Below are 55,552 nucleotides of genomic sequence, written 5' to 3' on the forward strand. Positions count from 1 at the left end.
TTTGGTATCGGCCCAATCAATTCCGATATAAGCAGTGAATTTCTGAGACAAGAGCGTTTGCATTGCACACCTCCACAGACGCTAAAGTACATGCAGGAACATGCATGCTTGCGTCCAGCGAAGGCGATATAGAGAGCCGTGCCCGGCTTTCCCTGAGTGTTCGTTAGAGGGCGCAAGCGCACCTGCTGGGCTCGAAGGTGAAGCAGTAATCATCGAGATGCGTTGCAGCCCTATTCGTAGCTCGCAGGTGCATGTTCCTTCCTCGCGACAACCGGACTCCAGCGAGTATCAGTATGGGGGAGCAAGGAACGGACTACCTATATCGCAGCCCAGCGGGGATAAATCCCCTCGCCACAGGGCTGCGTCGATTAACTGATCGGCATCACTGCGTAGAGGCCCTTCAATATTAGGCCGGCTCTGCATCCAAACGTCGAGCTATGACATCAAGCACGTCGCAACCATCCCTCAAGGAGATGCAGCACAGTTGTGCAAAGTCCTGGAGGACCACTGAATCGCTCGGAATGTCCCCTCGCATTGCGAGGTTCTCTAAAAGCTGGGTCACTGCGCGGATTCTATAGCCCGCCGTGTCAAGCAGGATGTGTAAAGGCGCAGTGGTATCGACGAAGAGGGGGTGATCGTCGGCATTACTGGTAAGAGCCATGTATCTATTCATTTTTTAAATTCCATTTGATTAAGGACCTTCTTAGTCGTCGCCAAACGAATAAGGTGGTAGCTGTACGCGGGTTGGCGAACCGGACAAATAGAAAAACCGGCAGATCCGAAGATCTCCCACGCACAGCTACCGAAAAGCAGCATATTGCGCACGGTAGCGTTCCGCAATCCGCGGGAGGTTCCTGCATATTTGTCATGGGTCGCCAAACCCAAGCCGCTCTTACGAACGACACTTGGACTATAGAGCCCTTCTGGAGAAATCATCAATCAGATGATGAGTCAGAAAATTCTCTAAATTATGTGGGCGGGAAATGTCAGAAAACTCCCCGCAGCTATTGCCTCCCCCCGCCTTTTTTTATCCCGCCCAACCCCCTCCGCAACCTGCATGATCACAGCCCAAGGCTTTGTAACAATTGGACAAATGGTCTATAGCTCAAGGCATGGCTGCCGATAGGTAAGTTAATCCCCATGAAAGGAGTGACACCCCATGCTGCGGTTTTTTGCCGATCTGGGCTTTCGCTGGAAAATCACTCTGCCCATTGCGTTCCTGGCGCTGTTGTTGGTGCTGATGGGGTGGACGGGCATGCGTGGCATCGGTCAGGTGACTGAGTCCAGCACGCAATTGACCAAACGTAATCTGCCGGCCATCAGCCTGTTGCTCAATGCCGATCGCGATCTTTATCAGGCTTTCGTCGCCGAGCGCAGCCTGCTGGATGGTCATGCGAATGAGCATATTCAAGCGCTGAGCACCAATCACAGCGAGAATGCGAAGCAGGCTTATGACCGCGTGCAGCAATATGCCGCGATGCAACCCGGTGCCGAGGCGCAGGCCTTGGTCAGTCAGTTCAATGACAGCTTCGGGAAATGGATGCAGGTTTCGCGGCGGGTCCTCGAGCAGTCTGTAAGTGATCCGCAGGGCGCCAGCGCCCTGAGCTTCGGTGACAGTGAACGCCTGTTCGAAACCATGCGGGACTCCATCGACAAGCTGGGTGACCTTGAAGATGCGGCGTCGCATCGCGAAGGCGACGCAGCGATTGAAAACGGCAAGGCAGTCGGTGTGCAACAGGGTGTGATTCTGTTGATCGGCCTGCTCTGTTGCGTCCTTGTGCTTATTGTCTTGCCGTTGGTGGTGCTGAGTCCTATGCGTCGATTGCTGCACCGCGTCGAGCAGATTGCCGAGGGCGGCGGCGATTTGAAAGGGCGTCTCGAAGTACGCTCCGCTGATGAGTTAGGCCAGCTCGGCGGTGCCTTCAATCGTTTTCTCGACAAATTGCAGCCGTTGATTGCCGAGGTTGGACGGGTGACCGGTGAGGTGGACTCCGCAGCGCGCGCCATGGCCGATATGGCCGCGACGAATGACCGCTTGATCAGCAGCGAACATGCGGCGCTCGATCAGGTCAGTACCGCCGCCACCCAGATGAGCGCGGCGGTGCATGAAGTCGCGCATAACGCGGTGAGCGCCTCGGATGCCGCGCAACAGGCGAGCAGTCAGTCTCGGGACGGTGCCGAGGTGGTCAGCAGCACCATCGAGTCGATTCGCCAGTTGGCCCAGGAGGTCGAAACCGCCTCGGGTACGATTGAGGCACTGGCCCAGGAAACGTCCAGCATCGGTGCGGTGCTCGAGGTGATTCGTGGGATCGCCGAACAAACCAACCTGCTCGCGCTGAACGCGGCCATCGAGGCGGCACGGGCGGGTGAGCAAGGCCGTGGTTTCGCTGTCGTGGCCGACGAAGTCAGGGCCCTGGCGGCCCGCACCCAGGATTCGACCAAGGACATCCAGGTGCGCATCGAGCGCTTGCAGAGCGGGGTTGCCAAGGCCGTGCAAGCCATGCATGTGGGCAGCAGCAAGGCCCGGGACAGTGTCGAACGTGCCGCGGGGGTCGATGAGGTGCTCAGCGGTACCAGCGGCTCTATCCAGCGAATCAATGACATGGCTGCACAGATCGCCAACGCGTGTGAAGAGCAGAGCAGCGTCACCGAAGAGATTGCCCGCAACATCTCCGACATCCGCGACTTGTCCAACGAAGCGGCATCCAATTCCGCCCAGAGCATGCAGGCCAGTCAGCAGCTTTCGAGCCTGTCGAGAAACCTGGCGGAACTGACCGGCCGCTTCCGTACCTGAAGCCGGTGGTGTCGTGTCTACTGACGACCTTCTGAGAGCCCTGCATCAGCAGGGCTTTGTCCTGATGCCCGGTATATTGAATGCCGGGCAAATCGCCAACCTGCGCCATGCCATCGACCAGTTGAAGCCCCGGCATTGGGACTACAGCGGCGTGATCGATCATTACAAGTGTGTATTCAATCGCGACCCGCTCTGGCTGCCGTTCCTGGATGTGGCCGGGGTGATCGAGCTGGCCGAGGCTGCCCTGGGCGATGACTGTCATGTCATTGGCCAGACGGCCTGGCGTTGCCATCCGGGCTTTAAGGGGGCGCCGTTGCACCTGGATTACCTGGTGATGGCGTTGCCGCCAGACCTGTTGGCCGATCCGGCCTTTGACCTGCCGATGCAGGTGTTCACCGCGCAGTTTTACCTGGATGACATCGATGCCGACTTGAGCCCGACCCAGGTGATTCCTGGAAGCCACAAGGCCGGTCGGGCGCCAGTAGCGGGCGAAACGCAATGGCAAGGGCGCCCCGCGCAGCCAATACTGTGCAAAGCGGGCGATGTGCTGATTCTGCGCAGCGAACTATGGCACGCCGGCAGTGACAACCGGACCACGGACCGCACACGGTACATGCTCCAGGTGCACTATGGCCGGCGCATGGTTGCGCAGAAGTTCTCGCCCTATCTGCACTGGCAGTTCAATCCTGAGGTCCTGGCAGCTGCGACACCTCGCCAGCGGCGGTTGCTGGGCGACCACCAGGAAGCCGAATACGATTGAGCCTGGCTCAGTCAGATCCAGACATCGTTGACCGCCGTTCGCTCATTGGTTTCTTCGCCGGTATTGATCACGCCGCGAGGCTCGATCAACAGCAGTTTCACTTCCCGGGCGGCGCTGGGCTTATGCTCCACACCTTTTTTGACCACGTACATCTCGCCCGGGCCAATCGTCACTGCGCCGTCGCGAAAGTCGATACGCAGCTCGCCCTCCAGCACGATGAAGGTTTCATCCGTATCGGCATGGGCGTGCCAGATGAAGTCGCCTTCGAGCCGGGCGAGCTTGAATTGGTAGTCGTTCATTTCGGCCACGACTTTCGGCGTCCACTGTTCCTGGAACAGAGTGTATTTCTGGGCGAAGTTGATGGGGGCGTAACGGGTCATCGAGGCATCTCCTTGGTGGGTGGTGCGTCCTACTTTATTGTTCGAGCCAGCGTGCGTATTGGATGATCGTGCAGCTTTTTGCGCTGCCAAGTCGCTGCCTTAGCGCAGCATGTTCAGCCAGCGTGCCGGTGAAATACCGAAGGCCTGGGTATGCAACCGGGTCATGTGGCTCTGATCGAAAAAACCACAGGCCAGGGCCACTTCGCTCAATGGCGTACCGTGGAAGGCCAGGCGCCGGGCTTCGCTCAAGCGGCGCTGGGTGATGTAGCGATAGGGGCTGGTGCCGTACAGCGCCCGGAAATCCCGGGACAGGCTCCATCGGTCCCTGCCGCTTGCCTGCACCAGATCGTCCAGGGTGATCACCTGGTCGAGGGCATCGTGGATGAACAGACGGGCACGTTCTGCCGCCGGGTAGTCGATCAGCCGCCGTCCGCGCCTGTTGCCCGCCGCAACGTCGAGGGCCTGGGCCACATCGTAGATGGCGTCTTCTTCCTCCAGCGGGTCGAGGGGATGATCCAGGCTGTTCAGCAATCGACGGGTCGCGATGTTGAGGCGGGGATCGCTGGACAATCCACCTTCGATGAAAGGCAGCGGCTTGCCCCCCAACACCTGCTGGATCACCGACGGTTCTATGTAGAACATCCGGTAGCGAAAGCCATCGCGGGTTCCTGCTTCGCCATCGTGCAGCTCGTCCGGGTGCAGGACGATGGTGCCGCCGGGTTGGCTGTGACGCTTGCTGTGGCGATAGTTGAAGCTCTGGACGCCGGCAAGCGTGATGCCGATGGCGTAGGTGTCATGGCGATGAGTGGTGTAGCCGTGCCCACTGAAGTAAGCCTCGATGCGTTCCATTTTCCTCGATTCGGGCGCCCGCACCAGCCAGTCGCGGTTGTGGGGGGATCGAGTCATTTGCGCCGGCCTCCTGCTTTTGTCCGTATACCCTACCTGCCTGGAGACCATCGTCACAGAAAAAGCAGAACCGGTGTAGGCGCTGTCGAGTGCAACGAGACTGCGATCTTTCTCCAGACACTTGAATCTCAAGCGAAAGATCAAGATCAAAAGATCGCAGGCTTCGCCAGCTCCTACGGTCCCCGCCTGGCGCTGTTCAGATCTCTTTTACGGGCGTCTCGTCATGGACGTTCTTGATCAACCTGACGGCGTGAAGGCAGTCACTCTTGTTCACATAGGCTTCGCCACTGGCGATCGTTTCGTGGTTGCCGGCTCTCAAGCGCCAGCGCCATTGGCCTTTTCCGGTGCTCGGGGTGCCTCGGGTCTGTCGATAGATTTCAAAATACATCGGTTCGCTCCCTGCGATTCATTCACTCAAGACATGCGTTGAACATGTGGCTGCAAGCCTAGCCGAGTGGTCGGTTTTGGCTATGGAAAATTCGTTTCCATTGGTTATCAGATATTGCTTGCGTTCGCTATGTTCATCGTGTTGCGGACCCTGATTTCCTATGCCTCGCTGGTGGTCGCGGTCACGTTCCCGGGCGGACTGCAACTGATCGGTATCGGCGTACTGGGGGAGTACCTGGGCCGCACCTGTATCGAATCCAAGCGTCGGCCGGTTTTCCTGGTGTGGCGCATCTATGACCCCAAGGACTGACCATGGAGTAGGAGCTGTCGAGTGCAACGAGGCTGCGATCTTTCCCAAGACGCTTGAGTCTCAAGCAAAAGATCGCAGCCTTCGGCAGTTCCTACAGCCCCGCGTGGAATCAAGGACCAATTCTTTGGCTGGTATTGCGCAGGTGTTTCGCCTTTTTGCGCATAGACGCGCAGCCCCCGGCGTTTCTACACTGCATCCAGTCAAGGAATCGGGGGGCAGGGGATGAACCGCAACGAATTGCGCAAGACCGACATCAACCTGATGGTGGTTTTCGAAACGTTGATGCTTGAGCGCAACGTGACGCGGGTGGCGGAAAAACTGTTCCTGGGCCAGCCGACCATCAGCTCGGCCCTCAATCGCTTGCGCAAGATGTTCAACGACCCGCTGTTCATTCGTGTCGGCCACCGCATGGAGCCGACGGCCCGGGCCGAGGAAATCATCCAGCATCTCTCGCCGGCGCTCGATTCGCTGTCGGTGGCTTTGAGCCTGACCCACGATTTCGATCCCGCCAACAGCACCATGACGTTTCGCATCGGCCTGTCGGACGACGTCGAGTTCGGCCTGTTGCCGCCGCTGTTGAGCAGCCTGCGGCAAGAGGCGCCGCAAATCGTGTTCGTGGTCCAGCATGTCGATTATTGGCGCATCCCTGATTTGCTGGCGTCAGGCGACATCACCGTGGGCATCAGCCAGACGCGCGGCCTGCCGGCCAACGCCAAGCGCAAACTGTTGCGACACATTCAACCGCGCGTATTGCGTGCCGATGCATCGGACACCCCGCTGACCCTGGACGAGTACTGCTCGCGACCTCATGTACTGGTGTCCCATACCGCCAATGTCGCCGGGTTCGCTGATGAATGGCTGGCCGAGATCGGACGCACGCGCAAGGTCGTGCTGTCGGTGCCGCAATACAGCGCATTGCCGGCGTTGCTGGCCGGCACCGACTTGATCGCCAGCCTGCCGGACTATACCGCCGTCGCCATGGCCGCTTCTGGGCACCTGTTCAACGAACCCTTTCCTTTCAAGACCCCGAACCTGGATTTGTCCATGGTCTGGCTGAGCCATGTCGACAGTGACCCGGCCGAGCGCTGGTTGCGGTCGCGGCTGGAGGCCTTCATGGGCGAACGCGTGCCCCTGACAGAGCCCTGACACCGGCCTGGGGCGAAACAAAACCTGCCTGAACGAATAAAGTCGAGGTAAGGTTATGACGGCTGAAACCCCCTCGTCATATTTTCGAATCGGAGTCGAACACATGCCTCACCTGCACATGGAGTACACCGCCAACCTGCCCGAACTGAAGGCCGAGGTCGCACTGCTGCGAATGAACAATGCACTGGTGGCCTCCGGTCAATTTTCCGCCGAGCACGACATCAAGAGCCGGGCGGTGAAGCTCGAGACTTTTCGAGTGGGTACAGGGATCGGCGAGCAGGGTTTCGTGCACGTGAAACTGGCCTTGATCAGCGGACGCTCGCCGGAAATCAAGAAACAATTGTCCGGTAGCCTGTTGGCGGTGATCCAGGACCTGGGGCCATGGCCGGCCGGGGTCAGCGTGCAGTTGTGCGTGGAGATCCTCGACATCGATCGGGAGTCGTATGCCAAGGCCTTGATCGGTCAATGACGATCAGGCGTCGTTTGGGCGCAGGCCTTGATGATCTGTTCGCGTAGCCAGGCGTTGGCACTGTCCTGATCGAGGGCCAGGCTCCACTGCATGTTCAAGGTAAACCCTGGCAGCCCCCTGGGCGCTTCGTGGTGATTGAAAATCGCCTCGTTGGCCAGCAGTTTCTGGATGCGGCGGGGCAGGGTCAGGATGAAGTCGGTGCCTGTGATCATCTTCAGTGCGGCACTGTAGCTGTTGGCGCGAGCGGCGATTTGCCGGTGATGCGCCTGCTGCGACAGCCAGCCATCCACCATGTTGGTCGCTGACGCCCAGGGCGTCGGAAACACGTGTCGGCGCTGTACGAACGATTGAAGGCTCAGTTGCGTCTCAAGCGGCGTCGCCCGTTTATCCACGACGCAGACCAGGTCCTCCTGCAACAGCTGCCGGGATTTGAAATCGGTATGGTTGCTGTGGAAGTTCGGGCCGAAGCAGATCACCAGGTCCAGGCTGCCGTCGCGTAGCTCTTCGGCGGGAATGTCGGCTTCGAGCTTGTGCACGTTTACCACTACCGGCAGATTGGCGTAATCGAAGTTTTGCAGCAGTTGCGGCAGGATCAGGTGTTCGAAATATTCCGGTGCGCAGATATTGAAGGTAATGGCTTGCCGGGTCGGATCAAAGGTTGGCCTGCCGGCATGGCACAGGTTGATGCTTTGCAAAATGCCGCGCACATGATCGTACATGCCCTCGGCCTTGTAGGTGGGGCGCATGCCGGTGCGGGTGTTGATAAACAGTTCGTCTTCGAAGCAGGTTCGCAGTTTCTTGAGGCAATAACTGACGGTCGACTGGCTGACACACAATGCCTCGGACACGCCGGTGACACTGCTTTGCTCGTACACGGCGCTAAACACCATGAGGTCCTGCATGTCGAGCTTTCTGAGGGCGTTACTGTTCAGCATCCGTTCTGTCTCTCGCTGTGCTCCTTGCGCGGATCTTGCGCAAACCAGGCTGACGATCCTAACGGAACGATGGTGCCAAGAGAATGCCAGGCAGGCGCTTTCATGGTCGGGAACGGGACAGATAATGTAGGGAACACGACGTGTCGATCAACGACCGATTCGTTTGCCTATGTTTAGTTTGCGCCGATCCAAGCTCCATCAAATCCAGGTTTAACCGTCCAGGGTGCCGTGGGACGCTTACCCGATGTGTTTCCTGTGATGCGCTCATGGACGGTTCGCCCCTGGCATTCCAATACCCTTCATACGTCGCGGTCGATCCGGTCGGCCGGTTCGCGCCTGCCATGGCCCCGGCCCTTGGGGCGTTGCCTTCCGAGCTGGCCTTTTGGGCACTCTGGCATTGTCGTCATGCGCGCCCTCCAGATACTCGTGTTTCCTGTTGATCACTGATCGTGCTCGCACAACGCCGAGCACGCATTGACGGTGCTTTGTTGCCCGTCCGACATGGAAATACGAGCCTTCTCATGAGCCTTGCGAAAACTTCTTTTGCACCTGTGCAAGACGCCCTGGCGTTCCTTGCACAGAATCCCGATATCGAGCTGTTCGAGTTGTTCATCCTCGATAACAACGGCGTGCCTCGGGGCAAGTTGTTGCATCGGGACGAGTTGCTGGCGGTCTACGAAAGTGGCCGGCCACTGCCCAGTACGATTCTCGGGCTGACCATCAATGGCGACGATGTGGAAAACTCCGGGCTGGTGTGGGACGTCGGAGACATCGATTGCCGCGCCTATCCCATCAGTGGCAGCTTGCAACGCATGCCGTGGCGGTTGATTCCCACGGCCGCGGTGCAGGTCAGCATGCACCCGCAGGAAGGTGGACCGGCGACCATCGCCGATCCGCGTTATTTGCTCAGCCAGGTGATCGAGGCCCTGCAGGCCGACGGTTATTACCCGGTGATGGCGGCGGAACTGGAGTTTTATCTACTGGATGCGCAACGCGGCGACCAAGGCCGGCCGCAGCCAGCGCGGGACGCCGACGGTGGACGACCGCATGCCACACAGGTCTATGGTTTGCGCGAATTGGAGCAGATCGAGCCGTTCCTGGCCGACCTGTACGCCGCCTGCAAACTGCAAGGCATCCCGGCCCGGACCGCCATTTCCGAATACGCACCAGGGCAAGTGGAAATCACCCTCGAACATCGCAGCGATGCCTTGCAAGCCATGGATGAAGCGGTGCGCTACAAACGACTGGTCAAGGGCGTGGCCCACAAGCACGGCATGCAGGCGTGTTTCATGGCCAAGCCGTTCGATCACTTGGCGGGCTCCGGCATGCACATGCATGTCAGTCTGGCGGACCGCGAGGGCCACAACCTGTTTGCCAGTGAAGCCGGCGATGGCACGCCGCTGCTGCGCCATGCGGTGGGCGGGATGCTCGACACCCTGCTCGATTCGCTGTTGATGTTTTGCCCGAACGCCAATTCCTACCGGCGATTCCAAAGCAACAGCTACGCGCCGCTGGCGGCGACCTGGGGCGTGGACAACCGCACCGTGAGCCTGAGGGTGCCGGGTGGCCCGGCATTCTCGCGGCACATCGAGCATCGTATCTGCGGCGCCGATGCCAACCCTTACCTGGCTGCGGCGGCGATATTGGGCGGCATTCATCACGGCATACGTGAACAGTGCGATCCCGGGAAACCTGTGGAAGGCAACGGCTATGCCCAGGTGATCGAACCGCTGCCCACCGACTGGCTCACCACCCTGCGTGCGCTCGAGGCTTCGGCCTGGGCGCGGCAGGCGTTTGGCGAGGCGTTCCTGGGTGTTTATCTGGCGGTCAAGCGCGCCGAATACCGTCAGTTCATGGGCGAAGTCGGAGAGCAGGATTGGCGCTGGTATCTGCATCAGGCCTGAAACAGGTGCCTGGCGGGTTCCTTAAATAATTATTTAATAGCAACTTTTTCACGAAAAATTGATGGTGGGCTACCTAAAGTTTGTGTTGCCGTAGGAAACGATTTTTTCATGTTTGCTGCGGCACTTCTTTTTCAAAGAGCAACTTCAGGAAGCCGTCAACCATCATGCTGACTATTAAAGCCGTGCGCCCCGAGTGGGTGACGCTGGCCGCCAGTGCCTTTTTGTTAGTGGCCTTCAACATCGTGCTCTGGCAACACTTGCTGGCGATCACCACGGCTGACGCTCGGGGCCTGCTGATGTGCGCGGCGTTTGGCGTGATGATTTTCTGCGCGTTCAACCTGGTGTTGACACTCGTGGCCTTCCGTCCGCTGTTCAAGCCCGTATTGATGTTGCTATTCCTGATCAGCGCTGGCGTGGCATATTTCATGGCCCAATACGGCGTACTGATCGACGCCGGCATGTTGCGCAACTTCGCCGAAACCAATGCCACGGAAGTCCGTGATCTGTTGTCGCTGAAGTTGTTTGCCTATATCGGCTTATTGGGTGTCTTGCCAGGCTGGTTGTTGTTCAAGACCCCGATCAACTACCGTAGTTGGCCCAAAGAATTATTAAGTAAGTTGCTGGTCGGCGTGGCCTCGGCCACCGTGATCGGCCTGGTCGCCCTGGCCAACTACCAAGGCCTGTCTTCGCTGTTTCGTAACCACCACGAACTGCGCTTGATGGTGGTGCCGAGCAACTACATCGGTGCTTCATTCGGGTACTTGCGTGAGCAGGTCGCGTCGGCCAAGCAGCCCTTCATCACCGTGGGCGAAGATGCGAGCCGCAACCCGGCCTGGCAAACCCACGGTCGCAAATCCCTGACTGTCCTGGTGGTGGGCGAGAGTGCCCGGGCCGAGAACTTCGGCATCCTCGGTTATAACCGCGACACCACGCCGACACTGGACAAAGAGGCCGGCCTGATCGCCTTCACCGACGTGCATTCCTGCGGCACCGAAACCGCCGTGTCGGTGCCCTGCATGTTTTCCAACATGGGACGCAAGAACTACGACGCCAGCAAGGCCCGGAATGAAGAGGGCTTGCTGGATGTGCTCAAGCGCGCCGGGCTGGAGGTGATCTGGCGGGACAACCAGTCCGGCTGCAAGGGCACCTGCGATCGGGTCACGCTGCAGGATGTCAGCAATCTCAAGGACCCGGCCCTGTGCGCCAACAGTGAGTGCCGCGACGAGATCCTGCTCCAGGGCCTGCAGCACTTCATCGACACGCTCGACAAGGACACGGTACTGGTGCTGCACCAGATGGGCAGTCACGGGCCGGAGTACTTCAAGCGCTATCCCAAGGAGTACGAGCATTTCACCCCGGTGTGCGAAAGCAACGCGCTGAACAATTGCAGCCGCGAGAGCATCGTCAATGGCTACGACAACACGCTGGTGTACACCGATCACGTGCTGTCGACCCTGATCGACCTGCTGCGGGCCAACCAGGACAAGGTCGACACGGCCATGCTGTACCTGTCGGACCATGGCGAGTCCCTGGGTGAATACAACCTGTTTCTCCATGGCACGCCCTACATGCTCGCCCCGGAGCAACAGAAACACGTGGCGATGCTGGCCTGGTTCTCCGACAGCTATCAGAAGTCTTTTTCGGTCGATACCCATTGCCTTCAACTGAGCCGGGAAAAGCCCTTGAGCCAAGACAACCTGTTTCACTCGATGCTCGGGCTGCTGGAAGTCAACAGCCAGGTCTACAACCGGGACCTGGACCTGTTCGCCAACTGCCGCGGCGCGGTCATCGACGGAGTGCTCGCCCGGGAATGATCGCCTCCACCTTTTTTTCACGCCGGGTTGTTTAACCTGTCCCCATTCATTCCCCAAGAGCCGTTTGTATGTCCGGGCAGCCCCCTTCCACCGTCGAGCTTGAGTTCGCCAGGCAACACGACCGGGAACACGCGCAAATGTGCTGCCAGCCGGCGCCTCGGCGCTTGCGCCTGGCGTTCTGGCGTAACGAGCACATGGTGCGCAATGCCCTGAAGGTGGCGGGCGAGCCGGGGCTGGTGCTGGATGTGGCCTGTGGGGCGGGGCGGTTCTGGCCGGTACTGGCCGAGCACGCCAACCGGGTGATCCTGGCGGCGGACCCGTCGCCGGACATGCTCGAACATGCGCTCACCCACCATGGCGGCGCGTTGCTCCAGCGGGTCAAGACCTTCCCGAGTTCGGCCTTCACCCTCGGGCTGTCGGCCAACGCGGTGGACTGTATTCTCTGTCTGCAGCTGTTTCGCCACGTCAGTGCCAGCGAGCATCGCCTGGCGCTGTTGCGCGAGTTTCATCGGGTCAGTCGCGACACGGTGATCGTTTCGGTGCAAATCGAAGGACGCCTCAAGATCGGCCAGGCCCCGCAACGGAGCCTGGCCGACAAGGCTGATGTCGAAGCCGAGTTCCGCCAGGCCGGTTTCAGCGTGCTTTGGTACCAGGATTTCCTGCCCGGTTTCGCGCTGACGCGAGTTTATGTGTTGCGTAAGACCGGTTAATTCTTGATGTAGGACTATTCTTGCTTTTTCGCAGGCGATTTCTCTCAGGCGGCCGCTCTATGGATGCTCGCAATCGCCAGCGGCGATATATACTGCGCGCCATTCTTCAAGGGAGAGCCGTGTGGCCATCGATATTCACTGGATTCGCGACAACGATAGCCTCGGTCAGTTTTGCGCCGAGTGGCAGCAATTGCCATTCGTCGCCCTCGACACCGAATTCATGCGGGTCGACACCTTTTATCCCATTGCCGGTTTGCTGCAGATCGGCGACGGCAAGCGTGCCTACCTGATCGACCCCTTGACCATCGACAATTGGCAGCCCTTGGCCGCCTTGCTGGAAAACCCGGCGGTGCTCAAGGTGCTGCACGCCTGTAGCGAAGACCTTGAAGTGCTGCTGCGCCTCACTGGCAGCCTGCCCGCGCCGCTGTTCGATACTCAACTGGCCGCCGCCTACCTGAACCTGGGTTTCTCCATGGGCTATTCGCGGCTGGTGCAGGAAGTGCTGGGCATCGAGTTGCCCAAGGGCGAGACCCGTTCCGACTGGTTGCAGCGGCCCCTGTCCGAGACGCAGATCAGCTACGCGGCAGAGGATGCCGTGCATCTGGCAGAGGTTTTCGTACAACTGCGCCCGAAGCTTTCCGACGAAAAATACCGCTGGGTCCTGGAGGATGGCGCCGAACTGGTGGCCAACCTGCGTCGCGAAGTCGACCCGTACGAGGTCTACCGCGAGGCCAAGCTGGCCTGGAAACTGTCCCGCGCTCAATTGGCCGTGCTGCGCGAGTTGTGTGCCTGGCGCGAACGCGAGGCGCGGGCCCGTGACCTGCCGCGTAACCGCATCATCCGCGAGCATTCGCTGTGGCCCCTGGCCCGCACCCAGCCGGATAACCTCGGCGCGTTGGCGAAGATCGAAGACATGCACCCGCGTACCGTTCGCCAGGACGGCCAGTTTCTGCTGGACTTGATCCAGCGCGCCGCCAGCATTCCGCCCGAGCAATGGCCGCCGGCCGTGGCCGAGCCGTTGCCCATCGAGGCCTCGGCCCTGGTCAAGCGCCTGCGGGCGTTGGGACAGGCTGAAGCCGAGCGCCTGGAAATTGCTCCGGAGCTGATGCTGCGCAAGAAAACCCTCGAAGCGCTGATCAAGAGCGGCTTTCCCGAGGGCCCTTATCAATTGCCCGATTCGCTGCGTGGCTGGCGTCGCGAATTGATGGGCCAGGCGCTGCTCGACAGCCTGGCCACTGCCGGAGAACAGCCTTGAAACGTATCTGTTCCATCTACCGCAGCTCGAAGAAAAACGAGATGTACCTGTATGTGCTCAAGAGCGATGCCTTGAAGCGTGTTCCCGAGCCGTTGATGGCCGCCTTTGGCAAGGCGATCCATGCCTTTGACCTGGTGCTGAGCCCCGAGCGGGAACTGTCCCGGGAAGACATCGGCAAGGTGCTGGAAAACCTCGACACCCAGGGCTATCACTTGCAGATGCCGCCGGCCGAAGACGAGTACATCGAGCATTTGCCCGAAGAATTGCTGCGCCGCAACGACCCGGTCTGACGGCAGTGGGGGCATCTGTCCTGGATGCCTTTTGTAATACTGGAATAGTTTATTGACGACGATCGCAGGGATGGAGCGACACTCTGCCGGCGCTCGTCTGCACTGTTTTTGAAAGGTTTGATTCATGCGCGTTCTGATTGCCGAACACGATCACGCGGTGTATGCCCAGCTTCTGCGTCAGGCTGCACCCGATATTGAAGTCCTGACCAGCGGCGATTCCGCCGAACTGTCGCGACTGGCCGCCGATTGTCCGGTCTGGCTCGGCCAGCCTGATCTGCTGGCCACCCTGTTGCGTCAGGGCCACCAGCCCCGTTGGCTGCAATCGACCTGGGCGGGCATCACGCCGTTGCTGGCCGATGGCTTGAGCCGCGATTACCGCCTGACCCGTGCGGTGGGCATTTTTGGCCAGGTGATGGCCGAGTACGTGCTCACCTACATGCTCGGCCATGAGCGCGAGGTGCTGGCCCGGTTGGTCAGCCAGGTCGAGCGCAAGTGGGACAACCGCCAGGGGCAAGGCCTGGCCGGGCGCAAGGTGTTGATCGTCGGCACGGGGGACATCGGCCAGCGTGTGGCGCAGTTCCTGGTACCGTTCGGCGTGCAGCTGTATGGCATCGCCAGCGAAGCCAGGACGTTGGCACCGTTTATCGAAGTCGGGGCGTTGAAGGACTTGCCTCGTCTGGTGGGCGAAATGGATTACGTGATCAATTTGCTGCCCAATACGCCGGATACCCATGACATCTACGACGCGGCGCTGTTCAAGCAATTCAAGCCGAGCGGGTTGTTCATCAACGTCGGTCGCGGCGTGGCGGTGGTGGATGCGGACCTGGTGCAAGCCCTGAAGGACGGGCACCTGGCCGGTGCGGTGATCGATGTCTGCCGCCAGGAGCCATTGCCACAGCGCCATCCGTTCTGGACTGCCTGGGGGCTGCTGCTGACCGGCCACAGCTCGGCACCGACCTCGCCACCGATGATGGTGCAATTGTTCCTGGAAAACCTGCGGGCCTACCAGGCGGACGAAGCGCTGCGCGGGGAAGTGGATTTCAGCCGGGGTTACTGAAGCCCATTTTCAGTGCTCACAAAAAATGAGTTCGCCACAGAGCAAAATGTGGGAACGAGCTTGCTCGCGATAGCGGTGTTTCAGTCAACCTCAAAGTGGCTGATCTGACGCCATCGCGAGCGAGCTCGCTCCCACAATGAGTTTTCAGTGCTCACAAAAAATGAGTTCGCCACAGAGCAAAATGTGGGAGCGAGCTTGCTCGCGATAGCGGTGTTTCAGTCAACCTCAAAGTGGCTGACCTTGCGCCATCGCGAGCAGGCTCGCTCCCACAGTGGCTCTTCAGCGGTCACAGAATAGGGTTACAGGGTGAAGTCGCCTTCGGCCACCAGTTCGCTCAATGGCCGGCGCGGGCTTGGGACTTCGCGGGCCTGGAGGGATTCGGCCAGGGTCGATTTGTCCCCCAGCTTGCCAATCGCCACCGCGGCGTGCAGGGCGTAGCCTTCCGGGATCTTCAGTTCCTTGCGGGTCAGTTCCTGGTCGAAACCGGCCATGCCATGGGTGTGCCAGCCGCTGAGGCTGGCTTGCAACGCCAGGTGGCCCCAGGCCGCGCCGGTGTCGAAGGCGTGGGTCTGGGCCGGGGTTTCCTCGGTGGCACCGGGCACCGCGAAGGTGGTTTTCGAGACGACGATCACCAGCGCCGAGGCGTGTTGGGCCCAGCCGCGGTTGAACGTGTTGAGCAAACCCAGGAAACGCTCCCAATTCGGCGTGTCGCGTCGTGCGTACAGGAAGCGCCATGGCTGTGAATTGTAGGCCGAAGGGGCCCAGCGCGCGGCTTCGAAGAAGCTCAGCAAGGTTTCTTCGGCAATGCTTTCGCCGGTAAACGCGCGGGGCGACCAGCGTTCGATGAACTGAGGGTGGATCGCGTAATCGGCAATGCGGGAATTGGCGCTCATGGGCTCACCTGGTTCGAGTTTGGAAAGACAATGCAGCAACCTACGTCCCGGCGTCCGGCCTGACAAGCCCCTGCCTACCGACAGTCGCCAATGCTTGGCCTGAGGAGGTCCCGGCACTAGACTGTCGGCCTTTCACCACCTGATGTTGATGCTTGAGCCATGGCCGCCAAAGTCGAACCGTTCTGGATACGCAAAACCCTCGATCAGCTCGATACACAGGAGTGGGAATCGCTGTGCGACGGCTGTGGCCTGTGCTGCCTGCAAAAGCTCGAAGACGAAGACGACAACAGCGTCTACTACACACGCATCGCCTGCAAACTGCTGGACCTGAAAACATGCCAGTGCACCGACTACCCTAATCGCCGTGAGTTCGTGCCCGATTGCATCCAGCTCACGCCGGGCAAGGCCGATGAGTTCAAATGGCTGCCGCCGACCTGCGGTTATCGGCTGGTCAGCGAAGGCAAGGACTTGCCGTTGTGGCACCACCTGGTCTGCGGTGATCGAGAGGCCGTGCACCACGAACGCATTTCCCAGTCCGGGCGCATGCTGGCCGAAGGCAGCGTGCCGGAAGACGATTGGGAAGATCATCTGATTTTCCGCGCTGGCTGAACCACCGGGCGGCGCATCACCAGGGAGAACCCATGGCTGCAGGATTGAAACGGATGCTGGCAGCCGGGCTGCTGGCGGTGTGCGGGCCGCTGTGGGCGGCGCAGAAAGTCGACCTGGATTATCACGTGCACTTGTTGCCACAGAGCGATCAGGCCGAGGTGCGCCTGACCCTGGCCCGGGGGGCGGCGGTGCGCAGCCTGGATTTCGACCTCGGCGACGGTAGCCGCTACAGCGATTTCAAGGCCGACGGCCAATGGCAGCTCACCCCCGGCAAGGCGGCGCGTGGCGTCTGGCATCCGGCCGCCGACAAGGCCAGCCTGAGCTACCGTGTGCGCATCAGCCATGCCCGCAAGAACGCCACCTTCGAAACCCGCATGACCCCGACGTGGGCGTTGCTGCGCGGCGACGATCTGGTGCCGGCGGCCAAGCTCGACCAGCAGGATGGCGTCGAACTGGTGGCCCGTCTTGAGGTGGAATTGCCCGACGGCTGGAAAAGCATCGAGACCCCCTGGCCGCGTATCGGCAAACAACGTTTTCGCATCGACAATCCCTCGCGCCTGTTCGACCGCCCCACCGGCTGGATGCTCGCCGGCAAACTGGGCAGCCGCCGCACACGCCTGGGCGAAACCGAAGTGACGGTGGCCTCGCCCCGGGGCCAGGGCATGCGCCGGATGGATGTGCTGACGCTGCTGACGTTCGTCTGGCCGCAAGTGCAAGCGTTGGTGCCGCGCCATCCGGCCAAGTTGCTGATCGTCGGCGCCGGTGATCCGCTGTGGCGTGGTGCCCAGGCCGGCCATGACTCGATTTATCTGCACAGTCGACCGCCACTGGTCAGCGAGCGGGGCAGCAGCCCGTTGTTGCGGGAGTTGGTGCAGGCGCTGGCCCGGGTCAATGATCGGGATCGTAGCGACTGGATCAGTGAGGGGCTGACTGAGTACTACGCCATTGAACTGCTACGCCGCGCCGGCGGCTTGAGTGATGAGCGCTACCAGACCTTGAACGACCGGCTCGCCCGCGAGAGCAAGGGCGTCACCACCGTGCGCGGCGAGCAGATCGGCCCGGCGGCGGTGGCCAAGGCAGTGTTGCTGTTGCAGGAACTGGACCGCGAGATTCGCCTGAAAACCCGCAACAAGCGTTCGCTGGATGATGTGTTGCAGGGGGCGATGCGGTTGGAGACGGTCGATACCAAGGAGTTTGTGCAGCTCAGTGAGAGCGTTCTGGGTGGGGCCTCCACTGTGCTGGATAGCCGATTACTTCAGTGACCCCGCCATCGCGAGCAAGCTCGCTCCCACATTGGATTTTCGGCGTTCATAAAACCTGTGGGAGCGAGCTTGCTCGCGATGAGGCCATCAGCGGCGCTGCAAAAATCAGAGCCCAGCCTTCGGCGAAACCAGCGAATCATTCCCGGTCACCGTCGCCGTGCCAGTCGCCGCCTCGGCATTGGCCTTCAGGCGACTCAGTTCGTCACCGGCCTCCTCGATACGGGCGCGGGCACTGTTCAGATTCTGGCGATTCTTCTCCAGCAGGCTCTTGGCCGAGCAATGCCCGGTGATGCCCCGCGCCAGGGCCATGCCGCCGATCGCCAGTTGAGCCAGACCGATCACCCCGCCACGCCGCAAGCCCTTGCCCATCATCAGCACACCGCCGGCCAGTGAGCCAATGCGTTCCCAACCATGCACGTTTTGCGGCGGACGAGATTGGAAAGGGGTGCTCTCGATCGGCTCGAACGGATTGTTATCGCTCATGATCTGTCTCCAGTATGGGGTTGGTATAAAACTGACTGCCCGAGCGATTGCCTTGTTCAATCGAGTTTTGCACCGATCAGCGGAATTGCGGCCCCGAACGGGTGTTGTTGCCTTTGGCCATGCGGTCGTACAGCACGACGTTGACGGTGGCGGCCAGGTTCATGCAACCGGTGGTGGGGATGTACACCACGTCCTCGCACCAGTCGCGGATGTCCTTGTCCAGCGAGCCGTCCTCCGGGCCGAAGATGTACAGCGCCCGGTCCGGGTGGGTGTATTCGGGCAGGGGGCGAGCGCCTTCCACCATTTCCACAGCCACTGGTACACAGCCCAGGGGCAGGATTTTCTTCAGGTCGTCGATACCGATCAGCGGGATGTCGTAGTGGACTTTCTTGGTGTCGGTGACGAAGTCGGCGGCGCGCTCATAGCGCTTGCCGGTGTAGAACACCGACGCCACGCCGTAGCAACCGGCGGCACGCATGACCGAACCGACGTTTTCCGGTGACTTGGGGTTGAACAGACCGATGCAGCTATAGCGTTTGTTGGCCACGGGCGGGGTGCCTTTGGGGAAAAGGCGCGATTATACGGGGAATGGGGGAGGGTGGTCAGGTTCGAGATGTGTGGTGTTTATTTGATCGCCATCGCGAGCAAGCTCGCTCCCACATTGGATTTTCGGCGTTCACAAAACCCTTGTGGGAGCGAGCTTGCTCGCGATGGCAGCCTGACAGGCTGTAAATTACTCGTCTTTCTTCATCAACCCGGCCAGCGCGGCGAAGGGGTTGTGGGTCGCCTTGGCGATTTTCGGGGTGCTCAGGGAGCCGTCGCCGAAGTATTGCTGGTCGGTGTAGCGCGAGTGCTCGTTATCGTGGCAGTACAGGCACAGCAGTTCCCAGTTGGAACCGTCCTGGGGGTTGTTGTCATGGTTGTGGTCGCGGTGGTGAACGGTCAGTTCGCTCAGGCGCTTGCCGGAAAACTCACGGGCGCAGCGGCCACAGACATGGGGGTACATTTTCAGGGCTTTGTCGCGGTAGCCCATCTCCCGGTCGCGCTGGGCATCGGCGAGGATGCGGTCCAGCTTGGCGGTGTTGGACGGTGGCGTTGACGAACTCATGGGTTCACCTTTGTAGATAAAGACTGATGACGGTTGGGCACAGTTTAGCTTAGCCCTTGAGTTTCTCGGCAATCCAGATGGTGTGGCGGGTGCCTTTGTTGCCATGGGCGAACACTTGCACTTCTTCGGCCTTGAAGCCGGCTTTCTTCAGCTTGTCGGAGAACTGCCGGTCAGCGCTGGCCGACCACACCGCCAATACGCCCTTGGGCCGCAAGGCCTTGGCGCAGGCAGCCAGGCCACCGGCCGAATACAGCCAGCTGTTGGCTTTCTGGGTCAGGCCTTCCGGGCCGTTGTCGACGTCCAGCATGATCGCGTCGAAACCCTGGGGCTCGGCTTGCAGCACCTTGGCCACGTCTTCCATGCGGATCACCGTGCGCGGGTCTGCCAGCGGTCGCCCGGCCTTTTCACCCAAGGGGCCACGGTTCCACTCCACCACACCGGGCACCAGCTCGGCCACCACCACTTCGGCGGTCTTGCCCAGGTGCTTGAGGGCCGAGGCGAGGGTGAAGCCCATGCCGAGGCCGCCGATCAGCACGCGCGAGCCAGGACGACCGGCGACCTTGCGGCAAGGAATCTCTGCCAGGGCGTCTTCGGAACCGTGCATGCGGGTGTTCATCAACTGCCCGCCGTCGCCACCCTGGATCTTGATGACGAAGTCTTCGCCGTACTCGAACAGGCACAGGGCACCGCCGTTATCAGGGATGGGTGTGGTGTCGAGCAGAACGAAACGTTTCATGGAAATCTCGTAGGAAGGCAAACCGCGCGGTAACGACTAGCCTTAAAGCAGACAATAGCCACGGAGCCATTGATGAAGTGCATCATTCTAACGGCCATTGCCCTGGCGGCGCTCTCAATAAGTTGCGCCCAGGCTCAACAACCGACGATTCCGGTCAACCCGCCGAGCATCCCCGGGTCGCCGGGCACCGCCACCCCCATGCCGTATCCGCCGGTCACGCCCAACGGTGTGCCCAAGGCGGGGACCGGAAGCGGTGGGCCACCCTTGCTGCCGCCCATTGAAATGCCCAAGCCGCCCAAGGACCAGCCGATACCGGGCATGGAGCCAAAGCCGGTGAAGGCCAAGTCGCCGGGAGGGTAAATCGACAAGACGACGCATAACCTGTGGGAGCGAGCTTGCTCGCGATAGCGGTGTGTCAGTCGACTTCAATGCTGGCTGATCCGCCGCCATCGCGAGCAAGCTCGCCCCCAGAGGGTTTATGTGTTGTTGTCAGACCTGCTGCGACAGCAACTGCCCATCGGCCATGCGCAGGCGCTTGGACAGGGAGACGGCGAGGGCGCGGATGATCTTGGCGGCGATCTTGGGGGCGTCGTTGAGCATTTTTTCCAGGGAGTCCTTGCCCAGGTTCAGCAACTGGCAATCACTGGCGGCGATGCAACTGGCCGAGCGCCGTTCGCCGTCGAGCACGGCCATTTCACCGAAGGCCCGACCGCTGCGCAGCGTGGCGATGGTCACGGGTTGGCCGTCGGGACCGGTTTTCTGCACGGCCACCTGGCCGGTGTGGATGATGCACATGAAGCTGCCGGCATCGCCCTCGTGGAAAATCGCTTCGCCCTCGGCAATGGCGCTGATGCTGAAGTAGCCCGACGCCGCAGCAAAGTCGACGGGCAGCAACTGGTCGAACAGACCGCAGTCCATCAGCCAGTCACGGATTTCTTTGTTCAGTAAGGTCGGTTCTGACATGTTGGCACGGTCTTTTTCTTGTGTCTGCTACGGGTTTGGATTGAAGAAGAACCCTTGTGGGAGCGAGCTTGCTCGCGATAGCGATGTGTCAGTCAACATCAATACTGACTGATCCGACGCCATCGCGAGCAAGCTCGCTCCCACAATTATCTGATCTGGGATGCCCAGCGCATGGAGCTAAGACCCGGCCATCCCACAGAGTTCCTCAACCCAACCCCAAAACCTTCAAGACAAATGCATATTCGAGCGCTACGTCACGCAATCCCTGGTAGCGCCCGCTCATTCCGCCGTGGCCGGCGCCCAGTTCGGTCTTGAGCAGCAGAGGGTTGTCGTCGGTCTTGGTGGCGCGCAATTTCGCCACCCACTTGGCCGCTTCCCAGTACTGCACGCGACTGTCGTTGTAACCGGCGATCACCAGCAGCGCCGGGTACGCCTGGGCGCGGACGTTTTCGTACGGGGCGTAGGCCCGGATCCGATCATAAACGTCCGGCTCCTCTGGATTGCCCCATTCGTCGTATTCGGTCACGGTCAGCGGCAGGTCCGGGTCGAGCATGGTGTTGAGCACATCGACGAACGGCACCTCGGCAATCGCAACCTTGAACAGCTCCGGGCGTTGATTGAGCACTGCGCCGATCAGCAGGCCACCGGCGCTGCCGCCGCTGATCGCCAGTTGTTCGGCGGTGGTGAAGCCGTTGGCGATCAAATGCTCGGCACAGGCGATGAAATCGCTGAACGTGTTGTGCTTGTGTTCCTGCTTGCCGGCGCGATACCAGGCTTCCCCCAGCTCGCCGCCGCCTCGCACATGGGCGATGGCAAACGCCACGCCGCGGTCGAGCAGGCTCAGCCGCGCATGGGAAAACCACGGGTCGAGGCTTTCGCCGTAAGCGCCGTAGCCGTACAGGTACAGCGGTACCGGCCGGCCGAGGGCTTCGCGCTTGACCACCAGGCTGATGGGCACTTGTGTGCCGTCTGGTGCTGTGGCCCACAGCCGTTGGCTGACGTAGGCATCGGCATCGAACGGCCCCAGTACCGGGGTTTGCTTGAGGACAACCTGTTCGCCGCTGGCCAGGTCCAATTGGCGGATCTGCGCCGGCCGGTTCAGGGCCTCGTAGCGCAGGCGGATGCGATCGCTGGCGAATTCCAGGCTGTTCTGCACATGCAGGCTGTAGGCCGCGTCCGGCAACTGCACCCGATACGCCGGCAAGTCCTGGGGATGCACCTCGATGATCGGCAGGCCGCCCTCACGCAGGCTCAAGGTCATGGCCCTGGCGTTCAGGCTCAGGCCGTCGATCATCACCGTATCGCTGTGGGGGATCAGGTTCTGCCAGTCGGCCTCGGTCGGCGCCACGCCGGTGTCGGCGGCCTGGTACAGGGCGAAGTTGATCCCGTCGCGGTTGCTGCGGATCAACCAGGTCCATTGGCCATCGAGCAGGCCGTGGTCGACGTCGTATTCGTGGTTTTCCAGGCGTGGCGCCAGGCAGGTGAAGGGCTGTTGCGGTTGCGCGGCGTCCAGTACCCAGACTTCGCTGGTGGTCTTGCTGCCCAGGGACAGGATCAGTTGCTTTTCCGAGCTCGAACGATAGCAATGCAGGAAGAAACGCCCGTCCGGCTCATGGAACACTTCTTCGGCGGCGGTGCCGTCCAGGCGATAGCGCCAGAGCTTGTGGGGGCGGTGGGTGTCGTCCAACTCACCAAAAAATAGCGTCAGGCTGTCGTTGGCCCAGGTCATGCTGCCGTCGCAATTGTCGAAGGACAGCTCACTGATCCTGTCGTTGGACAACTCCTTGACGAACAGGGTGTAGATCTCGTCGCCCGTGGTGTCCAGGCTGTAGGCCAGGCGCTGGTGGTCGGGGCTGATGCTGAAGGCGCCCAGGGCAAAGAATTCGCCGCCGGCCAGCGCGTTCGGGTCCAGCAGCAGTTGTTCGTGGCTTTCGTCCACGTTCAGGCTGTCGTCGGCCGGGCGTGGGCAGCGGTAGTGGCGCGGGTATTCGTCACCGGCGGTGGTGCGGGTGTAATACAGGTATGGGCCCCAGGGCGAGGGCAGTGACAGGTCGGTCTCGAGGATCCGGCCCTTGATTTCCTGGAACAGGGTTTCGCGCAATTCGGCCTGATCGGCGAGTTGCGCCTCCTGATAGCGGTTTTCCGCCTTGAGGTAGTCGAGCACGGCGTCGGTGTCGCGCTCCTGCAGCCAGGCGTACGGGTCAACACCGGCGTCCCTGCGGGCAATCGGGGCGTTGGAAACGTGGGCAGATAGGGACATGAAAGGCTCTCGAACGTTGTACGAAAAGGGGCACGCGGCCTGGACAGAACCCACCACACAGGCCATTCGCCAGACGCCGGGGCAGCCTGACGCGCGAAAAGCCGTTACTATAAGCGTCTCTTTGCCTGCCTTGCCATGGACACCATGACCGAGAATGACTATCTGATCGCCTGGGGCCTCTACGCCTTCGCTGCCCTGGGTTGCCTGCTGGTGTGGATGCGCATGACCCGCTGGATGTGGCGCTGGTTGCGCGAACCGCTGCGCTTGCTGATGGCGGTGTTGCTGTTCAGTCCCACCATCGTAGACCCGGTGAAGGACAAAGTCGCCCCGGCCTTGGCCATTGTCGCCCTGGATATCCTGTTCAAGGTCGGCAACAACGTCTGGCGGGCGGCGTCCGATCTGCTCATGTACGGCATGATCGCCTTCGGCCTCTACTTGGTGATCGTGCTGATCCGCTTCCCCATCGAGCGTGCCGCCAACGTGCGCAAGGAACGGGCTGCCGCCGCCAAAGCCGCCGCCGCGGCCGATGAGCCGGAGGACGAACCACCGTTCGGCGTGGCCGGTGATGACCGCTACGGTCGCCCGCCCGTGCCGAGCAACCCCCAGCGTTCGCGTATCGAACCGCGCCTGTAAGCAGGTCTGCCCCTTGAAGCGAGAGTTCGAGCATGTGTGAGTTACTGGGCATGAGCGCCAATGTGCCGACCGACATCGTGTTCAGCTTCACCGGGCTGATGCAGCGCGGTGGCAAGACCGGGCCGCACCGGGACGGGTGGGGCATCGCCTTCTATGAAGGTCGTGGCCTGCGCCTGTTCCAGGACCCGGCCGCCAGCAGCGAATCGGAAGTGGCGAACCTGGTGCAGCGTTATCCGATCAAGAGCGAAGTGGTGATCGGGCATATTCGCCAGGCCAATGTCGGCAAAGTCTGCCTGTCCAACACCCACCCCTTCGTGCGTGAGTTGTGGGGCCGCAACTGGTGTTTTGCCCACAACGGCCAGCTGGCCGATTTCCAACCGGGCGTGAGCTTCTACCGCCCGGTGGGCGACACCGACAGCGAAGCGGCCTTCTGCGATTTGCTCAACCGCGTGCGCCAGGCCTTCCCGGAGCCGGTGGAGGCAGAGCAACTGCTGCCGTCGTTGATCGAGGCCTGCACCGAATACCGCAGCAAAGGCGTGTTCAACTGCCTGCTCAGCGATGGCGACTGGCTGTTCTGCTATTGCTCGACCAAACTGGCCCAGATCACCCGTCGCGCGCCCTTCGGCCCGGCGCGGCTCAAGGACGTGGATGTGATTGTCGATTTCCAGGCGGAGACCACGCCCAACGACGTGGTCACGGTGATCGCCACCGAGCCCTTGACCGAAAACGAAACCTGGACCCGCTACGAACCGGGCCAATGGAGCCTGTGGCGACGCGGCGAATGCGTCAGCCACGGCCGGACCGAATAAGGACGTCACGTTATGTTGCTCAGTTATCTACGGCTGGTGTTGTTCGCGGTGGGCCTGTTGGTTGGAGTCCAGGTGCCGGGCTTCATCAATGATTACGCCAAGCGGGTCGAAGCTCACCTGATCGAGGCGCAGACCGGCCTGCAAGGTTTCCAGGGCACCGCCAATCAGTTCTTCAAGGGCGACATGCAGGCCCTGGTGGCCCATTACCGCGCCAGCGAGGACCCGATCTTTCGCAGCGATGCCGACAGCCTGAACACCTTGCTCGTGCGCCAACAGGCCCTGGACAAGCAATTCCAGGCCATGCAAGGGCCGTGGTACATCCGCCTGCTGCAAGTGGCCCTGGCCGCCGATCCGGACATTCGCAAGGAAACCTGGAACGGCTACAGCTACCAGATCCTGCTGACCCCCGAGGCCATGGTCTGGGGCATCAGCGGCGCGATGTTGCTGTCGTTCGGCCTGGAATGCCTGTTCCGCCTGATCGACTGGGTGGTGCTGGGTGGCAAGCGCCTGCGCCAGGGGCGGCCGATTGAAGAGCGGGATCTGCGGGGGTTGTAAAGCCGCCGCCGGCTTCTGTGGCGAGGGAGCAAGCTCCCTCGCCACAACGGTGTTCAGGCCCTGCGTGTTACCCAATCAAATTTTTCTTATGACCCAGCCAAGGTTTTATTCGTTGGACGGGATCGGCCGCGCGCTCAAGAATCGGGGCAACGGTCTCCACGTCAGCGTCGTCGAGACTCAAAAAAATAAAACCGTGGAGAACCGCCATGAGTGCACCCGACACGCTCGACGTCCCCCAACCCCAGGCCCGTTCTGGCCCGTTCGATTGGTATCGCAACATCAACCAGCAGGAACGTCGCACTTTCTGGAGCTGCAAGATCGGTTACGCCCTGGACGGCATGGACACCCAGATGCTCAGTTTCGTGGTGCCGACCCTGATCGCAATGTGGGGCATCACCACCGGCCAGGCAGGCCTGATCCACACCAGCACCTTGATCGCTTCGGCCATTGGTGGCTGGCTGGCGGGGATTCTCTCCGACCGTATCGGCCGGGTGCGCACCCTGCAACTGACAGTGCTGTGGTTTGCCTTCTTCACTTTCCTGTGCGGCTTTGCCCAGAACTACGAACAACTGTTGATCGCTCGCACATTGATGGGCTTCGGCTTTGGTGGCGAGTGGACCGCCGGTGCGGTGTTGATGGGCGAAGTGATCCGTGCCAAGGATCGCGGCAAGGCCGTGGGCATGGTGCAGTCGGGCTGGGCGCTGGGCTGGGGCCTGACGGCGATCCTGTATGCATTGCTGTTCTCGGTGCTGCCGCCGGAAGACGCCTGGCGTGCACTGTTCATCCTCGGCATCGTGCCGGCGGTGTTCGTGATTTTCGTCCGCCGACTGGTCAAGGATCCGGACGTCTATAAGCAGACCAAGGCCCGGCTGACGCCGGAAAACCCTGCGAAGTTCTACGAGATTTTTGCCCCCGGCATTCTCTTCACCACCCTTCGCGCCTCGCTGCTGACCACCGGTGCCCTGGGCGGTTACTACGCCATCACCTCCTGGCTGCCGACGTTCCTGAAAAATGAGCGCGGCCTGAGTGTATTGAGCACCGGCGGCTACCTGGCGATGGTGATCGTCGGTTCCTACGTGGGTTATGTCATCAGTGCCTATTTGAGTGACATCCTGGGGCGCAAAAAGAACTTCGTCCTGTACGCCGTCGGCTCCTTCACCATCGTCCTGCTGTACACCCAGGTGCCGGTGAGCAATAACGTGATGCTCTGGCTGGGCTTCCCCTTGGGGTTCTTCGCGTCGGGCATGTTCAGCGGCATGGGCTCGTTCCTCACCGAACTGTTTCCTACGCGCATTCGTGGTTCGGGCCAAGGCTTCTGCTACAACATTGGCCGGGCGGTGGCGGCATTGTTCCCGCTGTTGATCGGTATCTTGAGCCAGAAGGTGCCGCTGAGCGTGGGTATCGGGGCGTTCGCAGCGGTGTCCTATGGCGTGGTGATCCTGGCGGCCCTGAGCCTGCCGGAAACCCAAGGCAAGCAGTTGGAAGCCGAGTAACTGATAACCTGTGGGGTATGCCCCACAGTTAAACAAAGAAAGAACCTACAGGAGCGTTCACCGTGAACCGCCTGCTATTGAACTGCGACATTGGCGAAAGCTTCGGCAGCTGGACCATGGGTCTGGACGCCGAGGTGATGCCCTTCATCGATTGCGCCAACATCGCCTGCGGCTTCCACGCTGGCGACCCGAGCATCATGCGCAAGACCGTCAGTCTGGCCCTAAGCCACGGCGTGCGGATCGGCGCGCACCCGGCCTATCAGGACCTGGCGGGCTTCGGCCGCCGTTCCATGGCCTATGGCGCCCAGGAATTGCAGGACTTGCTGCATTACCAGATCGGCGCCCTCGACGGCATCTGCCGGGCTCAGGGCGGGCAGGTGAGCTACGTCAAACCCCACGGCGCGATGTACAACGACATGATGGCCAACCCGGCGCAGCTGCGCGCGGTGATCCAGGCTGTCGCGGCCTATGATCGGCAACTGCCGCTGATGCTCCTGGCGACCCGGGACAACAGCGCCGCCCAGGCCTTGGGTGACGAGTACGGCCTGACCCTGTGGTTCGAAGCCTTTGCCGATCGCGCCTACGACAGTGGCGGCCGCCTGGTTTCGCGGCAAGCGCCGGGCGCGGTGCACCACGATCCCGAGGTCATAATCGGGCAGGCCCTGACCATTGCCCGCGGCGATGCGTTGACCGCCAGTGATGGCAGCGCTTTGCACCTGAAAGCCAATACCTTGTGCGTGCACGGTGACAACGCCAGCTCCGTGGCGGCCGTGCAACGTATCCGCGAAGCCCTGGACCGGCAGCGTGCGCCATGAAACCACGCTTGGAAGTGGTGGCGGTGGACTGCCTGATGGTGCGCCTGTTCGACGAGATCGCCGAGGCCAACATGCCCTGGATGCTCGCCGCCAGCGAGCGCCTGCGAGCGGTGTTTGCCGAACGTCTGATCGATCTGGTGCCGTCCTACACCACCTTGATGGTGCACTACGACTTGCTCGCCCTGGACCCGGCCCAGGCCCGCGCATTGATCGGCGAGGCGCTGCATAACCTCTCCCCGGATGCCCGGTCCGCCGGCCAATGCCACGTGCTGCCGGTGTGGTACGACCTTGGCGTCGGGCCGGAACTGGCACTGCTGGCGAGCCGCAGCGGCTTGACGGTCGCCCAGGTGATCCGTCGCCACAGCGAACGCGAGTACCAGGTGTTTGCCCTGGGTTTCGCGCCCGGCTTCGCCTTCATGGGGCTGGTGGACGAAGCATTGGCTGCACCGCGCCTCGACACGCCGCGCAAGCGCGTGGCCGCGGGCAGTGTCGGCATCGCCGAACGCCAGACCGCGGCGTATCCAGTGGTGTCGCCCGGCGGCTGGAACCTGATCGGTCGCACCCCGGCCAAACTGTTTGATCGTGAGCGCGACGGCTACAGCCTGATGCAGCCGGGGGACACGGTGCGTTTTGCCCCCGTGGACCATGCCGAATTCATCGCGCTGGGTGGCGACGACACACCGCTGGAGACCCAGGCATGAGCCGGTTGTTGATCGAGGCCAGCACACCGCTGTGCCTGTTGCAGGACGCCGGCCGTTTCGGTGTGAGGCACCTGGGCGTGACCCAGGGCGGGGCGGCGGACTGGCTGTCGATGGCCTGGGCCAATTGGATGCTCGGCAATGGCCTGGACGCGGCGGTGGTGGAGATTACCCTCGGCGGCTTTACCGTGGTGGCCGAAGAGGATTGCGTGCTGGCGCTGGCCGGGGCGGACCTGGGCGCGCGAATAGACGGCCAGGGCGTGGCATCGTGGCGCTTCTTCAGCCTGCGCAAGGGCCAGGTGCTGGCGCTCACCCAACCGGTGCTCGGTGCCCGGGCCTACCTGGCGGCCCCTGGCGGTTTCAACGCGCCTGTGGTGCTGGGCAGCCGGGCGACGGTGGTGCGTGAGGAACTCGGAGGCCTGGATGGACGGGGGCGGGCGCTGAGTCGCGGGGCGCACTTGAGCTATTCAGGCACGGCGACGCCTCGGCCCATGCCGCACACGCGGATTCCGGATTTCCAGCAAGCGCAGCCGCTGGACCTGATCCTGGGGGCGCAGAATGGCGTGTTCAGCGGGCAGAGTCTGTTCGACGCGTTCAACACCCCGTGGACGCTGGACAGTCGCGCCGACCGCATGGGCATGCGGTTACTGGGCACGGCGCTGGCGTATCAGGGGGCGGCGATGATTTCCGAAGGAATCCCCTTGGGCGCTGTGCAGGTGCCGCCGGATGGCCAGCCGATCGTGCTGCTTAATGACCGGCAAACCATCGGCGGTTATCCACGCCTGGGCGCCCTGACCCCATTGGCCCTGGCCCGGCTGGCGCAATGCCTGCCGGGGGCGCAGGTGCGGTTGCGGCCGGTGGTGCAGGAGGTTGCGCATCGCCAGCAGGTGGAGTGTCTGCGGGGGCTGTTAAATCGCTAAAAGCATCGCGAGCAAGCTCGCTCCCACAGGGGATCTTCAGTGTGACGAAGATCCAGTGTGGGAGCGAGCTTGCTCGCGATGAGGCCTGAACAGGCAACCAAAATCTTACTTGGACAGAAACCGCATCCCTTCCTCCAACCCCCGCAAGGTCAGCGGATACATCCGGTCTTCCACCAACTCGCGCACGATGTTGGTCGAGGCGGTATAACCCCAGGTGTCCTTGGGGTAAGGATTGATCCAGATGAGCTTCTTGTACTTCTCCATGAAGCGCTGCATCCACACATAACCGGCTTCTTCGTTCCAGTGTTCGACGCTGCCGCCGGCCTGGGTGATTTCATAGGGGGCCATGGCGGCGTCGCCGATGAAGATCACTTTGTAGTCGGCACCGTACTTGTGTAGCAGATCCTGGGTCGAGGTGCGCTCGGAAGTGCGGCGCAGGTTGTTCTTCCACACCGATTCGTAGACGAAGTTATGGAAGTAGAAGTACTCCAGGTGCTTGAACTCGGTCTTGCAGGCCGAGAACAGTTCTTCGCAAACCTTCACGTGGGCATCCATCGAACCGCCGATGTCGAACAGCAGAAGCAACTTGACGGTGTTGCGTCGCTCCGGGCGCATCTGGATGTTCAAGAGGCCGGCGTCCCGGGCGGTGTGGTCGATGGTGCCGTCGATGTCCAGCTCTTCGGCCGCACCCTGGCGGGCAAACTTGCGCAGCCGGCGCAGGGCGATCTTGATGTTGCGGGTGCCCAGTTCCACCTGATCGTCGAGGTTCTTGTACTCGCGTTGGTCCCAGACCTTCACGGCCTTGCCCTGGCGCTTGCCGGCGTCGCCGACCCGAATGCCCTCGGGATTGAAGCCGCCGGAGCCGAACGGGCTGGTGCCGCCGGTGCCGATCCACTTGTTGCCACCGGCATGGCGTTCCTTCTGTTCTTCCAGGCGTTTCTTGAATTCTTCGATCAGCTTGTCCAGGCCGCCCAGGGACTGGATCTGTGCCCGTTCCTCATCGGTCAGCGAGCGTTCGAATTCCTTGCGCAGCCAGTCCTCGGGAATCAGCGCCTGGAGGTGGTCGTCGAGTTTCTCCAGGCCGTTGAAGTAGGCGGCGAACGCCCGGTCGAACTTGTCGAAATGCCGTTCGTCCTTCACCAGGATGGCCCGGGACAGGTAATAGAACTCGTCCATGTCGGCGAAGATCACCCGCTGTTTCAGCGCGTTGATCAGGTCCAGCAGTTCACGCACCGACACGGGCACCTTGGCGGCGCGCATCTCGTTGAACAGGTTAAGCAGCATGGCAATCGCCCTCGCTCTGTTGGACGAAGAGGATCAGCGGGTGCCGCGACGGCTCATGAACGCCAGGCGCTCGAGCAGTTGCACGTCCTGCTCGTTCTTGACCAGGGCGCCGGCCAGTGGCGGGATGGCCTTGGTCGGATCACGCTCGCGCAGCACCGCTTCGCCGATATTGTCGGCCATCAGCAGCTTGAGCCAGTCCACCAGTTCGGAAGTGGAGGGCTTTTTCTTCAGGCCTGGCACCTTGCGCACGTCGAAGAACACGTCCAGCGCTTCGCTGACCAGGTCCTTCTTGATGTCCGGGTAATGCACATCGACGATTTTCTGCAGCGTGACGCGGTCAGGGAAGGCGATGTAGTGGAAGAAGCAGCGACGCAGGAAGGCGTCCGGCAGTTCCTTTTCGTTGTTGGAGGTAATGATGATGATCGGGCGCTGCTTGGCCTTGATGGTTTCGTCGGTCTCGTAGACGTAGAACTCCATCTTGTCGAGTTCCTGCAGCAGGTCGTTGGGGAACTCGATGTCGGCCTTGTCGATTTCGTCGATCAGCAGGATCACCCGCTCCTCGGACTCGAACGCTTCCCAGAGCTTGCCCTTCTTCAGGTAGTTGCGCACATCGTGGACCTTGTCCACGCCCAGTTGCGAGTCCCGCAGGCGGCTGACCGCGTCGTACTCGTACAGGCCCTGGTGAGCCTTGGTGGTGGACTTGATGTGCCAGGTGATCAGGCGCGCGCCGAAGGACTCGGCCAGTTGTTCGGCCAGCATGGTCTTGCCGGTGCCCGGTTCGCCCTTGACCAGCAACGGCCGCTCCAGGGTAATGGCGGCGTTCACGGCCAGTTTCAGGTCATCGGTGGCCACGTAAGCGCTGGTGCCTTCGAACTTCATCTGCAATTCCTCGAACGGTGTCGCCGGCCTGGCGAGGCGGGGCGCACGAAATAGATATCGTGCCCGACTATAACGCGAGGCCCCGCCGACTGTGAACGCAGACGCTGTATTCAGTCTCTGAATGGGGCGTCACATGTTGACTCAGTCTAGGCTGCTTGCCAGTATTGCATATCGCCAATTTGGCGATATGTTTGGTGCATGTCCACTAAATATCGATTTAAAAATACTTACCGCATTCAACTGCGTGAACGAGACCATCCACCGCCCCATGTTCACCTGACGGGTGGTGGGGTGGATGTGATGTTGAGCCTGGAAACGGTGGAAGTGATGATGGGCCGTGCGCCGCCGTTGATCATTCAGGAAGCGCTGGACTGGGTCAGGGTCCACCAGGCGCAACTGTTGGAGGATTGGAAACGATGTTACCCATGAAACGGCCGCGGCTATTGGCCGTGCAGGCCTTATTACCGTTCAGCCTTGAACTGACGTTCATCGACGGGCAGCAATTGACGCTGGACTTGAGTGCCGACGTGCAACGTTACCCAGGCTTGCAGCCTTTGCTGAAAGAGGCTGCGTTTGGAGGTGCGAGCCTGGGGGATGATGGTTGGAGCGTGGAATGGCCCGAACTGGATATCCAGATCGGTGCCGATACCTTGTATCTGGATGCGCTGGCGCAGAATGCCGTGGATGAAAATACCCGTATCTTCATCGATTGGCGTGCCCGTACCGGCCTGCCGTTGAACAAGGCAGCCGAAGCCCTCGGGGTCAGCACTCGCAGCATCACTCGCTATAGCAGCGGGCGCGAGGCTGTACCTCGTTCGCTGGCCCTCGCGTGCTTGGGATGGGACTCGCTGCAACGTGGCGCGGGCATCGCGGCGGCGGAACCGATCGGCCGCTACACCGTCACGCGCAAACCCTAGTCGGTCGAAGGCGGTGGCTGTTCATAACGGGCGTTGAACGCCTGGACGAAACCGTTGCGCAGGATCTGCAGGAAAGCTTCGAAGGCGCTGATGTTCTGCTGGTGGACATTGCCGCTGAGTTCCACCCGGGTGGCGAACTGGTTCTTGCGCTGATTCTTGAGGGCCGTTTCGCCTGTGCCGACCAGCGCTTCCCAGACCGAGCGGAAGATGTTCTTGTTCTTGTTTTCCACGTCCTGCTGCCAATCGAAGACGTCGACGTCACGCAGCAGCGGCTTGATATAGCCGCTGAGTCGGGCGTTGTCGGCTTCGGCCTCGACCACCAGGTCGCCGTGGCCGGCATTGAAATCGAACTTGCCATAGGCTGCGGCGAAGTCGTTCAGGCGCTTGAGTTCGATGTTCGTGGCCCGCAGGCGGAAGTCGAAGTCCTCGAAGTCGCTCAACGGGTCAAAGGTAGCCTGCATTTCCAGGGGCGCATGTTCGGCCACCAGGGCCTTGCCCTCGAAGCGGGCATCGCGCTTGCCCTCGGTGTCGACCACGTTGGTCAGGTTATAGAAGTTGGCGTTGACGTCGGTGGCCCGCAGGTTGACCGGTGGCTTGGAGTTGAAGTTGCGGAAGGTGACCTTGCCGTCCCTGATTCGCACTTCGTTGAGGGTAATGGGCAGCAACTTACTCAATTGCTCCCGCCAGTTGGTGCCTTGGCCGGTCTGGGAGTTCTGCCGGTTGGTCCCGCCGTCGACGAAGTTCACTTCGGGGCGGGTGAATTGCGCCTCGGCCACCACGGCATGGTCATACCACAACGAATGCCAACTGACCGACAGGTCGACCAGGGGGGCGTCGACGAACGGTACCGGGACCTTGCCGTCGACCTTGACGATCTTCAGGCCGTTGATCCGGTAGGCCCCGCGCCAGAGGGCCAGGTCCACGTCGGCAACCTGGCCGCGATAATCGCCCATTTCGGCCAGCTTGTCGTTGAGGTAGTTGCGCACCAGGTAGGGCAAGGTGAAGTGCAGGATTACCAACACCGCAACGATGGCGGCGAGCCCCCACAATGGCCAGCTGTATCGACGCTTCATGTCCATCAGTCTCCAGCGCTGTTAAAGCCATTGACTGTCGTAGTGGTGGGAACGTTCGGTGCAACTGGACGCCCGTGGGCAACAGGCATACCTTTAAAGGCTTAAATTCTCGTCGCATCAAGGACCCAGTCATGAGTCGTATATTCGCTGACAACGCCCATTCCATCGGCAATACGCCACTGGTACAGATCAACCGCATTGCGCCGCGCGGTGTGACCATCCTGGCCAAGATCGAGGGGCGCAACCCAGGGTATTCGGTCAAGTGCCGGATCGGCGCGAACATGATCTGGGACGCTGAAAGCTCGGGCAAACTCAAGCCGGGCATGACCATCGTCGAACCGACCTCGGGCAACACCGGGATCGGCCTGGCGTTCGTGGCCGCCGCCCGTGGCTACAAACTGATGCTGACCATGCCGGCCTCCATGAGCATCGAGCGCCGCAAGGTGCTCAAGGCCCTGGGGGCGGAGCTGGTGCTCACCGAACCGGCGAAGGGCATGAAGGGGGCCATCGAGAAGGCCGCCGAGATCCTGGCCAGCGACCCTTCCAAATACTTCATGCCGCAGCAGTTCGATAACCCGGCGAACCCGGCGATCCACGAAAAGACCACCGGCCCGGAAATCTGGAACGACACCGACGGCGCGGTGGATGTGCTGGTGGCGGGCGTGGGCACCGGCGGAACCATTACCGGGGTTTCGCGGTATATCAAGAACACCTGTGGCAAACCGATCCTGTCGGTGGCGGTCGAACCTGAGGTTTCGCCAGTGATCACCCAGGCGATGGCGGGCCATGAGATCAAGCCCAGCCCCCACAAGATCCAGGGAATCGGTGCCGGGTTCGTGCCGAAGAACCTCGACCTGTCGATCGTCGACCTGGTCGAGCGGGTCACTGACGAGGAGTCCAAGGCCATGGCCCTGCGCTTGATGCAGGAGGAGGGCATCCTCTGCGGGATTTCCTGCGGGGCGGCGATGGCCGTGGCTGTGCGCCTGGCGGAAAAACCGGAAATGCAGGGCAAGACCATCGTCGTGATCCTGCCGGATTCGGGCGAGCGGTACTTGTCGAGTATGTTGTTCAGTGATTTGTTTACCGAGCAGGAGACTCAGCAGTGATCGTGAATTCACAGGTGTCGCGAGACGCTTTTGTAGGTTGAATGATTGTTCGATACGTCAGCCAAGGTTCAGGCGGCGCATGTTAGAAAGTGTTTATTGCGTTTCGCTCAATACAGAATGTCGCGTCAGACGGTTTTTACTCGGGCCATTAGGGATTAACATGGCCCCGGCTACGTCGGGCAGTAGGCGTCGCGTCAGTTGTTTTTGGACAAGGAGTTGTAAAAATGACCGTTTCGTTTGTCGCCAAGGCCTTGGTGTTGCTGCTGTTTCTGGGCAGTACGCTTTATGTGCATTTGCGTGGCAAGGCACGCTTGCCGGTATTGCGCCAATTCGTCAATCACTCGGCGCTGTTCGCCCCCTATAACGCCTTGATGTACCTGTTCTCCGGCGTGCCTTCGAAGCCTTACCTGGATCGCAGCAGATTCCCCGAGCTGGATGTGCTCAAGGACAACTGGCAGGTCATTCGCGACGAGGCCATGCATTTGTTCGACGAGGGTTACATTCGTGCCGCCGAGAAGAATAACGACGCCGGGTTCGGCTCGTTCTTCAAGAAGGGGTGGAAGCGTTTCTACCTCAAGTGGTACGACAAACCGCTGCCGTCGGCCGAGTTGCTCTGCCCCAGGACGGTCGAGCTGGTCAGTCGAATTCCCAACGTCCGGGGCGCGATGTTTGCCCTGTTGCCCGGTGGCAGCCATCTGAATCCACATCGAGACCCCTTCGCCGGTTCGTTGCGTTATCACCTGGGGCTGTCCACGCCCAATTCCGATGACTGCCGGATCTTCGTCGATGGTCAGATCTACGCCTGGCGCGACGGCGAAGACGTCATGTTCGATGAAACCTATGTGCACTGGGTCAAGAACGAAACCCCACAGACCCGCGTAATCCTGTTCTGCGATGTCGAGCGGCCCCTGAAAAGCCGGCTGATGACCCGCCTCAACCGCAGCATCAGCGCGTTTCTCGGCCGCGCCACCGCGCCGCAGAACCTGGAGGATGAACACGTCGGCGGCATCAACCGGGCCTATGCCTGGAGCAAGACGTTCAGTGACGGCATCAGCGGCCGGGTCAAGCAGTTCAAACGCAAGCATCCCAAGGCCTACCGGGTGATGCGGCCGGTGTTGGCGGTGGTGGTGCTGACGGCGCTTGGCTATTGGTTGTTCGTTTAACCATTGCGTAGTCCATCGAGTGCTGGTTATAGTCAGCGCTCTTCGGGTTTTCGAACCCACTCTTCAAGAGATCGGCTCATGCCTGCATCCCCTGTCATCGCGGTCGTGGTTCCAGCGTTCAACGCTGGCGTCGTGCCGTGTGGGAATCAGCAGCCTGTGCAGATCGGTCAATACCCCCCACCTGTCAGTCGCTCATCGGTGTACGCCGTCGTATCACCGCCGGGTGTTGGCATCCAGGGCTGATCGGCAACGGTTGCCATCCCCTGTGCCCGCCTGAAAAAACGACTGGATTTCAGCTTCGGCTGAGTTGGCTTTTTGCCTGACTACAGGTGGTATCCATGTTTTCCCTTTCCAAAAACGCCTTATTGGCGGCGGCTTCCACGAGCCTGTTCGTTTTGCTGTGGAGCAGCGGGGCGATCTTTTCCAAGCTGGGCCTGGCCCACGCTTCCCCCTTCGCCTTTTTGCTGATCCGTTTTGCCATCGCGCTGTTCGCGTTGGTGCTGTTGATACCCATGCTCAAGTTCAAGCTGCCCAAGACCGGCAAGCCGATGCTGTACGCGGTGACCACCGGGCTGGTGCTGCTGGGCGCCTATCAGATTTTTTATCTGCTGGCGCTGCAAATGAGTGTCACGCCCGGGGTCATGGCCACCCTGATGGGCGTGCAACCGATCCTGACCGTGGTGCTCATGGAACGTCAGCGCTCCTGGTCGCGGATGTTCGGCCTGGTGCTGGGCCTGGTCGGGTTGGTCATGGTGGTGTACCAGGGCATCGGCCTGGCCGGCATGTCCCTGGCGGGGATGGTGTGCGGGTTGCTGGCACTGGTGAGCATGACGGCCGGTTCCATCATGCAGAAGCGCATCACCGATAACCCACTGGGCACGCTGCCGGTGCAATACCTGGCCGGGTTGGTGTTGTGCGCGGTGTTCGTGCCGTTCCAGCCGTTTCACTTCGAATACAGCACGGGGTTCTTCGTGCCGGTGTTGTGGATGGGGCTGGTGGTGTCGGTACTGGCGACGTTGCTACTGTACCGTTTGATTGCCCGTGGCAACCTGGTCAATGTCACCAGCCTGTTCTACCTGGTGCCGGCGGTGACGGCGATCATGGACTACCTGGTGTTCGGCAACCGGCTGGCGTTGTTGAGCTTGCTGGGGATGGCGCTGATCATCGTGGGGTTGGTGTTCGTGTTTCGTAAGAGCCGCTAGCCCTTAGCTGTTCGCTGGTTGTACCACCGCCATCGCGAGCGAGCTCGCTCCCACAGGGTTATGCGCAGCCCTCTGTGGGAGCGAGCTTGCTCGCGATGGCCTATTCAGCCACACCGATGAACTACCGGGCAGACGCTTCAGCCGGTTTCACCACCCCAGGTTTCAACACCAGCCACAACGCCGCCGCAATCAACACCCCGCCATACAAATGCGCCATCCCCAACGGCTCATCCAGCAGCAACGCCCCCCACAACACGCCGAACGGCGGGATCAGGAACGTCACGGTCATGGATTTGACCGGGCCGATGGAACTGAGCAAGCGGAAGTAAAGAATGTACGCCAGGGCGGTGCACACCAGGCCCAGGCCCAGCAGTGACAACCAGACGCTCCAGCCACCCCAACTGGCCGGCGGCTGGCTGATGACGCCGTAACCAAACAGCGGCAGCAAAAACACCGTGGCACCGAACATGCTGCCCAGGGCGGAGAGGCGGCTGTCCAGGCCTCCTTGGTGATCGAGCCAGCGCCGGGTGAGGAAACCGGCAAAGCCGTAGCAGGTCGTGGCCAGCAGGCAGGCGAGGGCGCCCATCAACAGTTGCAGGTCGAAGGCCACCGGGCCGGCGCGGGTCAGGATGCCAACGCCGAGCAGCCCCAGGAAGACACCGCTGACCTTGGCCAGGGTCAGTTGTTCGCTGAAGAACAAGCCGCCGATCAACACCCCCATCAATGGCGTGGTGGCATTGAAAATCGCCGAATAACCGGCCGGCAGCACCTGGGCCGCCAGCGAATAAAAGGTGGCCGGAATCCCTGAGTTGATCAGGCCCAGCACCATCACGACTTTGAGCTTGCCGCGAAAATTCCAGTCGACGCGCATCAGGGCCAGGATCACCAGCAGCCCGACGAAGGCGATGGACACGCGAAAGAAAGCCGTGGGGATTGGGCCGATGACGGGGGCGATGATGCGCATGAACAGGAAGCTGGCCCCCCAGATGGCGGCCAATGACAGTAAACGCAGGATGTCGACGAGGTTCACGAGCCACTCCTTCCTTGATGGGGTGGCAAGTGTCGCCGCCCGGCATGGCGATGGCAATGGTTGCGTTGGCGCGTGATTGGCCTCTAAGCTCAGTCGCCAATAACAAGCATGACCCGCCGAGGTTTACCCTATGCCGCAGCCATGGCCCGCCCTCGAAATCGCCCGTTCGATCCTCGACGGCTTCGACGATTATCGTGAGCATTTCCGGCAGATCACCGACGGCGCTCGCGCCCGGTTCGAGCAGGCCCTGTGGCTGGAGGCCCAAGCGGCGTCGGCGGCGCGGATCAATTTGTATGAAGAAAAAGTCTTCGAAACCGTCGCCAGGCTGCACAAGGCCTTCGATGACGAAACACTGATGGAGGTGGGCTGCTGGCCGCTGGTCAAAAGCGCCTACATCAGCCTGATCGACCTGCGCTTCGACGATGAACTGTCGGAAACCTGGTACAACTCGATCTTCTGCGGGCTGTTCAGCCACGACCTGATCAGCGATGGCACCATGTTCATCCACACCACCCGGCCCAGCCTGCGCCGGGCCCGTGCCGCCCAGACCCGCACCTACAAGCCCCAGGGGCAGTTGGACCGGATGCTGGCCAGCGTGTTCGCCGATTACCGGTTCAGCGAGGACTACGGCGACCTGCCAGGCGATCTGCAGCGCCTCGAAGCGCAGCTGCGCGAGAACCTGCCGGACTGGGTCTGCAAGGACCCGGAACTGACGGTGGAGTTGTTTTCCTCGGTGCTCTACCGCAACAAGGGCGCCTACCTGGTGGGCCGGATCTTTACCCGCGACGACCAATGGCCGCTGGTGATCCCGCTGCTGCACCGTGAGGGCCGGGGTATCCAGATCGATGCGCTGATCACCGACGAGGCGCAGGTGTCGATCATCTTCTCGTTCACCCGCTCGTACTTCATGGTGGACGTGCCGGTGCCGGCGGAATTCATCGGCTTTCTCAAGCGCATCCTGCCGGGCAAGCACATCGCCGAGTTGTACACCTCCATCGGCTTCTACAAGCACGGCAAGTCCGAGTTCTACCGGGCGCTGATCAACCACCTGGCGAACACCGACGACCAGTTCATCATGGCCCCCGGCGTGCGCGGGATGGTCATGAGCGTATTCACGCTGCCGGGCTTCAACACGGTGTTCAAGATCATCAAGGACCGCTTCTCGCCGTCGAAAAACGTCGACCGGGCCACGGTGATCGAGAAGTACCGACTGGTGAAAAGCGTCGACCGGGTCGGACGTATGGCCGATACCCAGGAGTTCGCCGATTTCCGCTTTCCCCTGAGCAAGTTCGAGCCGGCCTGCCTGGAGGAACTGTTGGAAGTGGCGCCGTCCACGGTGTCGGTGGAAGGCGAGACGGTGCTGATCCGGCACTGCTGGACCGAACGCCGGATGACGCCCCTGAACCTCTACCTGGAAAACGCCAACCCGGACCAGGTGCGCGAGGCGCTGGAAGACTACGGTCTGGCGATCAAGCAACTGGCGGCGGCCAATATCTTCCCCGGCGACATGCTGCTCAAGAACTTCGGCGTGACCCGCCACGGTCGCGTGGTGTTCTACGACTACGATGAAATCTGCTTCCTCACCGAAGCCAATTTCCGCCACATCCCCGAGCCCCGTACCCCGGAGGATGAAATGGCCTCCGAGCCCTGGTATTCCATCGGGCCGCTGGACGTGTTCCCCGAAGAATTCCCACCGTTCCTGTTCGCCGACGCCGGACAGCGCAAGCTGTTCGACCAGTTGCACGGCGAGCTGTACAACGCCGACTACTGGAAAAGCCTGCAAGAGGCGATCCGGGCGGGGAAGGTGATCGATGTGTTCCCGTATCGGCGCAAGGACCTGGACAACGAATAACCGCCAGGCTCCCTTGCCACAAAAGCAGCCTTGACGCAAATCCCCTGTGGGAGCGAGCTTGCTCGCGATAGCGGTATCTCAGTCAACATCAATGCAGTCTGAACCACCGCCATTGCGAGCAAGCTCGCTCCCACCAGGGTGTGGCGGGTGGGCTGCTTTGCGTGTTCGGCGCAATGGTCGCAAATCTGCGACAATCCGCCCCTGCATAAACCGACGACCCTTGCGTACCTGATGACTGACCAAGCCCCCGCTATCGACAAGCTGCTGAAAAACCTCGACCACGCCATGCTCGCCGACCGTCACCGGTTGCGGCGCCAGTTGCTCGAGCTGCGCAAGAAACCCGACGAGGCCAAGCTGGCCCAGTGGGTGACGCGCATGCAGGCGTCGTGCGACCAGGTGCTGGCGCGCAAGGCGAGCCTGCCGGTGATCCGCTATGACGACAATCTGCCGATCGCCGCCAAGCGCGACGAAATCAAGGAGGCGTTGCTCAAGCACCAGGTGCTGATCATCGCCGGCGAGACTGGCTCGGGCAAAACCACGCAGTTGCCGAAGATCTGCCTGGAAATCGGTCGTGGCCAGCACGGCTTGATCGGCCACACCCAACCGCGCCGGATCGCCGCCCGCAGCGTCGCAAGCCGTGTCGCCGAAGAACTGGCCACGCCGTTGGGGGCGCTGGTGGGTTATCAGGTGCGCTTCGAGGACCAGAGCGACGCCAACACCCTGATCAAGCTGATGACCGACGGTATCCTGCTGGCCGAGACCCAGAATGACCGCTACCTCGAGCGCTACGACACGATCATCGTCGACGAAGCCCACGAACGCAGCTTGAACATCGACTTCCTGCTCGGCTACCTCAAGACCCTGCTGCCGCGTCGCCCGGACCTGAAAGTCATCATCACCTCGGCGACCATCGACCTGGAGCGCTTTTCCAAGCACTTCGACGACGCGCCGATCGTGGAAGTCTCGGGTCGCACCTTCCCGGTGGAAACCTGGTATCGCCCGCTGACCCTGGAGCAGGACGAGGAGGGCAACCGGGTCGAGGACGATTTGACCGTTGACCAGGCGATCCTCGCCACTCTCGATGAAATCGCCGCCTACGAGCGTAGCGAGCGCCGCAGTCCTGGGGATGTGCTGGTGTTTCTGCCGGGCGAGCGGGAGATTCGCGACGCGGCGGAGATGCTGCGCAAGGCCCAGCTCAAACACACCGAGATCCTGCCGCTCTATGCGCGCTTGTCGCCGGCCGAACAGCAGCGGATCTTCCAGTCCCACCCAGGCCGGCGCGTGGTGCTGGCGACCAACGTCGCCGAAACCTCGCTCACCGTGCCGGGTATCCGCTACGTGATCGACAGCGGTACCGCGCGCATCAGCCGCTACAGCTACCGGGCCAAGGTCCAGCGCCTACCCATCGAAGCCATTTCCCAGGCCAGCGCCAACCAGCGCAAGGGTCGTTGCGGGCGGGTCGAGCCGGGGATTTGCGTGCGGTTGTACAGCGAGGAAGATTTTCTTGGGCGGCCGGAGTTCACCGATCCCGAGATCCTGCGCACCAACCTGGCGGCGGTGATCCTGCAGATGCTGCACCTGCGCCTCGGCGAGATCACCGATTTCCCGTTCATCGAACCGCCGGACGGCAAAGCCATCAGCGACGGTTTCAACCTGCTGCAAGAACTCTCGGCGGTGGACCGCAACAGTCAGCTGACCCCGCTCGGCCGGCAATTGGCGCGCTTGCCGGTGGACCCGCGCATGGGCCGCATGCTGCTGGAAGCGGCGAAGCTGGGCAGCCTGCAGGAAGTGTTGATCGTCGCCAGCGCCATGTCGATCCAGGACCCGCGCGAACGTCCGCCGGAGCGTCAGCAGGCGGCCGACCAGGCCCACGCCCAGTGGAAGGATCCGGATTCGGACTTCGCCGGGCTGGTCAACCTGTGGCGCGGTTTCGAAGAGCAGCGCCAGGCCTTGACCGCCAGCCCGCTGCGTAACTGGTGCCGCAAGAATTTCCTCAATTACCTGCGCCTGCGCGAATGGCGTGATTCCCATCGCCAGTTGAGCCTGATCTGCCGCGACATGCAGTTGAGCCTCAACAAGGACCCGGCCGACTACCCGAAACTGCACAAAGCGGTGCTCTCGGGCCTGCTCAGTCAGATCGGTCAGAAAACCGAAGACGGTGATTACCTCGGTGCTCGCCAGCGGCGGTTCTGGGTCCACCCCTCGTCGGGCCTGGGCAAGAAGCGGCCGCAGTGGCTGATGACCGCCGAGTTGGTGGAAACCACCAAGTTGTACGCGCGCATGGTGGCCAAGATCGAGCCGGACTGGATCGAACCGCTGGCCGGACACCTGATCAAGAAAAACCACTTCGAACCCCATTGGGAGAAGAAGCGCGGGCAAGTGGTGGCCTATGAGCAGATCACCCTGTTCGGGCTCATCGTCGTCGGCCGGCGGCCGGTGCACTACGGTCCGGTGGACCCGGTGGTGTCCCGTGAGCTGTTCATTCGCGAGGCGCTGGTGCGCGGCGAGATCCAGTCCAAGGCCAAGTGCCTGGGCGCCAATACCCGCTTGCTGGAGCAACTCGACGAACTGGAAGCCAAGGCCCGCCGCCGCGACATCCTGGCGGACGAAGAAACCCTGTTTGCGTTCTACGATGCGCGCTTGCCGGCCGAGATTCACCAGACCGCGACGTTCGACAGTTGGTATCGGATCAACAGCCAGAAAGACCCACAGTTGCTGATCATGCGTGAAGAAGACGTGCTCGCCCGCGAAGCCAGTGAAGTCACCGCAACGCATTACCCGGACACTTTGCGCGTCGGCGACCTGACCTTGCCGCTGAGCTACCACTTCGAGCCCAACCATCCCCGCGACGGCGTGACCTTGCGCGTGCCGGCGCCGTTGTTGCCGATGCTGCCGCCGGAGCGCCTGGAATGGCTGGTGCCGGGGATGATCGAGGCCAAGTGCATCGCCCTGGTGCGCAACCTGCCCAAGGCCTTGCGCAAGAACTTCGTGCCGGTACCGGACTTCGTCAAGGCCGCGCTGCAACGCATCACTTTTGCCGAAGGTTCGTTGCCCCAAGCCCTGGGCCGTGAGCTGCTGCGCATGACCGGTGCGCGGGTCAGCGACGAAGCCTGGGCGGAAGCCGCGCAGCAGGTGGAAAGCCACTTGCGCATGAACCTGGAAATTGTCGACGGCCAGGGCAAGTTCCTCGGCGAGGGCCGTGACCTGGCCGAGCTGACAGCACGCTTTGCCGAGGCCAGCCAGGCGGCCTTGGCCGTGCCGCAAACGGCGAAAAGCCAGGCACCGGTGGAAGCGAAGGTCTTCGCGCCGGTGGCCGAGAAAACCCAGCAGAAGATCGCCGGCCTGTCGATGACGGTCTATCCGGCGCTGGTGGAAGAGGGTGGCGTGGTCAAAGAAGGACGTTTCCCGACTCCGGCCGAAGCCGAATTCCAGCATCGCCGCGCCTTGCAGCGCTTGCTCATGCAGCAATTGGCCGAATCGGCCAAGTTCCTGCGGGGCAAGCTGCCGGGGCTGACGGAGCTGGGCCTGCTGTACCGCGACTTGGGCCGCATCGACGGCTTGGTGGAAGACATCCTGCTCGCCAGCCTCGACAGCTGTGTGCTCGAAGGTGAAGCGAGCCTGCCCCGCGACGGCGCCGCCCTCGCTGCCCTGGCCGAGCGCAAGCGCGGCGGCTGGACCGAACACGCCGAACGCCTGGCGAAGCTGACCCTGGACATCCTCAAGCTCTGGCATGGCCTGCAAAAACGCTTCAAGGGCAAGATCGACCTGGCCCAGGCCGTGGCGCTGAATGACATCAAGCAGCAGCTCAGTCACCTGGTGTACCCGGGCTTCGTGCGGGAAACCCCGCATCAGTGGCTCAAGGAGTTGCCGCGCTACCTCAAGGCCATCGAGCAACGCTTCGAGAAGCTGGGCAGCCAGGTGCAGAAGGACCGGGTCTGGAGCGGCGAACTGTCGAACCTCTGGGCCCAATACCAGGCCCGCGCCAGTAAACACGCCCAGGAAGGCAAGCGCGACCCGCAACTGGAACTGTACCGTTGGTGGCTGGAGGAATACCGGGTGTCACTGTTCGCCCAGCAACTGGGGACCAAGGTGCCGATTTCCGACAAGCGCCTGGGCAAGCAGTGGGGGTTGGTGGAGGGGTGATGGTCAAGGCCACCAAACCCTTGTGGGAGCGAGCTTGCTCGCGATTGCGTTGAATCAGTCAACATCAATGCAGGCTGAACCACCGCTATCGCGAGCAAGCTCGCTCCCACAGGTTTTGTGTCGTCAGTAAGGGAGAATGGGCCAAACCCCAGCGTTTATGGCAAACTTCGCGCCTATAAATGCCGGTTCCGTGGTTTTGAGCTTCAAGGCCACGGGCGGATCCGGAATAAAGCGATGCCAGGGCTGCTTCCCCGGATGGGAAAAGTCCCATTGTGTATTGGTACGTCGGTGCCAATACTTTCTGCCTGAACAGATCAGAGACACGACCCATGCATAACGTCGTCATCAGCGGCACCGGCCTGTACACCCCGGCCAACAGCATCTCCAACGAAGAGCTGGTGCAATCTTTCAATACCTATGTCGCGCAATTCAACGCCGACAACGCCGATGCCATCGAGCGCGGTGAAGTCGAGGCATTGACCGAATCCAACGCCGCGTTCATCGAAAAGGCCTCGGGCATCAAGAGCCGCTTTGTCATGGACAAGGACGGCATTCTCGATCCGCAACGCATGACTCCACGCCTGCCCGAGCGCTCCAACGACGAGTGGTCGGTGCTCTGCGAAATGGCCGTCGGCGCTGCGAAGCAGGCCCTGGAGCGCGCCGGCCGCACCGCCGCCGACATCGACGGTGTGATCGTCGCCTGTTCCAACCTGCAGCGTGCCTACCCGGCCATCGCCATCGAAGTCCAGGAAGCCCTGGGCATCGAAGGTTTCGGTTTCGACATGAACGTGGCCTGTTCCTCGGCGACCTTCGGTATCCAGGCCGCGGCCAACAGTGTGCAACTGGGTCAGGCCCGGGCGATCCTGATGGTCAACCCGGAAGTGTGCACCGGCCACCTGAACTTCCGTGACCGCGACAGCCACTTCATCTTCGGCGACGCGGCCACCGCCGTGATCATCGAGCGGGCGGACCTGGCGACCTCGCCGTACCAGTTCGACGTGGTCAGCACCAAGCTGCTCACCAAGTTTTCCAATAACATCCGCAACAACTTCGGCTTCCTCAACCGCGCCGCCGAAGAGGGCATCGGCAGCCGCGACAAGTTGTTCGTCCAGGAAGGCCGCAAAGTGTTCCGCGACGTTTGCCCGATGGTGGCCGAACTGATCGGTACCCATCTGGAAGAAAACCAGCTGAACGTTGGCGACGTGAAACGCTTCTGGCTGCACCAGGCCAACTTGAGCATGAACCACCTGATCGTGCGCAAACTGCTGGGACGCGAAGCCACCGAAGCGGAAGCCCCCGTGATTCTCGACCGCTACGCCAACACCAGTTCGGCCGGTTCGGTGATCGCGTTCCACAAATACCAGGATGACCTGCCCAGCGGCTCGGTCGCCGTCCTCAGTTCCTTCGGTGCCGGTTATTCGATTGGCAGCGTGATTTTGCGTAAGCATTGATCTGGTCTGGCTCAGCTTTGATCTGTGCCTTTTCAGTTTCTATCTGGGCTGGTTCAGCTTTTGTGGCGAGGGAGCTTGCTCCCGCTGGGCTGCGCAGCGGCCCCAGGATTTTGCGGTTGCTGCGCAACCGAGCGGGAGCAAGCTCCCTCGCCACAGAAAAATCATCAGCCCTTCCAGACAATGGGATGTTGAATGACGGTCACCGACGACACCCTCCTGCTCCAACGCCTCCTGGCCGGTGAGCAGCAGGCCTACAGGGAACTGGTCAGCGCCTACCAGAGCCCGATGCGTGCCGTGGCCTATGCCATCGTCGGCAGTCGCCATGTCGACGAAGTGGTGCAGGACGCCTGGCTGTCCGTGGTGCGCAATCTCAGTGGTTTCCAGGGGCGCTCCAGCCTCAAGACCTGGCTGTTGACTATCACGGCGAACGCCGCCAAGGGTCGCTACAAGCAGAACCGGCGGGAAGTGCTGCTCGATGATCTCCCGGCCCCCCACGGCACCCTCGGCGATGACCGTTTCGCCGCTGACGGCCATTGGCTGCTGGCGCCGTTCGCCTGGCACCAGGACACGCCCGAAGCGCTGCTCACGATGAGTGAATTGCGTGATTGCCTGGAGCACACGTTGCTCAGCCTGTCGGAACTGCAAGGCAGCGTGCTGACCCTGCGGGAACAGCAGGATCTGGAGCTGGACGAAATCTGTAATCTGCTGGGTATTTCACTCTCCAATGTACGTGTGCTGTTGCATCGTGCCCGACTGAAGGTCTTCGCGACTGTTGAACATTTCGAGGAAACCGGCGAATGCTGACCTGCAAGGAACAAGTGGCGCGCTCCAGCGATTATCTCGATGGACAGTTGAGTTTTCGTGAACGCCTGATGGTGCGTCATCACTTGATGTTCTGCCCCAATTGCCGACGTTTCATCCGTCAGATGCGCCTGATGCAGGCGACCCTCAAAAAACTGCCGCAACCACCGATTCCCGACCTGGATCACCTCGCCGAGAAACTCGCCGCCGAGCGTCGCAAAAACATCCGCTGACACCTGAGACATCACCCCCTCCCACAAGGGGCTTGCCGTTGTGCTGGTTATTCCCATTCGAAGTAAAAAGTTCCGCTGTCATAAAATCTTTATGTGATAGCAACTCGCCTGACACAACCGGTCGCCAACATCCCCTCCCAACACCAGCGGGCCCAGTTCCGCGTGTTTTCTAACGCATAGACTACCAACAGGGGAATTCTTCGATGATCCGTAAGCACTTCGCAGGTGTTGCCGCCAGCGCACTGGCAATGGCAGTAACCGCCCAGGCTTTCGCCGGCACCGTCACCACCGATGGCGCCGATATCGTGGTCAAAACCAAGGGCGGCCTCGAGGTCGCTACCACGGACAAAGAGTTCAGCTTCAAGCTCGGCGGTCGTTTGCAGGCTGACTACAGCCAGTTTGATGGGATCTACACCGACAACGGCAAATCGGCCGACGCTGCTTACTTCCGTCGCGCTTTCCTGGAGTTGTCCGGCGTGCTGTACACGGATTGGGCCTACACCATCAACTACGACATGTCCCACAACACCGGCGACTCCGACAACGGCTACTTCGACGAAGCGTCCCTGGCCTACAACGGCTTCAAGCCGGTGTCGATCAAGGTCGGTCGTTTCGACCCCGACTTCGGCCTGGAAAAAGCCACCAGCTCCAAGTGGGTGACCGCGCCTGAACGTAACGCCGCCTACGACCTGATCGACTGGGCCAACAGCCATCAGAACGGCCTGGGCATCCAGGCGTCCAGCACCTTCGCCGATTCGTTCTATGCTTCGGCCGGTGTGTTCAGCAAGGACACCGACGACACCGACGGCGACAGCGTCAAGCAGGTCAACGGTCGCTTCGTCTTCGCTCCGATGCACGAAGCTGGCAATGTATTGCACTTCGGTGTGAACGTAGCCTCCCGTGATGTCTCCGACACCGTGTTCGACGCTCGCTATCGCTCCCGCCTGGGCATGCGTGGCGTTGAAACCCTCGGCGGCAACGACGCCGGCCCTAACGGCAACCGTCCGGTACTGGGCGGCGCCAACAACTCGCCGGCCGGCTCCTACGACCGTGACACCGCGTTCGGCCTGGAAGCCGCGTGGGCCATGGGTCCGGCGTCGATCCAGGGTGAATACATCACCCGCAAGACCAAGGCTGATGCCGACGGCTTCGAAGACATCAAGGGCCACGGCTTCTATGTCCAGGGCGCCTACACCCTCACCGGTGAATCCCGCGGCTATAAAGTCGGCAAGTTCGACGCCATCAAGCCTCAGAACAAGTCCATCGGTGCCTGGGAAGTGTTCTACCGATTCGACAGCATGACCGTCGAAGACGACAACATCACCACCGCCAGCGCCACCCGTGACGTTGGCGATGCCGAAGCCAAGGTGCACAACCTGGGCGTGAACTGGTACGCCAACGAAGCGGTGAAAATCACCGGTGCCTACATCAAGGCCAAGACCGACAAGGTCACCAACGTCAATGGCGATGACGATGGCGACGGTTTCGTCGTCCGTGCCCAGTACGTGTTCTGAAACGCGCTGACTTGATGCAGAGCGTTTTCTTCATCCGTTAATGCTCCTTTTCAACCCCGCCCCTGGCGGGGTTTTTTTATGTGCGCTCGGTCAGGATCGGCGATACTCGTTCCATCCGTCGTCTGGCTCTCGAGGAATCGCATGCCGCTTCACGTCTTGGACAGCCTGTCCGCCATCGCGCCGCACGAGTGGGACGCGTTGGTGCCCGCCAACCAGCCTTTCCTGCGCCACGCCTTCCTTGGCACCCTGGAAGACAGCGCCAGCCTGGGGCCGCAATCCGGTTGGCAAGCCGAGCATTTGTTGCACATTGAAAACGGTCAACTGTTGGCGGCCTTGCCCAGTTACCGTAAGTGGCATTCCTACGGTGAATACGTGTTCGACCACGGCTGGGCCGATGCTTGCGCCCGCGCCGGCATCGATTACTACCCCAAACTGTTGACGGCGGTACCGTTCAGCCCGGTCAGTGGCCCGCGACTGTTGGCGGCGCGGGTGGAGGACGGTCTGGCGTTGCTGGGCAGCGTGCCCGGATACCTGGAAATCGAAGGGCTCTCCAGCGCCCACATCAACTTCACCGATGCCTTCACCGACACGGCGCTCGCTGGGCAAGAAGGCTGGCTGCAGCGGATCGGCTGCCAGTATCACTGGCAAAATCGCGGTTATCGCGACTTCCAAGATTTTCTCGATGCCCTCAGTTCCCGCAAGCGCAAGCAGATGCGCAAGGAACGCGAGCAAGTGGCGGGGCAGGGCATCGCGTTCGAATGGCTCGAAGGTCATCAGTTGGACGAGGCACAGTGGGATTTTGTCTACGCCTGTTACGCCAACACCTACGCGGTACGACGGCAGGCACCCTACTTGACCCGGGCATTCTTCAGCCTGCTGGCCGAACGCATGCCCGAGGCCATTCGCGTGGTGCTGGCCAAGCAAGGTTCACGGCCGGTGGCGATGGCGTTCAGCCTGGTGGGCGGTGACAGTTTCTATGGGCGGTATTGGGGCTGCCTGGCGGAGTTTGATCGCCTGCACTTCGAGACCTGTTTCTATCAAGGCATGGATTATGCGATTGCCCATGGCTTGCAGCGCTTCGATGCCGGCGCCCAGGGTGAGCACAAGTTGATTCGCGGGTTCGAGCCAGTGATTACCCGCTCATGGCATTACTTGCGTCATCCGGGGTTGAAAGCGGCGGTGGCGGATTTTCTCGTGCGCGAGCAAGAGGGGGTGTCGGCCTATGCCGAAGAGGCGAAAACAGCACTGCCTTATCGGCAGTGCTGATTTTTCGCGGGTGTGACTCAGCTGTCTTCGTTGCCCAGCCAGCGGTAAGTGACACCACCGATGACAGCACCCAGCAGCGGTGCTACCCAGAACAGCCACAGTTGCTCGATGGCCCAGCCGCCGACGATCAACGCCGGACCGGTACTGCGGGCCGGGTTGACGGACGTGTTGGTGACTGGAATCGAGATCAGATGAATGAGCGTCAGGGCCAGGCCGATGGCAATCGGTGCCAGCCCGGCCGGGGCACGTTTATCGGTGGCGCCGAGGATGATCAGGATGAACATCGCCGTCATGACCAGCTCGGTCACAAAACCTGCCGCCATCGAATAGCCACCGGGTGAATGCTCGCCGTAACCGTTCGATGCCAGGCCGGACGCGGTCAGGTCAAAGCCTTCCTTGCCGCTGGCGATGAAGTAGATCAGTGCCGCGGCCAGCACACCGCCGATGACCTGGGCGATGATGTAGGCCGGCAGTTCCCTGGCCGGAAACCGCCCGCCCACGTACAAACCCAGCGACACAGCCGGGTTCAGGTGGCAGCCGGAGATATGACCGATGGCGAACGCCATGGTCAACACCGTCAGGCCGAATGCCAGGGCAACCCCCAGCACGCCAATCCCGGAGGCAGCCAATACCGCGCTGCCGCAGCCGCCCAACACCAGCCAGAACGTACCCAACAACTCAGTCGTTGAACGTTTGAGTAAAGACATAAGCATCCTTGAAAAAACAGTCGTGATAATCGGTTATGCATCCAGCAGCATTACGACAGGTTCATCTCCAGAACCTGAGCTGAGTACAGCAGAGCGCGGCAACAAATCCAGCGCCATAAAAAACCGCCAGCGTCATGGACGGTGGCGGTTTTTGCCGTGGTCGGCGGGAGTATGTCGCGGCTGCTCGGGATGAATGGATCCTGGACAGATTTTTTCAGAAAGGCCGTAGTGCTGCACTGACCCTACTGTTTAAGCACAGACCCCTGTGTCAGGTAGGAATCAGTCAATCCCCACAAACCCCCCCGTCTGATGCTGCCACAGTCGCGCATACAACCCACCGTGGGCGAGCAATTCGGCATGGCTGCCGGTTTCGGCGATGCGGCCATTTTCCAGCACCACCAATCGGTCCATCCGGGCGATGGTGGAGAGGCGGTGGGCGATGGCGATCACGGTCTTGCCTTGCATCAGGGTTTCAAGGCTTTCCTGGATCGCCGCCTCGACTTCCGAGTCCAGCGCTGACGTCGCTTCGTCCATGATCAGAATCGGCGCATCCTTGAGCAGCACGCGCGCGATAGCGATGCGCTGGCGTTGGCCGCCGGACAGTTTCACCCCGCGCTCACCCACATGGGCATCGAAGCCGGTGCGACCTTCGGCGTCCGACAGCAATGGGATGAATTCATCGGCCCGGGCCTTGTGCACGGCTTCCCAGAGTTGCGCATCGGTGGCGTCGGGTTTGCCGTAGAGCAGGTTTTCGCGAATCGAGCGATGCAGCAGCGAGGTGTCCTGGGTGATCATGCCGATGCGCTCGCGCAGGCTTTCCTGGCCGACTTCGGCGATGTCCTGGCCGTCGATGAGGATGCGCCCGCCTTGCACGTCATAGAGGCGCAGCAGCAGATTGACCAAGGTGGATTTCCCCGCGCCGGACGGGCCGATCAGGCCGATTTTCTCGCCAGGCTTGATGGTCAGGTTGAGGTCGCCGATGACCCCGCTTTTCTTGCCATAGTGGAAATCCACATGCTCGAAACGCACCTCGCCGCGAGCCACCGCCAGGGGCTTGGCCTGGTCGCGGTCGGTGACACTGACCGGCTGGGCGATGGTCTGCAGGCCGTCCTGGACCATGCCGATGTTTTCGAAGATGCCGTTGACCACCCACATGATCCAGCCGGACATGTTGACGATGCGGATCACCAGCCCGGTCGCCAGGGCAATGGCGCCCACGCTGATCAGCGACTGGGTCCAGAGCCACAGGGCCAGCCCGGTGGTGCCGACGATCAGCAGCCCGTTCATGCTGGTGATGACCACGTCCATGCTGGTCACCACGCGGCCGGCCAACTGGGCTTTTTCGGTCTGCTCCTGGATGGCCTCGCGGGCGTATTGCTGTTCGAAATTGGTATGGGCGAACAGCTTCAGGGTGGTGATGTTGGTGTAGCCGTCGACGATCCGTCCCATGAGTTTGGAGCGGGCATCGGATGACACCACCGAGCGCTCCTTGACCCGTGGCACGAAATAGCAGAGTGCGCCGATGTAGGCGGCAATCCACATCAGCAGCGGGATCATCAGGCGCCAGTCGGCTTCGGCGAACAGCACCAGGGAACTGACGGCATAGATCAGCACGTGCCACAACGCATCCACGGCCTGTACTGCCGAGTCGCGCAGGGAGTTGCCGGTCTGCATGATGCGCTGGGCGATGCGCCCGGCGAAATCGTTCTGGAAGAAATTCAGGCTCTGCTTGAGCACGTAGCTGTGGTTCTGCCAGCGGATCAGGCTGGTCATGCCGGGGCTCAGGGTCTGGTGCACCAGCAGGTCATGCAAGGCCACGAAGATCGGCCGGAAAACCAGCGCCACCACGGCCATCCAGGCCAGTTCCAGGCCATGGACCTTGAAGAAGTCCACGTTGGGCGTGCCTTGGGTCAGGTCGATGATGCGGCTCAGGTAGCTGAACAGCGCCACTTCGATCAGCGCGCCGATCAGGCCAACCACCAGCAGCACGACGAAGCTGGGCCAGACCTGTTTCAGGTAATAGGTGTAGAAGGGCAGGACGCGGTTCGGCGGGGCCGAGCTCGGGGCGTCGCGGAAGATATCGATCAGTGTTTCGAAGCGGCGAAAAACCATCTGTAAATGCCCTGGCAGGGGCTCTCCTTTTTGCTAATGGGCGGTGCAGGATTGCCGCGCCGCCCAGGCTTGCCGTGTGCCGCTTCAGTCGATGCGCTTGGCCGACTTGATGAGCACAGGGTCGATCGGCACGTTTTGCATGCCTTGCTTGGTGGTGGTCTGGGAGTTGACGATGATGTCCACCACGTCCATGCCCTTGACCACCTTGGCGAACACCGCGTAGCCGGCGTCACGGCCCGGATCGAGGAAGGCGTTGTCGGCCACGTTGATGAAGAACTGGCTGGTGGCCGAGTCCGGGTTGGACGTGCGCGCCATCGACAAGGTGCCGCGAACGTTGTGCAGGCCATTGCTGGCTTCGTTCTTGATCGGTGCCTTGGTGTCTTTCTGTTGCATCTGTGCGGTAAAGCCGCCGCCCTGGGCCATGAAGCCCGGGATCACACGGTGGAAAATCGTGTTGTTGTAGAAACCACTGTCCACGTACTCGAGGAAGTTCTTGGTACTGATGGGGGCCTTGACCGGGTCCAGTTCGATTTCGATCTGGCCGTTGGTGGTGTCCAGCAATACATGGGGTGCCTTGGCGGGAGTCGCAGCCATTAGGTTGGCGGCAAACAATACGGTGCTGGCGGCAAGGGCGATTTTTTTCAGCATGGGGTCAGAGATCCTGAGTGGTGGAATCGGTTGCGGTCAAAAAGTCGAGCAGGGTTTGGTTGAAGCGTTCGGGTTGATCCAGCGGGGTAGCGTGCCGTGAATCGGCGATGACCACCAGGTGTGCATTGGGCAGCCGCTTTACATAGGCTTCTTTCAGCGCCACCGGGGTGTAGTCGTGGTCGGCGCAGATGACGAGGGTTGGACAGGCGACCTGTGAAAGTCGTTCCTGCACACCCCACCCCACGATTGCATCAAAGCTGGCGAGATAAGCACGTTTGTCGTTCTTTGCCCAGCGCCGGGCCATTTCCAGGCGTAACTCGGTTTGCTCGGGCTTGGGAAACAACTTGGCGCCCAGGGCCTTGCCGATGGTTTCCAGGCTGAGGATGCGCATCAGGCTCCAGCGCTTGAACCATTGCCAGCAATCGTCGGGCGTGCGGACCTTGACCTGCGGCGCGCTGTTGACGATGCACAGGCTCCTGATCCGTTCGGGCTCATCCACCGCCAATTGGAAACAGATCATGCCGCCCATGGACCAGCCCACCAAATGCACCGGACCCAGGTCCAGGTGATCGATCAGGGCGCTCAGGTCGGCGCTGAAACCTTTGATGCTGTAGCGCTCGCGGGGTTTGTCGGAGCGGCCATGACCGCGCACATCCATCACGATCAGGCGGTAGCGGGCGGACAATGCCGGGATCTGCTTTTCCCAGTCGCGGGTGCTGGAGCCCAGCCCATGGACCAGCACCAAGGGCGTGCCGTGGCCGTATTCCTCGTAATGCAGGTCGCATCCTTCGTGTGCAAAATAGGCCATCGGCGAAGTCCTTGTCAGGCTTGTTCAGGGGCGGCGAACGGCGCATCCAGCGGCGCGGTGTCGAAGGTGCGCAGCAGTTCGATCAGGATCTGCGTGGCCGGGCCCAAGGGTTTTTCCTTGTTTGAATACAGGTAGAAGCTCGGGTTGCGGCTGCCGCCCTGATCCAAGGGTAGACGTTTAAGCGTGCCGTCCCCCAGTTCCCGTTCGATCATGTGCCGGGGCAGCCAGGCGAAACCCAGGCCGCTGCCGACGAAGGTCGCGGCGGTGGCCAGGCTGCCGACGGTCCAGCGCTGCTCGGCACCGAGCCAGCCGACGTCCTTGGGTTGGTGGCGGCCGGAGTCGCGGATAACCACTTGCAGCTGGCTTTCCAGGTCCTGGAATGTCAGCTCGCGATTGAGCCGATGCAAGGCATGTTCGGGGTGGGCCACCGCGATGAACTCCACGTCGCTCAATTCCGCTCCCAGGTAACCGGGAATATTGAAGCTGCTGATGGCCAGGTCGGCCACGCCTTCGAGCAGCACCTCTTCCACCCCCGACAGCACTTCTTCACGTAGCCGTACCCGGCAGCCGCGGCTTTGTGGCATGAACGCCGTCAAGGCGCGCACGAGACGGGCGGTGGGGTAGGCGGCATCGACCACCAGGCGCACTTCCGCTTCCCAACCTTGCTCCATGTGATGGGCCAGGTCTTCCAGTTGGCTGGCCTGTTTCACCAGTTGCCGGGAGCGGCGCAGCAGTACGCCACCGGCTTCGGTCAGCACGGCCTTGCGCCCATCGATGCGCAGCAACGGCACGCCAAGCTGATCCTGCATGCGGGCCACGGTATAACTCACCGACGACTGGGAGCGATGCAGCACTTCGGCGGCCTGGGCGAAGCCGCCGTGATCCACCACGGCCTGCAATGTTCGCCATTGATCAAGGGTCACGCGGGGCGCTTTCATATTGAGCTCCTCTTGTCCTAAGCTGGCGGTCCCTTGGTGGAGACTGCCGAATGAAGAAAATCTGTTGTGCGGTGCTGGCCCTGTTGCCGCTGACTGCGTTTGCCTACCCTATCGATGTGGAAAAACACCTCAACGGCCTGAGCATCGACTACACCGCCTATGACACCGATGCCGACATCGGCTCTATCCAGGTCAACAACTACGGCAGCACCGACGCGGCCTGCACCGTGGTGTTCAACAACGGTCCCGAGGCACCGCGCACCCGCAAGATCGAAGTCGCCGCCGGCAAGTTCAAGAACGCCACGGCCAAGTTCAACCGCAACATCATCAAGCTGCGCATCAAGCTGACCTGTCAGCCGAAATAGCCGGCAACGGGGCAGGTGATCGTGCCTGCTCCGCTTATAAACGAAAATATCGATGCATTACAGCAGTTATTTGCGCTTTTTCATCGATATGCTCACGTTTAACCTTCATTCCATCGACTGACAACATTCTCAGATGGAGCCTACAAGCCATGTCCCGCGTTCTGATCATCGAAAGCAGTGCCCGCCAGCAAGACTCGGTTTCCCGTCAACTGACCCAGACCTTCATCAGCCAGTGGAAAGCTGCACACCCGGCCGACGACATCACCGTTCGCGACCTGGCCATCAATCCGGTGCCGCACCTGGATGCCAATCTGCTGGGTGGCTGGATGAAGCCTGTCGAGCAGCGCAACGATATCGAAAACGCCTCGCTGGAACGTTCGAACCAACTGACCGATGAACTGCTGGCCGCCGACGTACTGGTGATGGCTGCACCGATGTACAACTTCGCCATTCCCAGCACGTTGAAGGCGTGGCTCGACCATGTGCTGCGTGCCGGCGTGACGTTCAAATACACCCCAACCGGCCCCCAAGGCCTGCTGGCCGACAAGCGCGCCTTCGTGCTCACCGCCCGGGGCGGCATTCACGCCGGTGGCAGCACCGACCATCAGGAACCCTACCTGCGCCAAGTCATGGGCTTCATCGGCATCCACGACGTGACCTTCATCCATGCCGAAGGCATGAATCTGGGCGGCGATTTCCAGGAGAA

General features: G+C 61.3%; 55 protein-coding genes and 3 pseudogenes (1 of these 58 cut by a window edge). 37 read left to right on the top strand and 21 right to left on the bottom strand.

What is annotated here, in order from left to right:
* Positions 1-406 precede the first annotated feature (406 nt).
* Positions 407-673, bottom strand: a complete 267-nt coding sequence (locus BM321_RS31115; protein ID WP_092445983.1) for a short-chain dehydrogenase — start codon at positions 671-673, stop codon at positions 407-409.
* A gap of 486 nt (positions 674-1,159) precedes the next feature.
* Here BM321_RS31115 and BM321_RS31440 point away from each other — a divergent pair.
* From BM321_RS31440 to BM321_RS27160, 3 genes and pseudogenes are all read left to right on the top strand, one after another.
* Positions 1,160-1,936, top strand: a pseudogene (locus BM321_RS31440) (MCP four helix bundle domain-containing protein); the annotation flags it as partial.
* A 258-nt stretch (positions 1,937-2,194) separates the two neighbouring features.
* A pseudogene (locus BM321_RS31445) lies at positions 2,195-2,794 on the top strand (methyl-accepting chemotaxis protein); the annotation flags it as partial.
* A gap of 13 nt (positions 2,795-2,807) precedes the next feature.
* Positions 2,808-3,554 carry a phytanoyl-CoA dioxygenase family protein gene (locus BM321_RS27160; RefSeq protein ID WP_092445987.1) on the top strand — a complete coding sequence of 249 codons (747 nt, stop codon included), beginning with the start codon at positions 2,808-2,810 and terminating at the stop codon, positions 3,552-3,554.
* A gap of 11 nt (positions 3,555-3,565) precedes the next feature.
* Here BM321_RS27160 and BM321_RS27165 read toward each other — a convergent pair whose 3' ends face one another.
* The 3 genes from BM321_RS27165 to BM321_RS27175 all read right to left on the bottom strand — a co-directional run bounded on the left by BM321_RS27165 (position 3,566) and on the right by BM321_RS27175 (position 5,228).
* Entirely contained in the window at positions 3,566-3,934 is a 369-nt protein-coding gene (locus BM321_RS27165) for a cupin domain-containing protein (protein ID WP_092204441.1), read from the bottom strand.
* Between the two features lie 99 nt (positions 3,935-4,033).
* Positions 4,034-4,840, bottom strand: coding sequence for an AraC family transcriptional regulator (locus BM321_RS27170; RefSeq protein ID WP_092445989.1), 807 nt, complete (start codon positions 4,838-4,840; stop codon positions 4,034-4,036).
* Between the two features lie 196 nt (positions 4,841-5,036).
* Positions 5,037-5,228 (bottom strand): YegP family protein, encoded by a 192-nt coding sequence (locus tag BM321_RS27175; RefSeq protein ID WP_092204443.1) that lies wholly within the window; start codon positions 5,226-5,228, stop codon positions 5,037-5,039.
* A gap of 84 nt (positions 5,229-5,312) precedes the next feature.
* On the opposite strand from BM321_RS27175, the pseudogene BM321_RS27180 reads away from it, so the two are divergent.
* The 3 genes and pseudogenes from BM321_RS27180 to BM321_RS27190 form a co-directional block, all read left to right on the top strand.
* Positions 5,313-5,537 (top strand): annotated as a pseudogene (locus BM321_RS27180) (glycosyltransferase); the annotation flags it as partial.
* A 222-nt stretch (positions 5,538-5,759) separates the two neighbouring features.
* Complete coding sequence (locus BM321_RS27185) at positions 5,760-6,683, top strand: LysR substrate-binding domain-containing protein (protein WP_092332677.1); 924 nt, start codon at positions 5,760-5,762, stop codon at positions 6,681-6,683.
* A 103-nt stretch (positions 6,684-6,786) separates the two neighbouring features.
* Positions 6,787-7,152: a 5-carboxymethyl-2-hydroxymuconate Delta-isomerase gene (locus BM321_RS27190; RefSeq protein WP_092445991.1), complete on the top strand. Its 366-nt coding sequence runs from the start codon at positions 6,787-6,789 to the stop codon at positions 7,150-7,152.
* On the opposite strand, the gene BM321_RS27195 is transcribed toward BM321_RS27190, so the two are convergent.
* On the bottom strand, positions 7,146-8,087 hold the full coding sequence (locus BM321_RS27195; RefSeq protein ID WP_092445993.1) for a LysR family transcriptional regulator: 942 nt from the start codon (positions 8,085-8,087) through the stop codon (positions 7,146-7,148). The two genes, BM321_RS27190 and BM321_RS27195, sit on opposite strands and share 7 nt — an antisense overlap.
* A 521-nt stretch (positions 8,088-8,608) precedes the next feature.
* Between BM321_RS27195 and BM321_RS27200 the strand changes: the two genes are divergently transcribed.
* The 6 genes from BM321_RS27200 (at position 8,609) to BM321_RS27225 (ending at position 15,117) form a co-directional block, all read left to right on the top strand.
* On the top strand, positions 8,609-9,991 hold the full coding sequence (locus BM321_RS27200; RefSeq protein WP_092445995.1) for a glutamine synthetase family protein: 1,383 nt from the start codon (positions 8,609-8,611) through the stop codon (positions 9,989-9,991).
* A 164-nt stretch (positions 9,992-10,155) separates the two neighbouring features.
* Positions 10,156-11,805 carry a phosphoethanolamine transferase gene (locus tag BM321_RS27205; protein ID WP_092445997.1) on the top strand — a complete coding sequence of 550 codons (1,650 nt, stop codon included), beginning with the start codon at positions 10,156-10,158 and terminating at the stop codon, positions 11,803-11,805.
* Between the two features lie 68 nt (positions 11,806-11,873).
* Complete coding sequence (locus BM321_RS27210) at positions 11,874-12,515, top strand: class I SAM-dependent methyltransferase (RefSeq protein ID WP_092332667.1); 642 nt, start codon at positions 11,874-11,876, stop codon at positions 12,513-12,515.
* Between the two features lie 121 nt (positions 12,516-12,636).
* The gene (rnd, locus tag BM321_RS27215; protein WP_060738742.1) at positions 12,637-13,770 is read left to right on the top strand and encodes a ribonuclease D; all 1,134 of its coding nucleotides are present in this window, start codon (positions 12,637-12,639) and stop codon (positions 13,768-13,770) included.
* A complete protein-coding gene (locus BM321_RS27220; protein WP_092204454.1) occupies positions 13,767-14,060 on the top strand; it encodes a YcgL domain-containing protein in 294 nt (97 codons plus the stop codon). The genes rnd and BM321_RS27220 overlap by 4 nt, the downstream gene beginning before the upstream one ends.
* 124 nt (positions 14,061-14,184) lie before the next feature.
* Positions 14,185-15,117: a D-2-hydroxyacid dehydrogenase gene (locus BM321_RS27225; RefSeq protein ID WP_092445999.1), complete on the top strand. Its 933-nt coding sequence runs from the start codon at positions 14,185-14,187 to the stop codon at positions 15,115-15,117.
* 299 nt (positions 15,118-15,416) lie between these two features.
* Here BM321_RS27225 and BM321_RS27230 read toward each other — a convergent pair whose 3' ends face one another.
* Entirely contained in the window at positions 15,417-16,010 is a 594-nt protein-coding gene (locus tag BM321_RS27230) for a nitroreductase family protein (RefSeq protein ID WP_092446001.1), read from the bottom strand.
* Positions 16,011-16,169: 159 nt separating this feature from the next.
* On the opposite strand from BM321_RS27230, the gene BM321_RS27235 reads away from it, so the two are divergent.
* Positions 16,170-16,619 carry a YcgN family cysteine cluster protein gene (locus tag BM321_RS27235; protein ID WP_060738739.1) on the top strand — a complete coding sequence of 150 codons (450 nt, stop codon included), beginning with the start codon at positions 16,170-16,172 and terminating at the stop codon, positions 16,617-16,619.
* A gap of 32 nt (positions 16,620-16,651) precedes the next feature.
* Positions 16,652-17,881 carry a hypothetical protein gene (locus BM321_RS27240; RefSeq protein ID WP_092446003.1) on the top strand — a complete coding sequence of 410 codons (1,230 nt, stop codon included), beginning with the start codon at positions 16,652-16,654 and terminating at the stop codon, positions 17,879-17,881.
* Between the two features lie 105 nt (positions 17,882-17,986).
* On the opposite strand, the gene BM321_RS27245 is transcribed toward BM321_RS27240, so the two are convergent.
* From BM321_RS27245 to BM321_RS27260, 4 genes are all read right to left on the bottom strand, one after another.
* Entirely contained in the window at positions 17,987-18,364 is a 378-nt protein-coding gene (locus tag BM321_RS27245) for a YgaP family membrane protein (RefSeq protein WP_092333172.1), read from the bottom strand.
* Positions 18,365-18,440: 76 nt separating this feature from the next.
* Positions 18,441-18,911, bottom strand: a complete 471-nt coding sequence (locus BM321_RS27250; protein ID WP_092446005.1) for an RNA methyltransferase — start codon at positions 18,909-18,911, stop codon at positions 18,441-18,443.
* A 186-nt stretch (positions 18,912-19,097) separates the two neighbouring features.
* Positions 19,098-19,472: a YajD family HNH nuclease gene (locus BM321_RS27255; RefSeq protein ID WP_003184246.1), complete on the bottom strand. Its 375-nt coding sequence runs from the start codon at positions 19,470-19,472 to the stop codon at positions 19,098-19,100.
* Positions 19,473-19,521: 49 nt separating this feature from the next.
* On the bottom strand, positions 19,522-20,208 hold the full coding sequence (locus BM321_RS27260) for a spermidine synthase (RefSeq protein ID WP_018607541.1): 687 nt from the start codon (positions 20,206-20,208) through the stop codon (positions 19,522-19,524).
* A gap of 72 nt (positions 20,209-20,280) precedes the next feature.
* Here BM321_RS27260 and BM321_RS27265 point away from each other — a divergent pair, with 72 nt between their 5' ends.
* On the top strand, positions 20,281-20,568 hold the full coding sequence (locus BM321_RS27265; protein WP_046062927.1) for a hypothetical protein: 288 nt from the start codon (positions 20,281-20,283) through the stop codon (positions 20,566-20,568).
* Positions 20,569-20,697: 129 nt separating this feature from the next.
* Here the strand turns inward: BM321_RS27265 and BM321_RS27270 are convergent, their stop codons facing one another.
* The gene (locus BM321_RS27270) at positions 20,698-21,171 is read right to left on the bottom strand and encodes a cyclic nucleotide-binding domain-containing protein (protein ID WP_057449793.1); all 474 of its coding nucleotides are present in this window, start codon (positions 21,169-21,171) and stop codon (positions 20,698-20,700) included.
* Between the two features lie 205 nt (positions 21,172-21,376).
* Entirely contained in the window at positions 21,377-23,431 is a 2,055-nt protein-coding gene (locus tag BM321_RS27275) for a S9 family peptidase (RefSeq protein ID WP_092446007.1), read from the bottom strand.
* Between the two features lie 135 nt (positions 23,432-23,566).
* Here BM321_RS27275 and BM321_RS27280 point away from each other — a divergent pair, with 135 nt between their 5' ends.
* The 7 genes from BM321_RS27280 (at position 23,567) to BM321_RS27310 (ending at position 29,354) form a co-directional block, all read left to right on the top strand.
* Positions 23,567-24,064 (top strand): MFS transporter, encoded by a 498-nt coding sequence (locus BM321_RS27280; protein WP_092446009.1) that lies wholly within the window; start codon positions 23,567-23,569, stop codon positions 24,062-24,064.
* 32 nt (positions 24,065-24,096) lie between these two features.
* Positions 24,097-24,873: a class II glutamine amidotransferase gene (locus BM321_RS27285; RefSeq protein ID WP_092446011.1), complete on the top strand. Its 777-nt coding sequence runs from the start codon at positions 24,097-24,099 to the stop codon at positions 24,871-24,873.
* A gap of 12 nt (positions 24,874-24,885) precedes the next feature.
* Positions 24,886-25,428, top strand: a complete 543-nt coding sequence (locus tag BM321_RS27290) for a DUF2937 family protein (RefSeq protein WP_018607553.1) — start codon at positions 24,886-24,888, stop codon at positions 25,426-25,428.
* A 206-nt stretch (positions 25,429-25,634) separates the two neighbouring features.
* Positions 25,635-26,921: an MFS transporter gene (locus tag BM321_RS27295; RefSeq protein ID WP_092446013.1), complete on the top strand. Its 1,287-nt coding sequence runs from the start codon at positions 25,635-25,637 to the stop codon at positions 26,919-26,921.
* Positions 26,922-26,983: 62 nt separating this feature from the next.
* Entirely contained in the window at positions 26,984-27,736 is a 753-nt protein-coding gene (locus BM321_RS27300; RefSeq protein ID WP_092446015.1) for a 5-oxoprolinase subunit PxpA, read from the top strand.
* The gene (locus tag BM321_RS27305; protein WP_092446017.1) at positions 27,733-28,437 is read left to right on the top strand and encodes a 5-oxoprolinase subunit B family protein; all 705 of its coding nucleotides are present in this window, start codon (positions 27,733-27,735) and stop codon (positions 28,435-28,437) included. Before BM321_RS27300 ends, BM321_RS27305 begins: the two co-directional genes overlap by 4 nt.
* Positions 28,434-29,354 carry a 5-oxoprolinase subunit C family protein gene (locus BM321_RS27310; protein ID WP_092446019.1) on the top strand — a complete coding sequence of 307 codons (921 nt, stop codon included), beginning with the start codon at positions 28,434-28,436 and terminating at the stop codon, positions 29,352-29,354. The genes BM321_RS27305 and BM321_RS27310 overlap by 4 nt, the downstream gene beginning before the upstream one ends.
* Before the next feature lie 105 nt (positions 29,355-29,459).
* Here the strand turns inward: BM321_RS27310 and BM321_RS27315 are convergent, their stop codons facing one another.
* Positions 29,460-30,638, bottom strand: coding sequence for a vWA domain-containing protein (locus BM321_RS27315; RefSeq protein ID WP_092446021.1), 1,179 nt, complete (start codon positions 30,636-30,638; stop codon positions 29,460-29,462).
* A 33-nt stretch (positions 30,639-30,671) separates the two neighbouring features.
* Positions 30,672-31,517 carry an AAA family ATPase gene (locus BM321_RS27320; RefSeq protein ID WP_003184225.1) on the bottom strand — a complete coding sequence of 282 codons (846 nt, stop codon included), beginning with the start codon at positions 31,515-31,517 and terminating at the stop codon, positions 30,672-30,674.
* A gap of 198 nt (positions 31,518-31,715) precedes the next feature.
* Here BM321_RS27320 and BM321_RS27325 point away from each other — a divergent pair, with 198 nt between their 5' ends.
* A complete protein-coding gene (locus BM321_RS27325) occupies positions 31,716-31,946 on the top strand; it encodes a DUF4160 domain-containing protein (protein WP_092446023.1) in 231 nt (76 codons plus the stop codon).
* Positions 31,934-32,434 (top strand): DUF2442 domain-containing protein, encoded by a 501-nt coding sequence (locus tag BM321_RS27330; protein WP_092173094.1) that lies wholly within the window; start codon positions 31,934-31,936, stop codon positions 32,432-32,434. The genes BM321_RS27325 and BM321_RS27330 overlap by 13 nt, the downstream gene beginning before the upstream one ends.
* Here the strand turns inward: BM321_RS27330 and BM321_RS27335 are convergent.
* Positions 32,431-33,507: a DUF748 domain-containing protein gene (locus BM321_RS27335; RefSeq protein WP_092446051.1), complete on the bottom strand. Its 1,077-nt coding sequence runs from the start codon at positions 33,505-33,507 to the stop codon at positions 32,431-32,433. The two genes, BM321_RS27330 and BM321_RS27335, sit on opposite strands and share 4 nt — an antisense overlap.
* Before the next feature lie 131 nt (positions 33,508-33,638).
* On the opposite strand from BM321_RS27335, the gene cysK reads away from it, so the two are divergent.
* From cysK to BM321_RS27350, 4 genes are all read left to right on the top strand, one after another.
* Positions 33,639-34,613 (top strand): cysteine synthase A, encoded by a 975-nt coding sequence (gene cysK, locus BM321_RS27340; protein ID WP_092204651.1) that lies wholly within the window; start codon positions 33,639-33,641, stop codon positions 34,611-34,613.
* A 224-nt stretch (positions 34,614-34,837) separates the two neighbouring features.
* Entirely contained in the window at positions 34,838-35,776 is a 939-nt protein-coding gene (locus tag BM321_RS27345) for an aspartyl/asparaginyl beta-hydroxylase domain-containing protein (RefSeq protein ID WP_092446025.1), read from the top strand.
* Between the two features lie 78 nt (positions 35,777-35,854).
* Entirely contained in the window at positions 35,855-36,019 is a 165-nt protein-coding gene (locus BM321_RS30635) for a hypothetical protein (RefSeq protein WP_175534981.1), read from the top strand.
* 95 nt (positions 36,020-36,114) lie between these two features.
* Entirely contained in the window at positions 36,115-36,978 is an 864-nt protein-coding gene (locus BM321_RS27350) for a DMT family transporter (RefSeq protein WP_092333146.1), read from the top strand.
* Between the two features lie 121 nt (positions 36,979-37,099).
* Here the strand turns inward: BM321_RS27350 and BM321_RS27355 are convergent, their stop codons facing one another.
* Positions 37,100-38,008: a DMT family transporter gene (locus BM321_RS27355; protein ID WP_092333144.1), complete on the bottom strand. Its 909-nt coding sequence runs from the start codon at positions 38,006-38,008 to the stop codon at positions 37,100-37,102.
* A 130-nt stretch (positions 38,009-38,138) separates the two neighbouring features.
* Between BM321_RS27355 and aceK the strand changes: the two genes are divergently transcribed.
* The 7 genes from aceK to BM321_RS27390 all read left to right on the top strand — a co-directional run bounded on the left by aceK (position 38,139) and on the right by BM321_RS27390 (position 49,268).
* A complete protein-coding gene (aceK, locus tag BM321_RS27360) occupies positions 38,139-39,860 on the top strand; it encodes a bifunctional isocitrate dehydrogenase kinase/phosphatase (protein ID WP_092446027.1) in 1,722 nt (573 codons plus the stop codon).
* 231 nt (positions 39,861-40,091) lie between these two features.
* Positions 40,092-44,003 carry an ATP-dependent RNA helicase HrpA gene (gene hrpA, locus BM321_RS27365; RefSeq protein ID WP_092446029.1) on the top strand — a complete coding sequence of 1,304 codons (3,912 nt, stop codon included), beginning with the start codon at positions 40,092-40,094 and terminating at the stop codon, positions 44,001-44,003.
* Positions 44,004-44,332: 329 nt separating this feature from the next.
* On the top strand, positions 44,333-45,454 hold the full coding sequence (locus BM321_RS27370; RefSeq protein WP_092333138.1) for a beta-ketoacyl-ACP synthase III: 1,122 nt from the start codon (positions 44,333-44,335) through the stop codon (positions 45,452-45,454).
* Positions 45,455-45,646: 192 nt separating this feature from the next.
* Entirely contained in the window at positions 45,647-46,258 is a 612-nt protein-coding gene (locus BM321_RS27375; RefSeq protein ID WP_060738720.1) for an RNA polymerase sigma factor, read from the top strand.
* Positions 46,252-46,488: an anti-sigma factor family protein gene (locus BM321_RS27380; RefSeq protein WP_018607575.1), complete on the top strand. Its 237-nt coding sequence runs from the start codon at positions 46,252-46,254 to the stop codon at positions 46,486-46,488. The genes BM321_RS27375 and BM321_RS27380 overlap by 7 nt, the downstream gene beginning before the upstream one ends.
* 203 nt (positions 46,489-46,691) lie before the next feature.
* Positions 46,692-48,002: an OprO/OprP family phosphate-selective porin gene (locus BM321_RS27385; protein WP_092446031.1), complete on the top strand. Its 1,311-nt coding sequence runs from the start codon at positions 46,692-46,694 to the stop codon at positions 48,000-48,002.
* Positions 48,003-48,143: 141 nt separating this feature from the next.
* The gene (locus BM321_RS27390; protein WP_092446033.1) at positions 48,144-49,268 is read left to right on the top strand and encodes a GNAT family N-acetyltransferase; all 1,125 of its coding nucleotides are present in this window, start codon (positions 48,144-48,146) and stop codon (positions 49,266-49,268) included.
* A 17-nt stretch (positions 49,269-49,285) separates the two neighbouring features.
* On the opposite strand, the gene aqpZ is transcribed toward BM321_RS27390, so the two are convergent.
* The 5 genes from aqpZ to BM321_RS27415 all read right to left on the bottom strand — a co-directional run bounded on the left by aqpZ (position 49,286) and on the right by BM321_RS27415 (position 54,481).
* A complete protein-coding gene (gene aqpZ / locus BM321_RS27395) occupies positions 49,286-49,975 on the bottom strand; it encodes an aquaporin Z (protein WP_092446035.1) in 690 nt (229 codons plus the stop codon).
* Positions 49,976-50,254: 279 nt separating this feature from the next.
* Positions 50,255-52,087, bottom strand: coding sequence for an ABC transporter ATP-binding protein (locus BM321_RS27400; RefSeq protein ID WP_092446037.1), 1,833 nt, complete (start codon positions 52,085-52,087; stop codon positions 50,255-50,257).
* An 84-nt stretch (positions 52,088-52,171) separates the two neighbouring features.
* Positions 52,172-52,735 (bottom strand): peptidylprolyl isomerase, encoded by a 564-nt coding sequence (locus BM321_RS27405; protein ID WP_092446039.1) that lies wholly within the window; start codon positions 52,733-52,735, stop codon positions 52,172-52,174.
* Positions 52,736-52,739: 4 nt separating this feature from the next.
* Entirely contained in the window at positions 52,740-53,543 is an 804-nt protein-coding gene (locus tag BM321_RS27410) for an alpha/beta fold hydrolase (RefSeq protein WP_092446041.1), read from the bottom strand.
* Between the two features lie 14 nt (positions 53,544-53,557).
* A complete protein-coding gene (locus tag BM321_RS27415) occupies positions 53,558-54,481 on the bottom strand; it encodes a PA3225 family LysR-type transcriptional regulator (protein WP_092446043.1) in 924 nt (307 codons plus the stop codon).
* A 50-nt stretch (positions 54,482-54,531) separates the two neighbouring features.
* Between BM321_RS27415 and BM321_RS27420 the strand changes: the two genes are divergently transcribed.
* Together BM321_RS27420 and BM321_RS27425 are read left to right on the top strand one after the other, a co-directional pair.
* Positions 54,532-54,846: a 3-phosphoglycerate kinase gene (locus tag BM321_RS27420; protein ID WP_092446045.1), complete on the top strand. Its 315-nt coding sequence runs from the start codon at positions 54,532-54,534 to the stop codon at positions 54,844-54,846.
* Between the two features lie 149 nt (positions 54,847-54,995).
* Positions 54,996-55,552: the 5' portion of an FMN-dependent NADH-azoreductase gene (locus tag BM321_RS27425; RefSeq protein ID WP_092204640.1), read on the top strand. 43 nt of this gene lie beyond the right edge of the window; 557 of the gene's 600 nt are visible here — the first part of the coding sequence; it begins with the start codon at positions 54,996-54,998; the stop codon falls past the right edge of the window.

The sequence above is a fragment of the Pseudomonas sp. NFIX10 genome (assembly GCF_900111955.1).
Taxonomy (GTDB): Bacteria; Pseudomonadota; Gammaproteobacteria; order Pseudomonadales; family Pseudomonadaceae; genus Aquipseudomonas; species Aquipseudomonas fluorescens_AA.

Bases quoted from the DNA above. Each gene is read 5' to 3' on its own strand.
- BM321_RS31115 (WP_092445983.1), bottom strand. From the start codon at position 673: ATGAATAGATACATGGCTCTTACCAGTAATGCCGACGATCACCCCCTC.
- BM321_RS27165 (WP_092204441.1), bottom strand. From the start codon at position 3,934: ATGACCCGTTACGCCCCCATCAACTTCGCCCAGAAATACACTCTGTTC.
- BM321_RS27170 (WP_092445989.1), bottom strand. From the start codon at position 4,840: ATGACTCGATCCCCCCACAACCGCGACTGGCTGGTGCGGGCGCCCGAA.
- BM321_RS27175 (WP_092204443.1), bottom strand. From the start codon at position 5,228: ATGTATTTTGAAATCTATCGACAGACCCGAGGCACCCCGAGCACCGGA.
- BM321_RS27185 (WP_092332677.1), top strand. From the start codon at position 5,760: ATGAACCGCAACGAATTGCGCAAGACCGACATCAACCTGATGGTGGTT.
- BM321_RS27190 (WP_092445991.1), top strand. From the start codon at position 6,787: ATGCCTCACCTGCACATGGAGTACACCGCCAACCTGCCCGAACTGAAG.
- BM321_RS27195 (WP_092445993.1), bottom strand. From the start codon at position 8,087: ATGCTGAACAGTAACGCCCTCAGAAAGCTCGACATGCAGGACCTCATG.
- BM321_RS27200 (WP_092445995.1), top strand. From the start codon at position 8,609: ATGAGCCTTGCGAAAACTTCTTTTGCACCTGTGCAAGACGCCCTGGCG.
- BM321_RS27205 (WP_092445997.1), top strand. From the start codon at position 10,156: ATGCTGACTATTAAAGCCGTGCGCCCCGAGTGGGTGACGCTGGCCGCC.
- BM321_RS27210 (WP_092332667.1), top strand. From the start codon at position 11,874: ATGTCCGGGCAGCCCCCTTCCACCGTCGAGCTTGAGTTCGCCAGGCAA.
- BM321_RS27225 (WP_092445999.1), top strand. From the start codon at position 14,185: ATGCGCGTTCTGATTGCCGAACACGATCACGCGGTGTATGCCCAGCTT.
- BM321_RS27230 (WP_092446001.1), bottom strand. From the start codon at position 16,010: ATGAGCGCCAATTCCCGCATTGCCGATTACGCGATCCACCCTCAGTTC.
- BM321_RS27235 (WP_060738739.1), top strand. From the start codon at position 16,170: ATGGCCGCCAAAGTCGAACCGTTCTGGATACGCAAAACCCTCGATCAG.
- BM321_RS27240 (WP_092446003.1), top strand. From the start codon at position 16,652: ATGGCTGCAGGATTGAAACGGATGCTGGCAGCCGGGCTGCTGGCGGTG.
- BM321_RS27245 (WP_092333172.1), bottom strand. From the start codon at position 18,364: ATGAGCGATAACAATCCGTTCGAGCCGATCGAGAGCACCCCTTTCCAA.
- BM321_RS27255 (WP_003184246.1), bottom strand. From the start codon at position 19,472: ATGAGTTCGTCAACGCCACCGTCCAACACCGCCAAGCTGGACCGCATC.
- BM321_RS27260 (WP_018607541.1), bottom strand. From the start codon at position 20,208: ATGAAACGTTTCGTTCTGCTCGACACCACACCCATCCCTGATAACGGC.
- BM321_RS27265 (WP_046062927.1), top strand. From the start codon at position 20,281: ATGAAGTGCATCATTCTAACGGCCATTGCCCTGGCGGCGCTCTCAATA.
- BM321_RS27270 (WP_057449793.1), bottom strand. From the start codon at position 21,171: ATGTCAGAACCGACCTTACTGAACAAAGAAATCCGTGACTGGCTGATG.
- BM321_RS27275 (WP_092446007.1), bottom strand. From the start codon at position 23,431: ATGTCCCTATCTGCCCACGTTTCCAACGCCCCGATTGCCCGCAGGGAC.
- BM321_RS27280 (WP_092446009.1), top strand. From the start codon at position 23,567: ATGGACACCATGACCGAGAATGACTATCTGATCGCCTGGGGCCTCTAC.
- BM321_RS27285 (WP_092446011.1), top strand. From the start codon at position 24,097: ATGTGTGAGTTACTGGGCATGAGCGCCAATGTGCCGACCGACATCGTG.
- BM321_RS27290 (WP_018607553.1), top strand. From the start codon at position 24,886: ATGTTGCTCAGTTATCTACGGCTGGTGTTGTTCGCGGTGGGCCTGTTG.
- BM321_RS27295 (WP_092446013.1), top strand. From the start codon at position 25,635: ATGAGTGCACCCGACACGCTCGACGTCCCCCAACCCCAGGCCCGTTCT.
- BM321_RS27305 (WP_092446017.1), top strand. From the start codon at position 27,733: ATGAAACCACGCTTGGAAGTGGTGGCGGTGGACTGCCTGATGGTGCGC.
- BM321_RS27310 (WP_092446019.1), top strand. From the start codon at position 28,434: ATGAGCCGGTTGTTGATCGAGGCCAGCACACCGCTGTGCCTGTTGCAG.
- BM321_RS27315 (WP_092446021.1), bottom strand. From the start codon at position 30,638: ATGCTGCTTAACCTGTTCAACGAGATGCGCGCCGCCAAGGTGCCCGTG.
- BM321_RS27320 (WP_003184225.1), bottom strand. From the start codon at position 31,517: ATGAAGTTCGAAGGCACCAGCGCTTACGTGGCCACCGATGACCTGAAA.
- BM321_RS27325 (WP_092446023.1), top strand. From the start codon at position 31,716: ATGTCCACTAAATATCGATTTAAAAATACTTACCGCATTCAACTGCGT.
- BM321_RS27330 (WP_092173094.1), top strand. From the start codon at position 31,934: ATGTTACCCATGAAACGGCCGCGGCTATTGGCCGTGCAGGCCTTATTA.
- BM321_RS27335 (WP_092446051.1), bottom strand. From the start codon at position 33,507: ATGAAGCGTCGATACAGCTGGCCATTGTGGGGGCTCGCCGCCATCGTT.
- cysK (WP_092204651.1), top strand. From the start codon at position 33,639: ATGAGTCGTATATTCGCTGACAACGCCCATTCCATCGGCAATACGCCA.
- BM321_RS27345 (WP_092446025.1), top strand. From the start codon at position 34,838: ATGACCGTTTCGTTTGTCGCCAAGGCCTTGGTGTTGCTGCTGTTTCTG.
- BM321_RS30635 (WP_175534981.1), top strand. From the start codon at position 35,855: ATGCCTGCATCCCCTGTCATCGCGGTCGTGGTTCCAGCGTTCAACGCT.
- BM321_RS27350 (WP_092333146.1), top strand. From the start codon at position 36,115: ATGTTTTCCCTTTCCAAAAACGCCTTATTGGCGGCGGCTTCCACGAGC.
- aceK (WP_092446027.1), top strand. From the start codon at position 38,139: ATGCCGCAGCCATGGCCCGCCCTCGAAATCGCCCGTTCGATCCTCGAC.
- hrpA (WP_092446029.1), top strand. From the start codon at position 40,092: ATGACTGACCAAGCCCCCGCTATCGACAAGCTGCTGAAAAACCTCGAC.
- BM321_RS27370 (WP_092333138.1), top strand. From the start codon at position 44,333: ATGCATAACGTCGTCATCAGCGGCACCGGCCTGTACACCCCGGCCAAC.
- BM321_RS27375 (WP_060738720.1), top strand. From the start codon at position 45,647: ATGACGGTCACCGACGACACCCTCCTGCTCCAACGCCTCCTGGCCGGT.
- BM321_RS27380 (WP_018607575.1), top strand. From the start codon at position 46,252: ATGCTGACCTGCAAGGAACAAGTGGCGCGCTCCAGCGATTATCTCGAT.
- BM321_RS27385 (WP_092446031.1), top strand. From the start codon at position 46,692: ATGATCCGTAAGCACTTCGCAGGTGTTGCCGCCAGCGCACTGGCAATG.
- BM321_RS27390 (WP_092446033.1), top strand. From the start codon at position 48,144: ATGCCGCTTCACGTCTTGGACAGCCTGTCCGCCATCGCGCCGCACGAG.
- aqpZ (WP_092446035.1), bottom strand. From the start codon at position 49,975: ATGTCTTTACTCAAACGTTCAACGACTGAGTTGTTGGGTACGTTCTGG.
- BM321_RS27400 (WP_092446037.1), bottom strand. From the start codon at position 52,087: ATGGTTTTTCGCCGCTTCGAAACACTGATCGATATCTTCCGCGACGCC.
- BM321_RS27405 (WP_092446039.1), bottom strand. From the start codon at position 52,735: ATGCTGAAAAAAATCGCCCTTGCCGCCAGCACCGTATTGTTTGCCGCC.
- BM321_RS27410 (WP_092446041.1), bottom strand. From the start codon at position 53,543: ATGGCCTATTTTGCACACGAAGGATGCGACCTGCATTACGAGGAATAC.
- BM321_RS27415 (WP_092446043.1), bottom strand. From the start codon at position 54,481: ATGAAAGCGCCCCGCGTGACCCTTGATCAATGGCGAACATTGCAGGCC.
- BM321_RS27420 (WP_092446045.1), top strand. From the start codon at position 54,532: ATGAAGAAAATCTGTTGTGCGGTGCTGGCCCTGTTGCCGCTGACTGCG.